The following is a 56,506-nucleotide window of genomic DNA, read 5'->3' as shown; positions in this document are numbered from 1 at the left end:
GGGGGTTCTATTTTGAAAATCACGATTTAAAGGCAATAAAGTCAATGGAATTAAGGAAATTTATTTAGTCCTAAAACGTTTAGGACAGGATTGTTCTTTAATAATTAAATCTAAGAATTTCAAGATCGTTGATTTAATTGAATGTAATAATTTTGATCCATATAGCAATTTAGAAGAATATATCCATTGTAATATTTTACCACAGAGTAAAAATCACATTTCTGAAGATGAAGTTCCTTTCTAAATAGATTTAAAAAATAATGCTACTGTTTAAGTTTCTTTATTTTAATCTAGAACTAAATTTTTGGATTTTTACTATTTCTAAAATTATTAGAAGAGAAAAGGGTTGTTCTGTATAGTAAAGGAAAAGAATTCAATAATTTTTATAATAGTTTATGAATAGTTTTATTTTTAAAATAATTGTCAAGTTGCTTTTAGCAATTGGTCGCATAACTGGATTAACATATAATGAAATTAATATAATTGTTTATTATTTTGTTATTCCTTTTTCATGGCTTTGGCTTTTAGATATTATTTTTGATTTCAATTACTTTAAGTTTTCATTTTTAATCTTTTGCTTAGGATTTAGTTTTGGTTGTAACGATTTTAAAAGTTATTCTAACATACTATTTAAAAAATCAGTTAGGTTTTTAAAGTATTTCAATCGCTATGGAAGCACTTATATTATATCCTCTGTTTGGATTTGTATTGTACTTCCCATCGCTATCTACGCAATTTTGATCACCTTAGTTCTACTTTAATAATTTTTATTAAAGATTAAAAGTTAGAAATTATGACTTTGAATAATTTCGCAATACAGTTTTCAGTTGGCAATGTCAATTTTAGAATTTAAGTGCCTGATTAATATACATTAATATACAAAAGCGTACTGCATTGTGCTAAGTTTAGCTTTATTTTTATTTAAAATAAAATATTTTTTCTTTGTGTTAAGCCTGCTACTATAAAGAAATGTTTATAATTATTTAAATTTCAGTCCATTGGTACAACTTTATTTTTAGTCAACATTACTTCCTTCTAAAATCTTAAGGCTTTTCTCTATTAATACTTTAGCTTTATCGACCTCACTTTGAGTTACAATATTTCTTTTTGTTGAGACAAACATTTCTCTTATATCTACATTGAGAGCTTCAGCTATTTGCAATAACAAATGTATTGTAGGTAGATTCTTTTCCGAATTAATGTTACTTATGGTGGTCACTGAGACTCTAACTTTATTAGCTAATTCTTCACGGCTGATTCCTTTCAGTGCCATTAATTCTTTAAGTCTTAAAATTTCCATGATTTGTTTTTTTACAAATATAATTTAAAAACAAATGATACTTTATTTATTTAAAAATAAATAAAGTATCATTTGTTTTTAAGTAAAACTATGCTTTACTTTGCAATGAATTAATCAAGTGATACTTTATTTTTATAGGAATCGCTAAAATAATAATTGTGCAAATCGAATTCGTTGACAATGATGGTGAAGTTGTAAAGGTGTTCGAAGATTTTTTTTTGATGTCATAATTGATAATCTCATTCACATCTAATGATATGAATTCAGTTCATTAACTTCACGTTTCATATTTAGACTATGGTTTATTAATGAAACACAAGTTAAATCATAAAATTCAGCAAAACCACTTCAAATGTTTTAAAATAATTAAGAGTCTAAAACTAAAACAAAATTATTCCTAAAAAGCTAAGATTATGAAATTCTTCTTTTATTCAAGAACGTCGACAATTTTTCAAAATTCTGCGAGACAAATCGAATCATTTAAAAACCAAGAAGGTTTTGATTCAACAAGGTTATTTGTTGAGAGGATTCAGGGTAATGTTCCTTTCTTCGAACGACCGCAGGCGGTTAAGATGTTTAATGATATTACAAATTTGCAGCATAAATGTACAGTTGTCGTTGATTCAACGGATAGACTTGGGCGAAACCTTTTAGATATTCTGAATACGATTGAAGTTTTTAAAAAAAATCATATCAATTTAAAGTCATTGAAAGAAGGATTCTCAACTTTTCTTGATAATGGTGAAGAAAATCCAATGGCTAATTTGGTTATTTCTGTAATGGGTAGTATCGGAGAAATGTCCAGGAATCAAATAAAAAGTAGAGCTATGGAAGGAATTAAGATTGGACAAGCTCATGGAAAATTTAAGGGAAGGAAAATTGGAGCGGTTCAGTCGGAGGAAAAGTTATTGCAACGTCATCAGATAGTTATGAAAAAACTGCAAAAAGGATTAACTATAAGAGAAATTAATGAAATAACAGGGGCATCGTCAGCTACTATAATAAAGGTTAAAAAAGTAATGGTAAACAGGAAAATGATATAGCCAATTTTGAGATTGTTGCGAGACGATAACTTAGAAAAATAATAGGCTAAAACAAGGTAATAGATTTTAAAAATTCTATTACCTTGTTTTATATTTGCTACTGTATCAAAAGACAGTGTACTAAAAAACTGTTTAAGTATTTCAAAATTAACTCAACATCAATATTTTATCGATTTTTAAATATTTATCAAGAAAATTTCTTGTAAATGAGATTTAAATTTGATCTGTTATTTTAAGAGCAATTTTTTGTAACGATCTAATTCTTTATAATGAACGGTTATGTTGTTCTGGTCACGTATCAATTTTATTTTTTTGTTTTTTTCTCTAGATTTTAGCCCGTATACTGATATTGATAGTATTTGAGAAGCCTCTTCTATACTGTAAAATTCTTTTTGGACAGGTAAAATGGCAGCTAATTCTTCAACAGCTTGTTTAAGTCTTTCCTCTATAATTAAAGCTATAATATCGTTAAGGTTATCGTTTATTACATTTATTTTATCTTTCATATCTATTGGTTTGATATGTATAGATTAATAAGTAGATTTTGTTTAGCTGCGATTGAAAATAAATTATAATTCCTTTAAATGAAATCTTCCTACTACTAGAAGTTATCATCGAATTTTATATAGTCAATGGCATGTAATGAATATCTACAAATAAAAAAAACTACAGTGTACTGAGTAGTGCATCTAATGGTGTACTAGGACCTATATATGATTTTGATGTTTTTTTTCCTATATTAGCTCTAATTAGTTGATTTCAGTAGCTATTTCAGTTTTGAGCATAAAAAAACCCCAATAAATATTGGGGTTTCGTGACCTTGACTGGATTCAAACCAGTAACCTCTTGAGCCGTAATCAAGTGCGCTATTCAGTTGCGCCACAAGGCCATTTGCAAGTCGTTTTAATAACTTCGTTGCGGGTGCAAATATAGGAATAAATATATCATAGGCAATAGTAATATAGGAAAAAACTAAAAAAATAAGTGGTCAATTGTATATGTATTTGAAGTGCAAGGTTTTCCAATTTAAAAAAGTTTGATTAATGTATCATAGACTTACTTGATAAATGATAAACTCAAATATAAAATTTAAGGTATAGTAAAGCTTACTAAATTTTTAGTTAATAAATAGCATATAAGTTATGAGAACAAAATATTGTCGTAGCTAGCTGTTGTAGTTTATTTACTTATATTTTTCTAATTTAACACTAATCAACCATCTATTAATCTTATACAATTCAAAACTTACAAAAGATTATGTTGAAAACTTACATGACTTATGTGATAAAAAATAGTGATATTATTTTCTTTTAATTACCTGTATAAAATTATCTAAATACCATTTTTAAAATTCAACGCATAAATACTGCCTATAAAAATTTCAAAATTTGTGCCTTTTAGGCTTTATGTAAAGACTTATTATAAAAGGTGGACTCGACAGAAATAGTTGTGAATAACTGTAAATTCACAACAAGAAAATAATAAATAGCAATTGGAAAATTAATTTATCTAGGTCAGTGATATTTAATTTTGTTGCAATGTTTAAACTTCACAAATGATTAAATTTTATCAAATTTCTCATAATGAAGCAACTTTGTAGAATATTAAATGATATAAATTTAGGATTCAATTTATTTTTCATTTATTTGTAATATAAATAATTAAAAATGAAAAATATTCGCTTCGGAGTCCTTTTACAAGTGACTTTTTTATTATGCGTTCCTCTGCTAAAAGCGCAGCAAAATCCAGCTACTAAATCTATCTCAAATTATGATTATAGTGATGCTTTTGCGCCGTTTTTTTATTCTAAAAATGGAACTACTACAAGATCCGCTAGTGGTCAACCAGGTGCCGAATACTGGCAAAATAGAGCTGATTATCAACTAACAGCAAAATTAGAGGAAAGTAAAAATGAAATTATAGGTTCTGGAATAATCACCTACACTAACAATAGTCCAGATAAAATGGATTTCGTTTGGATGCATTTAGATCAAAATCTGTTTAAAGAGGATTCTCGAGGAAATGCAATTATTCCTTTAAATGGGAGTAGGAATGGAGCTAGAGGTCAAATTTTTGACGGAGGTCATAAAATCAAATCAGTTAAAGTAATTAGCACTGTAAAAGGTAAAACTACTGAAACTGATGTAAAATATTTGATAACTGATACTAGAATGCAGGTATATCTGCCTCAGGTCTTAAATGCTAAAGGCGGAGTTGTAAAGATTAAAATTGATTTTTCTTATATTTCGCCTTTAGAAGGTTCAGATCGAACAGGAGTGTTAGAAACTAAAAACGGTAAAATATTTACAATAGCCCAATGGTATCCTCGTATGTGTGTTTATGATGACATAAGCGGTTGGAATACAAATCCCTATTTAGGAGCATCGGAATTTTATTTAGAATATGGTGATTTTGACGTTAGTATAACTGCACCTTCTAATCATATTGTAGTAAGCTCAGGTGAATTACTAAATCCAACAGCAGTTTATTCGGCGGTAGAACAGCAACGTTTAGCACAAGCAAAACAAAGTGATAAAACAGTTTTTATTAGAACTGCTGAAGATGTAGCCAATACTTCAAAAGTTATTACTTCAACAACTAAAACTTGGGTATATAGAATGAAGAATTCTCGTGATGTTTCATGGGCTTCCTCAGCAGCATTTATTTTAGATGGTGCCAAAATTAATTTGCCTAGCGGTAAAAAATCGTTAGCGCTTTCTGCATATCCCGTTGAAAGTGCTGGAAATGATGCATGGGGACGCTCTACTGAATATACTAAAGGATCAATAGAGCATTACTCAAAAAAATGGATGGAATACCCTTATCCAGCGGCTACAAATGTTGCCGGAAATGAAGGTGGAATGGAATATCCTGGAATTGTATTTTGCAATTGGGAGTCTAAGGGAGCCGATTTATGGGGCGTTACAGATCATGAATTTGGCCATATCTGGTTTCCAATGATCGTTGGTTCTAATGAGCGCGTATTTGGCTGGATGGATGAAGGGTTTAATACTTTTTTAAATTCAATTAGCACAGCGGAATTTAATAATGGCGAATACAAGGAACCGAAAGTAGATATGCATCAGAGAGCTGAATATTACACCAATCCTCAGCTTGAGACTATTATGTCCTCACCAGATAATATGAAGGAATCAAATATTGGACTTTTGAATTACTCTAAACCGAGCTCAGGCTTGATTATATTACGTGAACAAGTTCTTGGCGAGGAACGCTTTGATCGCGCATTAAGAACGTACATCGAACGTTGGGCTTACAAACACCCACAACCTGATGATTTTTTTAGAACTATAGAAAATGTAGCCGGCGAGGATTTAAGCTGGTTTTGGAGAGGTTGGTTTAAATACAATTGGCGTTTAGACCAAGGCATTACAGGCATAAAGTATGTCAAAAACGATCCAAAGCAAGGAGTTGTAATTTCTATTGAAAATCTTGAAAAAATGGCAATGCCCGTAAATTTAGACGTAAAAACTAAAAACGGCAAGGTAATTCGCGTCACTTTACCGGTAGAAGTGTGGCAACGAAATAAAGCTTGGTCTTTTAAACATGAATCTACTGAGGAAATTGAAAGTATTATTATAGATCCTGATAACGTGTTACCAGATAGTAATACTACTAATAACACTTGGAGTGCCGAGAAAGGATTAATTGAAAAAGATGTGATATTAGACGGTTATTTAGGAGTATTTTCAACTAAAATGGCGCCGATCAAAATTACTTTTTCTGAAAAAAATAATTCTCTTAATGTGGCTATTCCTAATTATCCAAATTTTTCAGTTGAAAGTATTGGAAAAAATAAATTTGAATCAAAGCAAGCAGGTCTTGTATTTGAATTTAATGATAGCTTAAATGGTTTTAGTATGTTAATTCCTGAAGGTCAAAAAATAGAATTTACTAGAGATAAATAATAAAATAGTACAAGAATAAAAAAGACTTGTAGCTTAAAATGCTACAAGTCTTTTTTTTATTAATTAACCTTCGGTTAAACTTATAAATATGAATTCTAAGTTTAAAGGACTGTCAAATTTGAATATATAGTATTGACTTTAAAACTTAAAAATTTAATTACAGTTGGATTGTAACTATTAAGATTACTCAGGTATTTGTTGGCTTAAACAATGTAATGTTCCAAAACCCCAGATAAAATCAGTGCAACTTATCCCAATAATTTCTCTATCAGGAAAACACGCTGCCAGTATATTTAAGGCTACTCTATCATTAGGATCGTTAAAAGTAGGAACTAAAACAGCATTATTTAAAATTAAGAAATTGGCATAACTTGCTGGTAATCTCAATCCCTCAAAATCTATACTTTTTGGCATTGGTAATGTTACAATTATAGGGGATTTACCATTTTCCAATTTCGCATTTTGTAACCTCTTCAAATTATCTTGTAGCGGTTTGTAGTTATGATCCGTAGGATCAGTTTCTATGATTGTGACAATTGTACCTTCATTTACAAAACGGCACAAATCATCGATATGCCCGTGAGTATCGTCGCCTTCAACTCCGTCTCCAAGCCAAATAACATTTGTAATCCCTAAATACTCTTTAAATACAGCTTCGTAATCTTCTTTAATAAAGTTGGGATTTCGAACTTGAATATCAGGATGCATCAAGCATTCTTCTGAAGTTAGTAAAGTCCCTCTTCCGTTAGTGTCAATGGCGCCACCTTCAACAATTACTGGCTTCCCTTTATACATCACTTGCGTTACAGGAATGTCTAAAAATTTTCCAACCGCAGCAGGAACGAGTTTGTCTAGCTTTATATTAGTATATTTTGCCCAACCATTAAAATTGAAATTTAATGCCTCTCTTTTATCTCCATTTTGTACAATAATAGGACCCGAATCGCGCATCCAACTTCTATTGGTTTTTTGTATAATGTAAGAAACATTTTCAATTTTAACGTGCGCTGTTTCCAGCATGTTATTGACTTTTTCTTTTTGACTTTCATCAGCGACCATCAAAAAAACGGGCTCGAAAGTGGCCACTTTTTTAATAAATTCCACAAAAGCCCATTTTACAGCTTCGAATTTTCCAGGCCAATCGTTTCCATTGTGGGGGAAACAAAGTAAAATTCCTTGTTGCTTTTCCCATTCAGCTGGGAATCTTCTATTGTTTTCAGTCATAATTAATCAATTGCTCTTTTTGTAATATCACCAAAAGCATCTATTCTGCGATCTCTAAAAAACGGCCAGTTCTGACGTACATTTTCTTGTAAATCTAAATCAACTTCGGCAATAAGAATCTCTTCTTTATCGTGTGAGGCTTGCGCCAAAATCTCGCCCTGCGGTCCTGCAATAAAAGAAGCACCCCAAAACTGGATTCCATCCGTATCAGGCAAATATTGCTCTAAACCGATCCTATTTGCGGCAGCCACATAAACACCATTTGCAACAGCATGTCCTTTCATGACATTCATCCATGCGCCATACTGGTTTTCGCCATATTGCTCTTTTTCTCCAGGATGCCAACCAATAGCTGTTGGGTAAAACAAAACTTCTGCACCTTTGAGTGCTGTAATTCGAGCAGCTTCTGGATACCACTGATCCCAGCAAATTAAAGTTCCAATTTTTCCTTTTTGTGTTGGGATTGTTTTAAATCCTAGATCACCAGGCGTAAAATAAAATTTTTCGTAAAAATGTGGGTCATCTGGAATATGCATCTTACGATATAATCCTGCTTCTGATCCATCAGTGTCAATAATATAAGCACTATTGTGGTAAATTCCAGCCATTCTTTTTTCAAAGAAAGGAACAATTATGACTACTCCTAATTCCTTAGCTAATGCGCTAAAGGCAATAAAAGAAGTGCTATACAAAGGTTCTGCTAATGCAAAATTATCGACATCCTCACTTTGACAAAAATAATGACTACTGTACAATTCAGGCAACGAAATAACTTCAGCACCCAATTTTGCGGCATCACGAACCCAACTTAAACATTTTTTAAGGTTGTTTTCAGCAATATCATTTAAGTTTAATTGTATGACTGCTATCTTGTATTTTTTATTTGGCATGACTTAAAATTTTAATTGCAAAAATAGTGAATTTTATAGAAATGCGAAAGCTGTATAAAGTGAAAGCTACAGCTACAGTTTTAAAATGCTTATCGGCATAAACATTTCTTATTACCGTAATGTGATTATTGATATACTAATTGAAAGCTATAAAAATTTTATCTCAAAGACTTAGTGGCAACTAATCATTATTCTGAAGGTATAATTTTTAAATTTGTTTCCATTTTTTTAATGTTGCAAATCGAACTAGCTACTTAAAAACTGCCATAAAAATCATTTATTTAAAAAAATTTAAAATATAAATTCAGAGGTTAAATTTTGAAATTTGAAGGACTTTTAAATCGATATATTTATATCATCGATAGTAATAACATTGTATTTGACACTCCCAATAATGTTGAATTTTAAATTTTATACTATTATATATCAAACTGTTCGACAATTTTAATTACATTTTGTATAATTTCTAAAAATAAAAAAAAGTCTGGCATAACCAGACTTTTAAAAATAATATTTCAAAAATTTATTTTTTAATGACTTTAATAGATTGAACTTCCGAAGCTGATTGTAGTTTAACAATATATACACCAGAGGTTAGATTACTCATGTCTAATAATCCTGAGGCTGCATTCCACGTGCTGTTTGGTATTTTTTGGCCTAAAACATTATAGATTTCTATAGACTCAATATCATTGGCATGATTTATATTGATGTAATCTATAACTGGATTGGGATAGAAATTAATAATACTATTGGTAAAGCTTTTAGCAGATAAGGTGTTAGTAAATTCATCTGCTCCCATATTAGGAGCGGTTGTGCTTCTAATTTCTTCATCAATATCAACAGTTACCTCTGCTAATGCTATTCCTAAATTTGCTAACGACGTATTGGCTGCTGTCAGGTGCAAATCAGCAGTTGAGGAAAATATTGGTGAAATATTTAGAGATTTTATATTGCCTCCAAAAGCAGTTTTTAGCGCGGCAAGATTTGGCTGTGCCGCTGTAAGATAATAAGATAAATTTTGTCCAGATGAGAAATAATTGTTATAATCCATATTACTAAATACTGTACTAGAAGCATCCGAATAGATCGCATATTTATCGCCTATCGTAGTTTGAGAATTAACTAAAATATTGTTTCTTAAATCAATAGCAGCCGTGACAACTGAGTTTAAAATATTTAAGGCAGCAGGTTTGCCTGTAAATTGTTGATTAGTCCTTAATGATACAGTATTGTGGTAAATTTTAATATTTGTTCCTGCATTACCAATTACAATTCCGTAACCATTATCATCAATGTTATTTCTTGGAAAACCATTTCCAGTTACGTTGCTCACAAAATTGTTAGCAATTAATACGTTTCCATTACCTACAAAAACATTAGAAAAAATACCGTTTGCACCAAATCCTGCTGGATTAGTATTGGATATATCGTTAATCTTATTTTGTATAATCTTAGCATTATTTATTACAGAACCAATCAAAATACCACTAGCAATACTTGAACTCGCTATGGTGACGCCTGAAATCGTATTTTTGCTGATGACAAAATCATTTGCATTTTGAATAGCAATACCTCTAAAACCCATTTTTTCTAATGGATCAGTTGATCCAATTGTATTTTCTGTAAATAGCCCTCCAATATCAGGAGCAGTATTTATTCCTATTGCAAAAATTGCATTTTGAGATCTATTAAACGTGTTACTTTCTACGATCACATAATTATTAGGAACAGATCCCACTTCTCCTAATATTGGACCCGATATTATAAGACCTACAATGGTTTCATTAGGTGAAGATCCTAAAAATTTTATATTTTTTATGGTTACATAATTTGCGCCGTCAGTTGCTGTACTAGCTATCCAAACAATAACAGGGTTTAAACTAAGATTTGAGTTAATGTTGTTGAAAATTAAATTATCTGAAGTCGTTCCATTATTACTTCCATCAATGGTTATATAATCTGCTCCATCAATTTTCAGTAAAGAGGTAGCATTTCCTGTAATGGTTGTAGTAACGCCATTTGCAGGTTTTATTGTTAATTTATTAGTTGCACTTGAACCTGCATTCGCATTAATAATTAATGGAAAAGTTTCATTAGGATATGTGGCATCCAATAACGAGAATAGCACGGGACCCGTTATCGCCGCAGAATTAAAATCAGCTATTGCAGCGGTGATTGTAGGATATGTTCCAGCCAATCCTATCGTATATTGACCATCTAACGCAACTTGATTTTTAGCGGTCGATTTCACTATATTTAATGCGGTAGTTGTCCTTAAGATCGCTTCATTAATCTGAGCAAATGAATTCATTTTAGCTAAACCTTTGTAATTTGTTTCTATTGATTTACTCTGAGCAAAAGAAAAGTTTGAAATAATCATTAATAGGAAAACGTAAAGCAAAGTTTGTACTGATCTCCTGACAGAAATATGTTCTATTACTTTTTCAGGAATAATGTAATTTATAGCCATAATAGTTATTTATTAAGTTAAATTAATTATAAATTTACCATAAATAATACCAATTAAAAAATAAATCACTATAAATAATCACAATTAATGACTAGTTGGTTATTAAAAATAAATAATGAAGATTTAATATAAAATTCTTGAAGAAAGGAACGCTGCTTTCATTTAGTTTAACTTAAAATTAATTGACAAATAAATTTTAAAGAAATAAAATTTTAATTTTAAAATAAGATTGGCTATATTCAATAGTTGAAAATAAATCAGCTATTAAACGGTTGAATAATACATTTTTGCATTGATTCTAATTCTTGTGAAAAAGATTGAATTTAGTTTTGAATAGAGCTATTAATTAGCTTTATAAATTATGTAATACTACAATTAAATGATTTATGGATCTACTTCATATCAATATTCAATTTCTGTTGCTTAGAGTGCATCAAAAGTAACGTTAAAGAGGACGCTGCTACTACATTATTTAGATATTATTACTTATTGAAAATGTCTAAAGCATTAAATTAAAGGTAAAATATCAAATAAGTATAAAAAATTAATTTAGTAAAGACTAAATACTAAAATAGCCGGAAAAAAATTTCCCGACTATTTCGAATACTACTACAATAAGTAAATTTGTTGTTAAATTTTCTTTCTCATTTTCATATTAATAAATTCAACGGCTAGTGAAAAGGCAATTGCGAAATATAAATAACCTTTTGGAACCACGCCAACGTGTTCACCAACCAATGAAGCATTTGATAAGTGCATACTTTCTGTAATCAGCATAAAACCAATCAATATTAGAAAGGCTAATCCTAAAATTTGAATAGACGGATTTGCATTGACAAAGTTTCCAACAGGAACTGCGAAAAGCATCATTACGCCCACAGAAATTAACACAGCAGTTACCATAATATATAATGCTCCTTCAACTCCATTAGTCATTCCCACAGCAGTCAAAATACTATCTACTGAGAATATTAAATCGATCAATAGAATTTGGACAATCACACTAGAAAATGATTTTGTCGCAACGGTTTTCAAATCTAATTCTTCTTCCCCTTTATGATCTACCTTTTCGTGAATTTCCTTAGTACTTTTATAAATTAAAAATAATCCTCCAAGAAATAGAATGATAGCTTGTCCAGTAAATTCAGCACTAAACCAACCCCAATTGACAGTGAAAAAAGGTGCTTTCATTGCAATTAATAAAGTGATTCCAAAAAGCAACGCGATACGCATAAACATGGCTAAAAACAAACCTATTTGCGTTGCCTTTTTTCGTTTCTCGATAGGTAATTTTCCAGTTACTATCGAGATAAAAATGATATTGTCAATTCCCAAAATAATTTCAAGAAAAGTCAATGTCAATAAGGCAATCCAAGCATCTGGATTTAAGAATACTTCCATATTTTATAGTTAATTGATTGTGATTATTTAATCTGATATTTTAGTTACCGTCCCTTTTTGCTTATTGTCAGATCCTACTATTCCAAATTCAAAGGTATAGGAATCTTTTGTAGTTGTTAAAATTTTCATGCCAATCGCTTTTTCTTCAGCCATATTTCTTGGATGTAATTTTCGCAACACATATTCACAATCGCTAATCCATCTTATGGAAGCAGTATCTGTCTTCCCTTCAAAAGTTTCAATTTCGATGCTATCGTTACGCTGAAAAACGGTTGTTTTCATAACACCTTCAACTTCATGTTCGAACTTAAATTTTCCAGTTTTAAAATCTTTACAGCTGCGTTCTACGTCATAGCAAGAAAGTAATAGCAGGAATGCAGGAAGTAATAGTAATTTTTTCATAGTTGTCTTATTATAATATTTTAATATCGTATTTGTCTAAAAGTCCCGCAATTCCTTGCGTTGCAAATTTAGCATTCTTCATAGGATTAAATTCTGGATCAATTTTATAATTATAAGCCGTTGTAAAATCGACTCCTGCTAATTGTGTATCATTAAAAAGAGCATTTTCTAAATTGCAATTTTCGAAAATAGCATTAGTGAGATTCGTGGAAGCAAAAGAAACATCCTTTAAGGAACAAGAATTAAATTTAGTTTTAATCATTTTTTTGTTAGAAAATGATCCATAATCTAATACGCACTCCTGAAAACTAACACTAAAAAGAAAATCGACACACTTATTAAAATGGATTCCCAATAACTTACAATCAATAAAATTTACAGTTTTTAAACTTGTGCCTGTTAAATCAATCATTGATAAATTGCAATTGATAAACTCGCAATCCATAAATGTGTTATTTGAAAAATCACTACTAGAAAAATCACAATTTTTAAAAACACACTCTTCAAATTCACGATTATTTATGCGCTGATTGCTATAATTGACTTTTTCAAATGTTTTTTGAATATATATTAAATCTTCCATTAATCGTCGAATAAACTTTTTACAATTACTGTCAAACCTTTATAGGCAAAATAAACCCCAAAAATACAAATTATGATTCCTACAGCTAGAACTAAATAGTGCCATATATTTTGCTTATTCATAAAAGCATTATGAATAACAACTGGACCTAAAAATAGGAGTGGTAAAGAACCTGCTAAATAGGTAACTCCCTTCGATAACATTTGTTTATTTGTTCCCATACATAATTATTTTGATTACACATTAGTTATAATATTGAATTCATAGTGCTACTTAAGTAAGTCAAAAGTTTAAAAGTCGTAAAGTCAAAAGCATCAATATTAGGAAAAACAACAAAAAATCAGCTTGTTATATTCTTTTTGTTATATTTAAAAATACGACATTATACAATTATTATTACTTATTATAAAAATCAATTACCCTTCTCACACTTCCTTTTTTCTCTAATAATTCACTTGCCTGCTGATAGTTTAGTGGTATTTCATCCATAATCATTTTTACAGCGCGATCTACAAGTTTGCTATTGCTTAATTGCATATCGACCATTTTATTTCCTTTTACTTTACCAAGTTGAATCATTGTGGCAGTAGTAATCATATTCAAAACCAGTTTTTGCGCTGTTCCCGCTTTCATACGTGAGCTAGCAGTGAGAAATTCAGCTCCTACAACAATTTCAATAGGAAATTGCGCTACCATAGAAAGTGGACTCGACTCGTTACAAGCAATACTTCCTGTTGTGATATTATTTTCATTACACTTTTCTAAACCGCCTATGACATAAGGGGTGGTTCCTGAGGCCGCAATCCCAATAACGACATCATTTTTATTAATAGCATATTTTTCTAAATCTAACCAAGCTTGAGTACTATCATCTTCAGCATTTTCAACCGCTTTACGAATTGCCGAATCTCCTCCTGCTATAATTCCGATAACTAAATCAGAGGGAACACCAAAAGTGGGCGGACATTCTGATGCATCTAATATTCCTAAACGTCCAGATGTTCCCGCTCCAATATAAAATAAACGGCCGCCTAATTTCATCTTGCTGACAATTACATGCACTAATTTCTCAATCGCTGGTAAGGCTCTTTCAACTGCTAGTGGTACCGTTTTATCTTCCTTGTTTATATTAAACAGCAAAGTAGATACGGACATTGTTTCTAAGTGTTCGTATTGTGATTGCTGCTCCGTGGTTTTAATAAATGTCATTTTTAATGCTGTTGAATTTATGTTGAACAATTTGTTCTTGTCGTTATTTTCAATGCGTGAGGGATAGAAGTGGAAATCCTTTTTTATGTAGCGATAGCGAAATAAAAAAGATTGCAGCGAATAGCCCGTTTCGCTTTTGCGAACACGCCCAAACAAAAAATTATAAAAAATAGGCCAATACAATTCCAATTACGATCATAGAAACTTTAGCGATATTAAATTTATGCCCTTCACTACTTTCAAAAATTATAGTAGAAGAAATATGGAATAAAATTCCTATCACTACTGCTGTTATTTGACTATGATATTTTTCTAATCCTGTAAAATAATCGGCTGCAAGTGTTCCTAATGGAGTCATTAATGCAAAAGTGACCATAAAAACGAAAATCGCCTTTTTATTTAAACTTGAATTTAAAAAAAATGTAGTCAAAATAATAGCTATTGGCAAATGATGAATAGCGATTCCTAATGCTAAATTACTGTGATCATGACCTATAGGAAATCCCTCAAGAAATGCATGGATGCAAAGACTTATAAATAACAACCACGGAATATGCGACATGTTTGGGTGTCCATGAACGTGACCATGTTCAGCACCTTTAGAGAAAAATTCTAATATGATTTGGAATAAAATTCCTAGCATTATAAAAATACCTGCGCTATGGTTATGGCTCTCGCTAGCAGTATGATCGTGCACCTGATATACTTCTGGTAATAGATGCATCACTGTTAAAGAGAGTAAGAACGAACCACTAAAAGCTAGAAGCAGCTTTAAATTCGTCTTGTTTTTTGGTTTTAGAACCAATGCAATTATATATCCTAAAAGTACGGAAAGTAAGGGTAAAAGATAGTTCATCTATTTAAAAATCATAATTAGACGCTCACTCTCTGTTTTGTGGAACTTTTTCAACTTGTAATCGCCAAAAATATCTAGCAAATAGATTCCAGCTTCTTCCATTAGTTCTTCAAAGTCATTTAATGTCAGTGCTTTTACTTTTTCTGTAAAATGAAAAGCATGTCCTTCATCAACAAAATCAATTTCCTTGTATATATGTCCGTTTTTTTCGTAGCGTTTAATATGAAAATCAATTCCATCAACTGTTTTCATTTCTTCAGGAATCAAAGTGTTTACCACTTGATGTACATTCATAAAATCAATTGCTGCAAATCCATATTCTGATAAACTTTCTTTGATAGCTTTTAGCGTCGTTAAGTTGTCTTCGTCGTTTTCGAAATAACCAAAACTGGTAAATAAATTAAAAATCGCATCATACTTTTCTTCAAAAGGCTCTCGCATGTCGTGGACCTTAAAATGTAGCGTTTCATTAGCGTTTTTATTGGCGTCAGCTATACTATTTTCAGACAAATCAGCACCAAGAACATCAAAACCTAGCTGATTTAAATAGATAGAATGACGGCCTTTGCCACAAGCTAAATCCAATACTTTCGCTTTTTCAGGAAGGTTTAAATAGTGGGTTAAGTTATCCATGAAAATTTGTGCTTCGCGGTAATTACGCTCTTTATATAGGATATGATAGTAAGGAGTATCAAACCATGAGGAATACCATTTTGCAGTTGGTTTAACCTGTTTTTCAGTAGATAGTTTTTCAGCTTCAGACATTTATTCTTTTTCAATTAATTTGATTGATGCAAATTTAGTGTATTTTTGCCAAATATAACGATAACAATGCCCACTTTAGGGGCAACGGAGGCAAATGGAAGATAATTTTAAAATGGTTGCCAAAACCTTTTTTGGTTTTGAAGAAATATTAGCTAAAGAGTTACAAATGCTCGGTGCACAGCATGTTGAGCAAGGAGTTAGAATGGTAAGTTTTAAGGGCGATAAAGGCTTTATGTATAAGGCAAATCTAGCTTTACGTACTGCCTTAAAAATACTTAAACCTATTTATTTTTTTAAGGCCAGTAATGAACAAGCTTTATACAAAGGAATATCAAGTATGAATTGGTCTAAATTGCTAAACGCAAATCAGACTTTTGTCATTGATACAACAGTACATTCTACTTTTTTCAATCACTCTGAATTTGTTTCTCAAAAATGTAAAGATGCCATAGTTGATCAGTTCAGAGAAAGAACAGGTCAACGTCCCAGTATTGATAAAGTACATCCTGATTTACGTATCAATATTCATATTGATAAAGACCAAGTTTCAGTTGCATTAGATACGTCCGGAAACGCGTTGAATCAGCGTGGTTATAGAACCGCAACGAATATTGCTCCAATAAATGAAGTTCTTGCTGCGGGAATTTTGTTGCTTTCAGGCTGGGATGGTCAAACTGATTTTTTAGATCCTATGTGCGGTTCTGGAACATTCCTTGCTGAAGCGGCGATGATTGCATGCAATATTCCAGCAAATATTAATCGTAAAGAATTTGCTTTTGAAAAATGGAATGATTGGGATAATGATCTATTTGATGCTATTTCAGATAGTTTATTAAAACGTGTTAGAGAATTTCATCATACCATAAAAGGATATGATAAAGCGCCAAGTGCGGTTCAAAAAGCAAAAGATAATATAAAGAATGCTAATTTAGAAGACTATATTTCAATTGAAGAAGATAACTTTTTTGATACTTCAAAAAGATCAGAGGAAAAATTGCATATTGTCTTTAACCCACCGTATGATGAACGTTTAGATATTCACATGGAGGAATTTTATAAAAACATTGGAGATACGTTAAAGAAAAATTATCCAGCTACTAATGCATGGATGATCACGGCAAATCTAGAAGCTTTAAAATATGTTGGATTAAAACCTTCAAGAAAAATTAAACTTTTCAATGCTGGATTAGAAGCGCGATTAGTTAAATACGAGATGTACGAAGGAAGCAAAAGAACTAAATTTTCTGCCGAAGCACGTGCTGAAAACGCAAATAAAGTAACAGAGGTAAATACGATCAATAATCTAGATAATACGCTATAGATTCATTTAGAATAATGTGACTGGCACAATTATAAACAACTAATAAAATGAGCAAATTACAAATAAGAGCATTTATATATCAACTAGGTTGTTTTGCAATATTATTTATTTCTGCTAGATATTTAGTGGCCTATTATACACCGTTAACGGGCTATTGGATTCCAGTATCGGCATTTTTCATTGGAACAATCCTATCTCCTAAATTTCAAGCTATTAAAACGAAAGATGGCGAGAAGTTCTTTATGAAATGGATTTTTATGAAAGGCGTTAGGGAAATAGAGTAGTTTTGATATTTAGAAAATTAAGCTATTGGATAAGATAAAAATTAGTATCACTGCATTTTTATAGGCATTTTGGTTTAAAACTTAAAAAGAGATAATTTTTTAAAAATCATCTCTTTTTTTATGCTGTTTTGTTTTTATTTTCTAAATGACAAACTATCTCAACTCCATGTCGTTGTTTGAAAAATATTATCTTTTAAATTTACATATTTTCTTTATTTCTTATTTTTCTCATCGACTACTTTAGCAACCGTCTTGGCTTTCTTTTTATAAATTGGTACAAAATAAGTTACTGTGTAATTTAAACCAACACCAAAACTACCATCATAAGTTCTATTAAAACCTGGAATGTATAAATTTGAAAAATTTTCAGGTTCTTTATTACTTACTAAACGATTTAATCGAAGGCTGAAACCAACAAACACATTATTAAATACTTTAGCTTTTATACCAGCAACTACTTCAATCCAACTGGCTGATAAACCGTCAAACTTTTGACCTGATTGAATTATTGGAGTTTCTTGGAAATAAGGATTTGCATTGTAAATTCGGTAATTATTGAGTTCTTGATTAAAAGTACTAAAACCATAACGCAAACCAATAGAAATAATATTTTCCATATTCAACCAGTTTTGATAGCCATTGTAATCAAATCCAGCTTTTAAATAAGATCCTTTTGTGGTAAAATTTACTCGGTCATCATCAGTAGTTTTATTTTCATTACCTATTTCAGCAGCTAAAAAGTATTTTTTAGTCAACCTATAATCTCCTACTATTTCTAAACCTTTATAATTGTTGTCATACAGACCACGTGTTAGTTTATATAAATCTACACCCACACGTAAACCGTAACGATCTGTTTTTTGAAAGATGGAATCCTTTTTTATAATAACAGCATCAGTGTTTACCATGGTTAAGGGAGTAGCTGAAACCTGCTGTTCTTTCTCGACAACTTTGGGAACACTTGTTTCTTTCTCACCTTGTATGGTTGGTTTTACTTTTGGGCTAGTTTCTTGCGAATGTCCCAAAGTCATCGACAATAGCAGAAAAAGACTAAAAAAAGATCTTAATGTGTGTTTCATTTTCGCTGTCTATATTATTTTTTTCAACTGATATAAATTTAATCCATTTTTGGTTAACAGCTATAGGATCAGTATGTGTGTATGGATTTATAGGATCTAATGTAAAAACTGTTTTATAACCACAAGCTCTAGAAACAAAAAGCTCCTGAGTGCTGTAATCAAATTTTATTATATCCTGATCCACTAATGCTGGATTTGAATTACCGGAATTTAACGTTAAACGAAAAGTTGTCGTTGTACCAACAGTTTTTAGCGGAAGTGATATAGAATTTAAATTAGTTGTTTCTGAGCCATTAAACAAAACGCCACTTGTCATTCCTTCTCCAATAACTTTTAGATTTGTTACATTTTTCAAAACCGAAGGATTCAAAAAATCATAAAAACCAATCACTAATCTAGGTGTCGTTGGCGTATTGGCATCACAAATATCATCTTTCTCACAGCTGGAAAAAGATAGCGCTATTGCAAATATTACTATAATTATTTTTTTCATAAATATTTAGTTCAATTCCAAAATCAAAGATCAATATTAGAAATCAATTCCAATTAAATTTTTAAATCGGTAATCAATCCCGAAACTTCGAGACGTTAATCTGCACTCAAAAATCTTTTATCTTCTTTCCAATAAAACTACATTCTCCACATGATGCGTTTGCGGAAACATATCTACGGGACGTACACGTGTTACTTTGTATTTCTCATCCATCAAAGCTAAATCCCGAGCCTGCGTAGCAGAGTTACAACTCACATAAACTACTTTTTCAGGAGCAATTTTCAAAATTTGCTCAATAACGTCTTTATGCATTCCGTCTCTTGGTGGGTCTGTTATGATAACATCCGGATGACCGTGTTGAGCAATGAAATCGTCATTAAACACCATTTTCATATCACCTACATAGAATTCACAATTTGTAATTTCATTACGCTCAGCGTTAAGTTTTGCATCTTTTATTGCTTCAGGAACACTTTCTACGCCTATAACTTTTTTTGCTTTTTTAGAAACAAACTGTGCAATTGTTCCCGTTCCCGTATATAAATCATAAACTAATTCCTCGCCAGTTAGTCCAGCAAAATCTCTTGTTATTTTGTATAATTCGTATGCTTGATCTGAATTGGTTTGATAAAAAGATTTTGCATTAATACTAAATTTCAACCCTTCCATTTCTTCCAGAATGTAATCTCGTCCTTTATATAATTTTATATCAGTGTCGTATAAAGTGTCGTTTGCTTTATTGTTGATGACATATTGTAGTGAAGTAATTTGAGGGAACTTTTCGTAAAGGTGGTTTAAAAGTAATTCTCTATTGGCCTTATCATTTTCAAAAAACTGAATCAAAACCATAATTTCTCCTGTAGAAGCCGTTCTAAGCATCAAAGTCCTCAGCAAACCTTCATGTGCTCTAGGATTAAAAAAAGTTAATCCATGCTCATTTGCAAAGTCGCGAACTTCGTTTCTAATCGCATTTGATGGATCTTCTTGTAAATGACATTTAGTAATGTCAAGAATTTTATCCCACATTTTGGGAATATGAAAACCTAGGGCATTTCTGTTTCCTAAATCCTCAGTACTTCCAATTTCAGCTTCGGTTAACCAACGGCTGTTGGAAAACGAAAATTCCATTTTATTTCTGTAGAAAAACTGCTTCTCTGATCCTAAAATAGGTTCAAATTCTGGCAATTCCACTTTTCCTATACGTTGCAAGTGATTCAAAACTTCGTTTTGTTTATAATACAGTTGTTGGCTGTATTTCATATTTTGCCATTTGCAACCACCGCAAACCCCAAAATGTTGGCATATTGGTTCTATTCTATGTTCAGAAAATTCATGAAAATGAACTGCTTTTCCTTCGTAATAGGCCTTGCGCTTTTTAAAAGTTTGCACATCTACCACATCGCCAGGAACGACATTCGGAATAAAAATTACTTTTCCATCGGGAGCTTTAGCTACCGAAACGCCTTTTGCACCAGCATCAAGGACTTTTATTTGATGAAAGACAACTTTGTCTGTATTTTTCTTAGCCATGGCGCAAAATTAAACTTTTGGTTGGTTTAATAAATTCAATTATCAAAATATTTTTAAAAAGTATTTTTTATAATACATTTTCAATTTACAGTTAAATTTAGCATCATTATCTGTTTTTAGAAACTAAATTATTTATTATCAATTAATTGTATTGTAAGTGGGCGACTTCTAACTACCTTGCCACAATAACCAAATAATGATATTTGCGACACCTAATTATTTATTTTTAAAAAGCATAAATAATTCACTTCTTCCTTACTTTCCTAATTCGAAATTTACGAACTCAATAATGTTCTAAACTTTACCACAATTCCCTAATAGATTTAAAATTTAAAAAAAAAATGAAGTATAAACTTCTTTTATTACTGTATTTAATGCCTTTATATGTACTAGCGGATGAATATGATCTTCCACCAACGGATGATACTCCACTCGCATCAATTGACACCTGGGTTCCTTTTTTTATAATAATTGCTCTCCTATTTGGTTTTATGATAGTTAACAAAAATAGAAATCACTTGCATAGAATTGAGTAAAGATTGGACTTTACTTAAACGAAATAAACATTTTAAATCGAAAAACACGTTAATGAAATTTATATTTATTGCTTTATTAAGTTATTGTACAGCTGCAATTGCACAAGTACAAAACAGTGGTGGTTTATTTATTAATGATAGCGGACAATTACACATATCAGGTGGCAATTATATATTTGGGGATTTAGGCCAAACAAAAACATCTAAAATAGATACAAATCATGGAGTGCTATCATTTGGTAATTCTGCAACTTGGCTCAATGCCTCTATTTCCCATTTTATCGACGGGTATGTAAGAACTTACGGTACAGAAGCATTTATTGCTCCAATTGGAGATTCAGGGTTTTTTGCCCCAATAAAAATTATTCCAAGTAGCACAGAGGGAGTTTCAGCGTCTTATTTTCGAAAAAATTCATCGGAAATTGGTACAGAGTTGCAAACTACTATACGAGCAATATCTACAACTGAGTACTGGAAAGTAGAAGGAGTTCCTAGTAAGCTTACATTATCATGGCGCGATTCGAGTGCTATTAGCAACTTATTGTTTACTCCTTCTATTGATTTTTTGACAATAGTAGGTTATAATGGAAGTCAATGGGTAGAAATTCCCTCCTATTATGATAGCACTTCCTTTTTAGGTGAATCTTCATCCTTACAAGCAGGATCTATTTCATCATTAAGTAATGTCGATTTGTCAAATTATCAAGCATACACAATTGGATCTAAGCAAGTTGCCTCTTGTTACCCTTTAATTTCATCGTCAGGAATTATTAAAACATGGAATGGGTCTTGGTCCCCTGATGCACCTACTATTAACGATCCAGTGATTATTAATGCTAATTACACAGGAAATTTATCATGTTTTTCAATTGTTTTAAATGCTAATATTACATTAGATAATGATCATAAGCTAGATGTTGTGGACGGATTTACAGGAACTGCAAAAGTAATTATGTCCTCAGAAGCTAGTTTATTACAACGAAATAGTACTGCCACAGCTCCTACAATTGTGCTGATCAAAATTACCAATCCTATGCGTCGTTATGATTATGTGTTTTTAAGTAGTCCTATTAATAATACAACAACTTTTTTCTCGAATCTTCTGAATCCTCAAAATGTGGCTGTAGATGGCAATTTTGGCAGTAGACCACAATCTGCTTTTGAACAGTTGAGAACTTACAATGAAGCGGGATTATTGCCTATTGATGCAACGCCGCAAAACACTCCTGTAGGTAGGGGATTTTCAGCAACTGTTCGCAAACAAGAACCGTATTCTTTATCTAATGAAGATGAGGCTTGGTATGATGAAAAAAAATCTATCCACATAAAAACCGAAGGAGTTGCTAATAATGGACCAATTGCGGTAACCGTTCCGGCTAATGGATGGGTCAGAATAGGAAATCCTTATCCCTCACCTATAAATGCTAAAAAATTATTAGATGCAATGGGTCCTAATGTTAGGAAAACTCTTTATTACTGGAGCTTTAATAGTCCTAGAGGTTCGCTATCTGCAAACTCCTATAATAATAGTGATTTTGCAACATTTAATTATTCTGGGGGAGTTGCTGCATGTAAAGATTGCGAAGTGCCTACAGGAATTATCGCAACCATGCAATCTGTTTTAACTAAAGCATTGACTGACAAAGGAGAAACTACTTTCGATCTTACTAATTGTTTACGAGATTTAAACGGCAATACTAATTTTTATAGAAAAGCGAAATCGTCTGACCGCGGAAGTTATCGTTTAAACTTAACAGGTTCTTTGAAATCCTTTAGTCAAATTTTAGTAGCATACGATCCTATTAATGGAACTAAAGATTTTGATAATGGTTATGATGCACCACGCTTAACTGGAAGTAATTCTGAGATAAATTCATTAATTGAAAAAAGCAAGTATGTCATCCAAACTCGAGCAGCTTTTGAATATGGTGATCGAGTGCCATTACAAATAGATAAGCGAGTTGATGAAAGTTTTAAAATCAGTCTTGCAACAGTAGAAGGTGTTTTTGCTGATACACCTATTTATTTACATGATAAAACATTGGGTGTTTATCATAATTTAAGTAACGGTTCGTATGCATTTGTCCAGTCAACTGATGATTTATACCGATTTGAAATAGTTTATGAAGTTCAACTTAGCACAGAGAATTTTGATAAGAAGGAGACATTAGCTTTTATTAATGCAAAAGTATTTTCTGCGCAAGCAGTGGAAAATATTTCTGAAATTCTATTATACGATTTGACAGGAAGATTGATAAAAACTTATTCAGCTATTAATACCAAATTTTTTAGACAAGCTTTTAATGAGGTAAAAGGATTTTATATCGCAAAAATTAAACTTGAATCCGGTAAAATTATAACTCAGAAATTGTTAAATAATTAGACCACAAATATTTTATTAATTAGAAAATGTATTTTTAAGAGCATAACTTAACGAGGTCAAAATTTATAGTAGAGTTAAAAAGTAAGCTAAGCCGTAATACTTTAAATTTTAAAATGATCGCAAAAATAATTGCTTGACCGAAAACAACATTATTACAATCGAGTTTATTTATAATTCATCACAACATATAACATAATACAAAACAAACTTATGAAAATTATTTTATCCTACCTTTTTCTACAACTTATTCTATGGAATTCGACTACAATTCATGCGCAAATAGGTATTGGTACTATAACACCAAATGCTTCATCAGCACTCGATATTGTCTCAGAAACAAAAGGGCTTTTGATACCGAGATTAACCACGATACAAAAAGAGGCAATAAAACTTCCAGCGACAGGTTTAATGATATTTAACACTACTGTAAATGACTGTCAGATTAATGTGGGAACTCCAGAAATCCCAAAATGGACTGGGATGAAAAGTCAAGAAGGGACAACTGCTCTTTCTGTTACTCAAGGCAATTTAGTCAGCACTTCTTCTACAGTAGATGTACTAATTGAAGGTATGACTATCTCGCCACCTGCCGGCACTTATATGATTTTATTTGATGGTCAAATGTCAAGTAATAAATCATTTAGCACTGATCAGGGTGCTACGGGTGTGGATACATTATATACTCAATTGTTATCTTATCCTGGAGGTATGTCTCACGCTTTAGTTTTTGGTAATGATGAAGTATTGTCACCTGGTGTTTACGATGTATCAGGGGCTCCATCTATTGCAGGAAAACTTACATTGGATGGTAACGATGATCCAAATTCACTATTTATTATTCGAGGTACAGGTGCATTCACAACTGGAGCTAGCACGGTAGTAGAATTAATAAAAGGCGCAGATGCTAAAAATGTATTTTGGTTATCTGCTGGCGCAATGTCAACTGGTGCTGATACTACGATGAAAGGTACTATGATAGCTAATAGCAACGCAATCGCATTAGGGCCAAACACTAAGCTTGAGGGCAGGATGTTTTCAACCATTGGAGCATTAACCATGGGAGCTGGTTCCGTTGTTAGTAAACCTACTGGAATTTCTTCATCTATTGATTTAGGAGTCCTACAATCTTTTGCAATGTTTACTAAAAGTGGCGCCATCTCAGGCTGTGCTGGGTGCGCCGTTACAGGTGATGTAGGAACAGGAGCAGGAGCAGCAACTGATTTTAATGGAATCACTGGTACAGTGTTCCCTCCGGGCACAACAAGCGAACCTACAATAAAAACATACACCGTCTATAAAAAAGGCATTGAAGTACCGTATTCTAGTAGATCCTTTAATATGTCAAGTGCAGTTGTAAATCTTCAAGCTATGATTGTTGTGGCAGATGGAGATTCTATTGAAATTCGTTGGAAAGTTGATTCTGGTGATGCGACTATTGGCAATAGAACTTTATCATTACTTAGAACTTTTTAGCGAGATATTTATAAAAATTTTACACTAAACGCTGTGGTTGTTTCAAGCTGAATTAGTGAGAATAGCATTGATAGCTTTATTTATTCAATTAGTATGTTAAGGAAAGTAATCGTTTTAGATGCCCAAAAACGGCTGCAGAGGAGCCTCTTCTGAAGTTTTGGGACAAACTCTTTTCTCGCAGGGTTTTTTGGTATTGTGCTTTTACGTGTTTAAGCTACTATCAGGGGCAGGATAGTAAGAGATAAAATTGTTATTTTCTTTTCAGATTTAGTACATTTAAGTAATAGTAATTGTATAATGTCGTATTTTTAAATATAACAAAAAGAATTTAACAAGCTGATTTTTAGTTGTTTTTCCTAATATTAATGCTTTTGACTTTACGACTTTTAAACTTTCGACTTACTTATCTAGAACTATCTTTTGCTACTAAAGCCCAATACCACTTCATCTTAGAATTTAGTGTAATAGGCTATTGATTGTTTTTTTGAAGAGCTGAGAGCAGTCGAAACCCTTTTTACAAGGCTTATATAATCTCGACTAAAAGCCTGACCTGAGCGCAGATGAAGGGCTCGATTTGACGAGAAACAAAATAGTATATTTAAAATAAAATTGGTTTGACATCGTTATCGTTATCTTATCGTTCAAAGAAAATTGTTTTGAATAGCAGAGAATAAACATGTTTTGCAATCAATGATGTTGTTACATTGCATAACAACAACAATTCTTAGTGCAAATCAAATAAAGATTAAAAAGTAGAGAATATTTAAATGTAAATCAGCTGATGAGTTTGGTTAAATGAGTAATTTTAACCTGATGAAAAAAAATAATGAAAATTATATTGGACTTTTTATATCGGATGAAGATTCACTTTTAAGATCGCTCGTTCAACTTACTACTTCGATCGAAAGTGGGTCCTGGATATTTATTTCAGATGAAAGACCACGTAAAAAAGTGGAAGCGCTTTTTAAACGGGGTTTAATTGCTGTGAATGAAGAACAAATTCTACTTTCATCAGAATTTAAACTTCGTGAACAAGTGGTTCGGGCCAAGCCAGTAATTGAAGCATTAGCAGAAATAGTTAAAACAACAAAAAGTCATAATTTATTAATTTTTGTAGAGATGACATGGGCGGTTCGCACACCTTCTGGCGATATTTATCTTAGAGAGCTACAAGGTGCATTTCAAGATTTTCTCAATCAAAATCCGCAGCTAACTATTGTTTGTGTCTATAATGAGTCCATAATGCTTGATGATCAGTTATTGATTGGATTAGCATCACATCCGTTGATTTATGCAACGAATAAACTAAAAGTAAATCCCTATTATTTGCCACCGCAAATTCAAATACACAATCGCATACGGGAACGCTTTGATTATTTATTAGGTCATATTGATGAAAATCATAAAGCATTGTCATCTAAAAAGAATCATTCAACATTCGAGAAATCCTATTCTCAAGAAAGAACTTTATTGACAAGTATCTCTAAGAGTGACGAAGGTCGTTGGAAAATAAGATGTTTTGGAGAATTACGCATCTATCGAGAAAACGGTGAATTAATAAACTGGAATACAAAATCAGGTGCTACTAAAAAACTTAAAGCTGTTTTTGCCTACCTTTTAGTAAAAGGTAAAAAAGGAGCATCAGGAGAACAAATAGCTGATTTATTGTGGCCAGATGCTGAAACGACAGAAATAGCTATGAATCGTTTTTATCATTCCATTCGTTTTTTACGTCAAGTCCTTGGTGGCGATAGTACCCTTGGGAAAGATGATTCGTTTATTGTGAATCAAAATTCTATTTATTATCTGCAATTACCTTATGATAGTTGGATTGATTTGCCAATGTTTCGAGAATTATGTGTCAAAGGTAAAATGCATGCACAAAACGACGAATTAGAACAAGCAAAAATATGTTACACATCTGCCGAACGACTATATTCTGGACAATTATTTGACGATATACCTCTTAAATATACTGAAAATGGCGATGATGATTGGTGCTGGAGCAAACGTTTTTGGTACAAAGAAATGTATCAAAAGCTTCTTTATAGCTTAGCCTCCTTAAATAGAAAATTAGAGGAATATGCTACTGCTATCTCCTACGCAGATCGAGCTCTAGCCGAAGATCCTAATTTAGAAGAAGCGCATAAGGAAAAAATGCTAGCCTTAGCTTCTCTAAAACGTTATGATGCTTTAAATAGACAATTTAAAGTGTACACTGAATCTTTGAAAAAATTTAATTTAGGAGCACCATCCACAGCTCTCAAAGATTTGTATAATGATTTACTTCGTAATACCAAATACTAAAATCATATCAATATTTACTTTGCGTCTTGTTTTCGCCTAATTTTTGTTTATGTATTCAATACAATATTGATAATTTTATAATGTTATCCGTTTTTTTTCAAACGAATAATAATGAACTATATAATTTTATTTTAGTAATTAGTAAAATTTGTTTAAAAACCAAAGACAAACCAAAGAAACTGCTTTTATGTTTGTTGTATAATTTTAAAATCTTTAATTATGCAAGCACCTTCAGGTTGTCCATTTATGAATAAGGAAGAGTTCAATCCCTTTGATTTATCAAATCCATTTCCACAATACAAAGAATTTAGAGAAGAGAAGCCTGTTTTTTTTAGTAAAGAATTAGGGTATTATGTTGTTTCTAGATATGAAGATGTAAAAGCAGTATTTAGTAATTGGAAAACATATACCTCGCAGAATGCGCAATCTCCTTTTAAGCCTATTTCACCTGTTGCTAAGGCACTTATGGAAGAGCAAGGACTTGTAGGCCTTTCTGGATTATCGGGACGAATTCCGCCAGATCATACTAGAATTCGCCGTATTGTTAGCATGGCATTTAGCTTAAAGCGAATTAAAAAATTAGAACCTAAAATAAGAGATCTTGCGATTGAAATGATCACTAAATTTAAAGACGATGGCGAAGCAGAAATTGTAAAGCAATTAGCTTATGATTTACCAGCATTAGTTATTTTTATGTTACTCGGCGTCCCTGAAAATGACGTGCAAAAAGTAAAGAGTTGGGCAGAAAGCCGCTTACTAATGACGTGGGGAAATTTATCTGATGAAGATCAATTAATTCATGCACAAAACATGGTGAACTATTGGAACTACTGTCAAGAGATGGTCGCCTTGCGAAAAGTAAACCCTACTGATGATTTACCGGGAGATTTAATTCGATTACAAGAGGAAGGACACGAAATAACCGATCATGAAATTGCCACTATATGTTACAGTCAGTTGTTTGCAGGTCACGAAACTACAACAACATTAATCACAAATGGCACTAGAGAATTGTTAGCACACCCAGAAAGTTGGAAAGCAATTTGCGAGCATCCAGAACTTATACCAAACGCAATTGAAGAGGTTTTGAGATATTCGCCATCTATAGTTTCTTGGCGACGACGCGCTTTAGAAGACAGTGTAATAGGCGGTGTAGAAATTCCTGCTAATTCAAATCTTTTATTGTTGATGGGCTCTGCTAATAGAGATGAAAGTAATTTTGAAGACGGTGAGCAATTTGATATTCAGCGAGAAAATTCTAAAGATCATCTCTCTTTTGGTTACGGAATCCACTTTTGTTTGGGTTCGCCATTAGCCAAATTAGAATTTAAAACGGTACTAGAAGAACTGACAAGATTAGTTCCAACAATGAAATTGAAAGAAAATCAAGAATTCAAGTTTGCAGAAAATACCTCTTTTAGAGCTCCAACTGCATTAGAAGTAAAGTGGTAATTATAAAAAAACAATAAAAAGACAGTTATGAAATATACGTTATTTTTTAAGGAAGCAACACCAGAAGAGTACATTTTACTGGGAGGAAAAGGAGCTAGTTTAGCGAGTATGAGTGCAGCAGATTTTCCTGTACCAATGGGTTTTTCTGTTACTACACATGCTTACTCTAAATTTTTAGAAGAAGGTAAATTATTAGATATTATTTTAGAAAAAGTAAGTTGCATCGATTGTGCAAACACGGATGAATTGGAGTCTAATTCTGCTGAAATCCGTCAGTTAATTTTGGATAAACCGCTTCCGAATGATGTGGAAATTGCCATAAAAGATGCTTATAAACAACTTTGTGAAAAGGCTGGAATGCCAAATGCTTTACCAGTTGCGGTTCGTTCAAGTGCTACTGCAGAGGATTTACCAGATGCAAGTTTTGCGGGTCAACAAGATACGTACTTGTGGATTGTAGGTGAGGACGAAGTGCTGAAAAATGTGCGCAAATGCTGGGCAAGTTTATTTACAGCAAGAGCCATTAACTACCGTAAAAATCAAAATATTGATGAAACGGAATTGCTGATGAGTGTGGTGATTCAAAAAATGGTGAATGCCCGTACTGCAGGAGTTGCAATGACGATGAATCCAATTAACGGCGACCGATCTAAAATTGTGATTGACTCTTCGTGGGGTTTAGGTGAGGCTGTTGTTTCTGGCGAAGTTACACCGGATAATTTCCTTGTAGACAAAATAATGTTACAAATAATTGTTTCAAACATCCAAGAAAAAAATATTGAGCACGTACCAGATATGGTTAATAAATGTGTGATTATAAGAGAAATTGAGGCAGAAAGAGCTAAAGAGCCAAGTTTAACCGAAGATGAAGTAATTGAAATTTGTAAAATTTCAAAAATTATTGAAAAGCATTATAAATGTCCGCAAGATATTGAGTGGGCAATAGATGCTGATCTTCCAGAGGGCGAGAATGTAACCTTGCTGCAAAGCAGACCAGAAACAGTGTGGTCTCAAAAAACAATCGAACGAAAAGCGCTTACGGGAATGGAGGGTATCATTGATACGCTTATGAATCCGATAGGTACAAAAAAATAAAATTGCTATTAACAAACCAAAAATATAAAAATTATGTCAACAAAAGCATTTATTAGTCCTTATGACCATAAAGCACCTGAAGGCGCTGAAGGCTGGAAAGAATTGTATCCATATTACATGACTTTTCATGATAATTTGAAAGAAAACGAAGAGGGGAAATTTTTCTTTTGTGATTCACAACACTGGCCAAATGTTTTCAAACCATTTGATGCGCTAACAGTAGAGTTTTCTGTAAAATGTTTAGGACAATATAATACCAGACAATGGTTAATCCCGCCAGCAAACGGTATCGATTTTAAAATTCACAATGGCTATTGCTATATGAGTCCCGTTGAGGTTGATCCTTCACTAATAGCTGATCGAGTGCCGCAATTTATGGAACGCGCAGGATTTTATTTTCAAAATTGGGATAGTTTATTGGAAAATTGGCACAAAAAAGTCAAAGGAGTTATTGATGAAATGGAGGCTATAAATTTTGAACAGTTGCCAGAGGTGATTGATATCGAATGGGTTAAAAACGGAGTTGGATTAGATCCTACCTATCACATGATTCAGAATTATGATAAAATGATAGACCTTTGTTATAAGATTTGGATGTATCACTTCGAATTTTTAAATCTTGGTTACGCTGCTTACTTAGATTTCTTTGGTTTTTGTAAAGAAACTTTCCCTGGAATTCCTGATTTATCTGTTGCCAAAATGGTTCAAGGTGTAGAGGTAGATTTATTTCGCCCTGACGAAGAGTTGCAAAAATTGGCTAAACTAGCGGTAAAATTTGGTCTTAACGATATTCTGAAAAACAACGGATTAGACAAAGCACTTCAAATCATGGAAACTTCTACGGAAGGAAAAGAGTGGATTGCTGCTTGGGAAGGTGCAAAATACCCATGGTTTAATTTTACTATCGGAAATGGATTTTATTCAAGCGATAAATACTGGATTGACCATTTAGATATTCCATTCGAATACATAAAAAGCTACACAGAAAGACTTGAAAAAGGAGAAACAATAGATCGTCCTACGGCAAAAATTGCAGCCGAAAGAGATCGTATTACTGAAGAGTACCGCGATTCATTGCCGGGCGAAGATGCACAAAATGCCTTCGACCAAAAATTAGGATTGGCACGTGTGGTTTTCCCTTACGTTGAAAATCATAACTTTTATATAGAGCATTGGTCAATGTGTGTTTTTTGGAGAAAAATGCGCGAGTTGAGTGCTGTTTTTGTTAAAGAAGGCTTTTACGAAAATATTGAGGATATGTTCTACTTCCGTAGAGAAGAAATCCACCAATTATTATTTGATTATGGTCGTGGTTGGGCAATGGGTGTACCGGCAATTGGACCTGACTACTTACCAGCTGAAATTGCTAGAAGAAAGAAAATAATAGATGCTTTAGCGACTGCTCCACCAGAACCTGCTTTCAACAAACCACCAGAAATAGTTACGGAACCTTTTACAATCATGCTTTGGGGAATCACTTCAGAAAGTGTTCAAGGATGGTTATCCAGTGAAGATACGGGTAATAAACTAAAAGGAATGGCTGCTTCTCCTGGAAAAGTAGAAGGTATTGCAAGAATTATAAACAGTGCAGAAGAACTTCGTGATTTACAAGATGGGGAAATAATGGTGACAAGAGTTACAGCACCAAGTTGGGCTCCTGTTTTTGGAAAAATTAAAGCCACAGTAACTGATATTGGGGGAATGATGTCTCACGCGGCGATTGTTTGTAGAGAATATGGTTTACCTGCCGTAACTGGAACTGGAAATGCAAGTACTAAAATTAAAACTGGAGATAGGATTCGCGTAGATGGCGGTGCTGGAACTGTTGAAATTTTATCCTAAATACGTTTTCAAAAATGCTACAAATTGCAGCAAAAATAATGAAGTCATTCACTAAAAGTTAAAAATTTAAGCTAAATGCAAACAGTGATAAACAACGCGGCTAAAACGCATAAACTAGTTTTTCAAGCCGCTGAAAAATACATGAGGGTAAGAAAAAACGATGTTCATATCCCTATTTCCTATTATTATGCCATGCTTTTAGCTGATGCTTATCCAGCAGCTGATAGAGAACTCGTAGCGGTTGCCATCATTTTACATGATATAGGCTGGTATTCTATTGATGAAGATGATATTTTTAAGAAAGGATTTCAATCGGAGAATTTTATGCAAAGCGATGTTCGTTACCTGCACGAATCAGAAGGAGTTCGGTTATCTCAACCTTTGTTGAAAGATTTAGGCTATGATGATACATTTATTGAAAAAGTGATTACAATAATTGACGGACACGATACACGCGGTTTTGCTAAATCACTAGAGGACGAAATTGTACGTGATGCGGATAAGTTATGGAGATTTACCGTTGCCGGTGTAAGCGTTGCCTGCGATTGGTTTAAGCAAACACCAGGAAAGTATTGTGCGCGATTAGGTACAGATATTATCCCGCAATTGCATCTTAAAGAATCAAAGGAAATGGCAGAAGCAGACCTAAAAGCAACTGAAATAATGTTACAAGCTGATACACTTTAGATATGGAAAATTTTATAAATGGAAAATGGACAAAACCGCAATCAGGAAATTATGGAAATGTTTCTAACCCTGTAACGGGCGAAGTTTTTGATAAAGTACCTCATAGCAATTTAGATGATGTCAATGCTGTAATGGAAGCTGCTCACGAAGCTTTTAAAAAATGGAAAAAAGTGCCTGTAGCGGAACGTGCTTTATTGCAACATAAAGGAGCACAATTAATGCGAGATCATGCTGATGAATTAGGAAATTTATTAGCGAATGAATTAGGTCGTCCCCTTGACGCTTGTATTCGCGAAATTACCAGAAGTGCTGATTTAACGGATTATTATGCAGAAGAAGGTTTGCGCCTTAAGGGCGAAATTCCATTGCATAATATTGAAGGCGAAAGAGTGATGGTAATTAGAGAACCTATTGGAGTAGTGATTTCTATTACTTCTTTTAATTACCCTATTGCGTTGCTAACCATGAAGTTAGGGGCCGCCTTAATAGCCGGTTGTACTATAGTTTCTAAACCTTCTGATGAAACACCATTATCAACAATGCGTCTTGCTGAATTGTTTTCGAAAGCGGGATATCCTCCGGGCGTATTTAATGTGATAACGGGTCGTGGCCGTGATATTGGTGATGCGATGGTGACTCATAAATACACCTCTAAAATTGCTTTTACAGGTGGAACAAGTACAGGACAACGCATTGGTGCTCTTGCTGCTCAACTGGGGAAAAGGTTCACCTTAGAATTAGGTGGTCAATCGCCGGTAATTGTTTGTGCAGATGCAAACTTAGATATTGCAGTTCCTGCTATTGTAAAACATACTTTTGCTAACAGCGGACAGTTTTGTTATCGGGTAAGTAGAATATATGTGCATCAGGATATTTACGACGAATATGTTGCTAGAATGACCGAAGAAACAAAAAAATTGACGGTTGGAAATCAGTTTTCAGGTTGTGATATGGGTCCTATTATAAGCCAAAAAATCTATAAAACCAGTGAAGAGCAAACTGCTGATGCAAAAGCAAAAGGAGCTACTATAACTACCGGCGGAGAACGTCTGAAAGGAGCTGAATTCGAAAAAGGATGGTTTTTTCCACCTACTATAATTGCTGATGCCAATCACAGTATGGAAATCATGAGGGAAGAAACTTTTGGACCTGTAGCTGCAATTATGAAGTTTAAGACTAATGAGGAAGCTATAGCACTGGCTAATGATTCGGATTATGGTTTAGCCGCTTATGTTTTTACTGGCGAATTAGGAACTGGATTGCGCATTGCTGAAGAACTCGAAGCAGGATCCGTATGGGTAAATAATATTCAACGTTCGTACCACGATGTACCTTTTGGAGGTGTCAAACAAAGTGGTGTTGGTAGAGAAAAAGGCCGCTACGGAATTGAATCGTACACAGAGCTAAAAACTATTTATTACAGCTATTAATGTTACGGGACAAAGACATAGCAGTTTGGCAAGCAGCCTGTCCATTTCTTGATGTTCGCAGCAACGATGAGCATACGTTGTTTTCTTATTATTGGGCTAAACAGCTATTGGACTTTTATCCTGATGCCAATCCTGATGTGGTTTTACCAGCTATTTTGTTGCACGACACGGGCTGGAAGAAAATCCCTCTCGAAAAAGTATTGGAATCCTTTGGTCCCTTGATGAAGTATCCTGAATTAAGAAGGCAACATGAGTTAGAAGGCGTTGCAATTGCAAAAAACATTCTTTCAGAATTAGGATATACTGATGATTTAATTGTTCAAATATGCGATATAATTGACGGACATGATACCACAATCCAAGCAAAATCTTTAAATGATTCGCTTGTTAAAGACAGTGATAAGTTGTGGCGTTTTACGCGTCACGGAAACGAAACAATTCAGTCTTGGTTTTCAAAATCATTAAGTGAAGTGCATGAAATTTTACGCAAGCAATTTGATACCTTGTTAACCGATAAAGGAAAATTATTCGCTACACAAATGTTAGAAATTGCAGAATTGAAAGAAAATCTAAATAAATATATACCTTATGGATCCTCTAAAAGATAAAGTTGTTATTGTCACCGGCGCTGGTGGCGGATTAGGTAAGGCTTTCGCTCAAGCTTTCGCAAAAGCGGGAGCAAAAGTAGCTGTTGCAGATATCAACGCCGATGGAGCAGTACAAACTGCTAAAGAAATTGATGGTAGCATCGCTGTTACCGTTGATGTAACTTCAGAAGAATCTGTAAATGCGATGGCTCAAAAAGTGATGGATAGCTTCGGACGAATTGATATTTTAATAAATAATGCAGCTATTTATGCTGGAATACAACGCAAACCATTCTATGAACTTTCTGAAAAAGAATGGGATTTAGTTATGGACGTGAATTTAAAAGGAACTTGGATGGCAAGTAAAGCGGTCTTTCCTTTTATGAAAGCACAAGGCGGTGGTAAAATTATAAATATCTCGTCAGCAACCGTCATGAGTGGTTCGCCTCAATGGTCACATTATGTGGCTTCCAAAGGCGGTGTTATTGGTCTTACTCGGAGCATGGCAAGAGAAGTGGGTGACTTTAATATTAATGTAAATAATATTGCACCTGGCTTTACATTGACCGAAGCTAGTTTATCCTTGATGGATAATGCTAAAGAATACGGAGTGCAACGTGGCGCTATAAAAAGAGGTTCTACCGCAGATGATATTGTGGGAACGGCTCTTTATCTAGCTTCAAGTGCCTCTGATTTTGTAACCGGGCAAACTATTGTGGTTGACGGTGGAAAACAATTTATATAACTAATAAAAATTAAAATTATGCCAAAAGTAATTTATATCGAAGCAGAAGGAAAAACACATGAAATTGAGCTTCCTTTAGGAGCAACTTTTATGGAAGGAGCTGTTCAAAATGATGTTAAGGGAATTATTGCTGAATGTGGTGGCTCTTGCATGTGTGCAACTTGCCATGTTTATGTTGATGATGCGTTTTTAGATTTACTTCCAGAAATGGAAGAGGAAGAAGACGAAATGCTTGAGGGCACAACTGCTGAACGAACTGCAAACAGTCGGTTAGGATGTCAAGTAAGAGCCTCAAAAACTTTAGACGGAATAATTTTAAGAATACCAAAAGAGAAATGAAAAAGCGAGTTGTCATAATAGGTGCGGGACACGGTGGTGTTCAGGCAGCTTCTACTTTTAGGGAAGAAGGTTTTGAAGGCGAAATTATCATGATTTCTGACGAATTAGATGCGCCTTATCAAAAACCACCTCTATCAAAGGGTTATTTGCAAGGAAAGCAAAATGCACAGGCGATTTTATTCCGATCTGAAAATTATTATAATGACAACGCAATAGATTTAAAATTGGGTGTTCGTGTGGCAAAAATTCATTCAGAAAAGAATGAGATACAACTTTCCGATGGTGCAGCTATAAAATACGATTATCTTATTATTGCCACAGGAGCGTGTAATAGACGTCTTCGTTTTAACGGACAAATGGCTGAAAATGTGTACTATTTACGCAATTTTTCAGATGCCAAAATGATAGAAGAAAAAATTAATCCTGCTCAGCATATTGTGATTATTGGAGGAGGTTTTATCGGTCTTGAACTGGCGGCTTTAGCGGTAGAAAAAAATAAAAAAGTTACGGTAATTGAAACCGAAGACCGACTCATGAAAAGGGTTTTACCCGAAGCATTATCGAAAGTTTTTTATGAAACGCATGTAGCACATGGTGTCGAAATGATTCTTGGTGTTTCTGTAGTGAATATTATTGATGGTAAAAAGATAAAATTAAGCAATGGAAATGAAATTGATGCCGATTTAATTTTAGCGGGAATTGGCGTTATTGTGGAGTCGGAACTGACTGAAAATTCTGGGGTGTTGTTTGATAACGGAATTGTAGTTAACCCGTTTCAGCAAACCAATATTGAAAATATTTACGCCATTGGCGACTGTGCAAATCACTATAATCCTTTTGCAAAGAAAAGTTTGCGATTAGAGTCCGTGCAAAATGCAGTCGATCAAGCTAAAGTTGCTGCGGCACATATTATTGATAAACCCTTTGAGTACAATACGGTTCCGTGGTTTTGGACCAATCAATACCATCTAAAATTACAAATGGCAGGTATCAGTTTTGGTTTTGATGAAGGAATAATTCGTCAATCGCCTAAACCAGAATGTTTTTCTGTGTACTATTTTAAAGAAGAAAAATTAATTGGCGTAGATTCCTTAAATCGTCCCGCAGACCACTTGAACGCTAGAAAGTTATTGACTGCTGGTATTTCTCCATCAAAAATGGAAGTTGCTGATTTTGAATTTAATTTGAATGGGTTGTTGGTTTAATTACCCTTTGAAAGCAATGTTGTTAAAAAAGGAGAAACAAATACTTTCTAATAATAACCTGTTTTTTGTAACTTTGTGAATTAGCTAAATATAAATTATGAATATTCCAAAATATCAGTTAAATGCAGAACAAGATTTAACTGTTTTTAATTTTGTTAGCGAAGGGCCAAAGGGTAGAGTTGTAAAATTAATTGAAATAAAAGAAACAAATTTAAAAGATTTTTACAATTTAGCATTTGGAGATAAAGATGAAAAAACTGGAAAAATAAATGACGCTATTGTTACAAATAATAATGATACTGAAAAAGTTTTAGCAACAGTTGTTTCAGCTGTTTATGCTTTTACAAATATAAATCCGGAAGCATGGGTTTACGCAACTGGAAGTACAGAATCAAGAACAAGATTATACAGAATGGGAATAAATAAATTTTTGAGTGAAGTAGAAAATGATTTTGAAATTTATGGGGAATTAGGAAATAATTGGTGTGTCTATGAGAAAGGTACAGATTTTGAAGGTTTTGTAGTTAAAAGGAAAAATATTTAAAAAAAAAATAGTATGACATTAGAGGAATTGAATAAAAGAAAAACTCCGATTGTAATAATTGACAAATCTTTGGAAAAATACAAAAATATAGTTTTGTTTCCTGAAAAATTAGCTAGAGCAAATGATGTATTGAAAAGAATTGGATTACCAAAACTTCCTAAATAGAGCTACTATCTGCCAAAAGCATTTAGAATTAATGGCGACAACTTTGCTAATTCCAAATTATTCTGCGCTAAAATTTTTTTTATGGTCCGAAAGTTAATAATTACAAAGTCCGTCACTTGTTACAACTTTAGGACGTGAATTCTACCTATACTTTTATCCACGAATGAAACGAATCTGCACCAATTCAGTATTTTTAAAAACCTAATTTCAGTAATTTTTGAAAAACTCTCACAATTTCTAATAATCTAAATTCGTATTTTTAGTGAAATTCGTGGCAAAAATTTTTAAAAGTATTTCTTTACCATAAACTTCCATCATTCTTTCTGAATAATAGTATTCCTATATTGATTAGGCGAAAATCCAGTTTGCTTTTTGAACAATCTCGAAAAGTAGGCTGGGTCTTTAAAATTTAATAAGTAGGCTATTTCAGAAATAGAGTGCGAGGTGTACACTAAATACTTTTTAGCTTCAGTAATACTATAATCGTGTATAACTTGCAATGCTGATTTTTGCACTAATGCGTTGCAAACTCGATTGAGGTGTACAGGTGTTATTCGTAAGTCATCCGCGTATTCTTTGACAAGTTTAGTTTTAGGTAATGTTTTTTTTATACCTTTTTGAAAAGCATGAAAATACGTTAATGTTCTGTTGTTTGGGCCTTTATTTTCATTTTCAAATGTGTTTAAGTTATGCAGTTCAATAAAAAATAATTGAAATAAAGATTGTAAGCACAATTGCTTATATTGTTTGTTTTCGGCTATTTCATTTACTATTTTGTTTTTTAAAAACAGTAAATCATTTAATATATCATTGTTTTCTTTGGTAAAACTATATTGTTTTACTTTATTTAATTCTAATAATATCAAAGGCGAATTAGCAAATATTGTTTCAATAAAATGGTCGGATATCGTAAGCACTTCCCCAATCACATCTGACTGAAATTCAAATCCATGGAACGTATTTGTTGGGATAATTAAAATACAAGGAGCTTCTAATTTTATTTTATTATTATCTTGAATTAGCAATCCTTCACCAGCAGATATTATAAATATTTGGAATAAATCAGTATGAAGATGCTCATTTATCTCCCAATTATAAAGTTTGCTTCTTGTCGCTAATAATTCATGATGAACAAAGTTTCCTAGCTCATGTGAGTTATTGTCGCCATACAATCCTTTGTAATTAAGAAGGTTTTTTTTCATTTCGTTTTTTCTTAAAGCAATACTACTTATTTTTTTTGACTAAAAATAGTAAATTGTTCGTTTTGTGCAAGTATGTTTGTTTTTAATCCAAATGTAAACGGCAGAATTCCACTAAATTTGTAACAGTAGATTTTCATAAATTATAAAAAGCAATAGTATGATAGAAAGTAACGATTCATTATTAGATATTGAAGTGCAGCCGTCAAAGTTAGACATTGGTTATACTTCTACGATTTTACGTTCTCCAACAAAGCCAATGATACTTTTGAAAAAGTCTATTGCCGAACGTACAAGTCCGTTATTTCATGACTTTAATTTGGGTATTTTAGACCATGATTTAACCAAGAATTCGATTAGAAACGGAGAGCCGATTGGAGAAAGAATAGTGGTACACGGAACCGTTAGAAATGAAAAAGGAGAGCCTATTCCTAATACAATTCTAGAAATTTGGCAAGCCAACGCAGCGGGTCGTTATGTACACAAAATAGACCAACACAATGCTCCGTTAGACCCTAATTTTTTAGGAACAGGACGGTGTAGAACCGATGAACACGGCAATTATAAATTTTATACGATAAAACCAGGGGCTTATCCTTGGGGAAATCACCACAATGCTTGGAGACCTAACCACATTCATTTTTCGCTCTTTGGAAACCAAATTATAAGCCGTTTGGTAACACAAATGTATTTTCCGGGCGATCCTTTATTAGAATATGACCCTATTTATAAAGCTGTAAAAGCGAAAGGTCGCGAATTGTTAATTTCAAAGTTTGATTTAGAGATTACCGAACCAAATTACGCTTTGGGATATCGTTTTGATATTGTATTAAGAGGAAGTCAAGCAACACCATTCGAAAATAGATAAGAAATTATGAGCGCAAAAATGTTACAAACACCGTCACAAACTGTAGGACCTTATTTTGCTTATGGACTTACTCCAAAACAATATGGTTATGATTTTAAAAATTTGAGTACAAATATTTTAGAATCTGTTCCTGAAGGAAAAGAAATTATCACAATTAAAGGGAAAATATTTGATGGAGAAAATAAAGTAATTCCAGATGCTATGATAGAATTATGGCAAAACGACGGAGAGCATAATTTTTTTGGTAGATTTGGTACTGGTTCAGAGAGCGATAGTCACTTTGCTTTTCAAACCATAAAACCAAATTCAGTTGATGGACAAGCCCCTTTTGTTACTTTGATAGTCTTCATGCGAGGACAATTGATTCACTCGTACACTCGTGTTTATTTTTCAGATGAAACAGAATTAAACAGGCAAGATTTTGTTTTAAATTCAGTTCCAGCAGAAAGACAACAGACAATTATTGCTCAAAAGAAAGGCTCTTGCTATGTATTTAATATTTACATGCAAGGCAAAAACGAAACTGTATTTTTTGAAATCTAAAATATTCGTTCTATTTTAATTATTTACTATGAGTTTATATTCCCAATTGTTTTATTCTAATGAAATTCAGGAATTGTTTACCGATTCACAATCGATTCGTAAAATGTTACAAGTTGAATCGGCATTGGCGCAAGCACAAGCTCATAACAATTTGTTTGCAAAATCGATTTCAGATGCTATATCGGCTGTTTGTTCCAATGGAGAAATTGATATTGACCAATTGAAAAATGACATTCCATTAGGCGGAAGTGCAGCTATTCCTTTAGTAAAACAATTGACGCGAAAAGTGGCTTTCGTTAATGAAGAAGCGGCGAAATATGTTCATTTTGGTGCCACAAGTCAAGATATTGTTGATACGGCTTTAGTATTGCAAATTCAAGAATTTTTAACTTGGATTAATGCAAAAACTATTGTTTTAGAAAAACAATTAGTTGCGCTAACAAGAGAACACCAAAAAACAATTATGATAGGTCGAACGTTGTTGCAACATGCTAAACCAACGACTTTTGGTTATAAAACCGCAGCATGGTTAACCGCAATTTCAAGAAGTAAGGAGCGAATACTTGAAGTTCAAAAAAGAGTTGAAGTAGTGCAGTTATCTGGCGCGGTAGGAAATGGAAATCAAGCGATATCCACTCGAATCCAGGACGAATTTGCTCAAATTTTGAATTTAAAGACAGGTTTTTCTTGGCATTCAAATCGTGATAATTTTGCTGAATTAGGAAGCGTTTTAAGTATTTTGGGAGGAGGTTTAGGCAAGATTGCTAAAGATATTTCTTTGCTTATGCAAACTGAAGTAGCTGAAGTTTTTGAAGGTGCTGCTGAAGGAAAAGGCGGTTCTAGTACGATGCCTCATAAAAGAAATCCAGTGGTTTGTGCTGCCATTTTAGCAAATACCAATAGACTACCTCATTTAGCCGCAACATTACTTTCGGCTTTACCGCAAGAACATGAACGTTCCGTAGGTTTGTGGCATTCTGAATGGGAAGTTTTAGTTGAAATCATGCAACTTACAGCGGGTTCAGTCGAAAAAAGCATCGCTTTATTAGCTGGATTAGAAGTGAATAAAGACAGAATGCTTGCCAATTTAGAATTGACTAACGGACTTATTTATGCTGAAAATGTAAGTTTGGCTTTAACCAAAAAAATAGGAAAAGCTGCTTCGCATGAATTGATAGAAAAAGCTTGTAAAAAGGCTATCATTGAAAATCGGCATTTAAAATCAATTATTCTTGAGCTAAATACAGACCTTTCAGATATAGACGATTTATTTAATCCTAAAAATTCGATTGGATTAAGTATAGAATTAATAAATCAACTTTTAGAAAAATACTAAATTTTTGGGCTTAAATAATCAGCCGAACGACAAAATATAAAATGAAAACAAACTATAAATTATCAGGAACGCCGAACAGTCCGGTTTTAGTTTTTTCTAATTCATTAGGAACTGACATGAGCATGTGGGATGAAGTAATTCACCATTTGTTGCCTTATTTCCAAATATTGCAATATGATACGCGTGGTCTTGGCAAAAGCCAAATTACAACAGAGCCTTACACCATCCAATTATTAGGTCAAGATGTGATTGATTTATTAGATACTTTGAATATAGAAAAAGCTCATTTTTGTGGACTCTCGATGGGCGGCTTAATAGGGCAATGGTTGGCAATCCATCATTCTGAACGTTTTCCAAAAATAATTTTGTCCAATACCGCTGCTAAAATTGGGAATGCCGAAGGTTGGAATTCTCGAATAGAAACCATCCAAAAATCAGGATTAGAATTTATTGCAGCCGCTACAATGGAGTGCTGGTTTACTGCTGATTTTATAGCTAAAAACGCAAAGCGTGTCGCCGAAACGCATCAAATGTTTATTGCTACCGATGTTTTAGGTTACTCAAACTGTTGCGAAGCCATTAGAGATGCTGATTTTACAGAAGATTTACATAAAATAAAATCAAAAATTTTAGTTATTGCAGGAAATGAAGATACAGTAACTACAATTGAAGACGCAGAATTTTTAGTAAATAAAATTCCGGAATCGGCGATCAGTATTCTTCCCGCGAGACATTTATCATCCACAGAATTACCAGAAAAATTCGCTAAAGTTTTAATTGAATTTATTGTGGGTGAATCAACTTTCGATAAAGGAATGCATGTTAGACGCACTGTTTTAGGGAATGTACATGTGGATAAGGCGAGCCAAAATATAAATGAATTTAATGGCGAGTTCCAAGAATTTATTTCCAATTATGCTTGGGGTGAAATTTGGACACGTCCCGGATTATCAAAACACAATAGGAGCTTAATTACTATCGCAATGCTGATTGCTTTGAATCGAAAAGCAGAGTTGCAAATGCACATAAAAGCCGCTTTTAATAATGGTGTTTCCAAAGCTGAAATTAAAGAGGTACTCATGCAATCTGCATTATATTGTGGTTTACCAGCTGCTAATGATGCGATTCATACTGCAGAAGATGTTTTTAAAGAAATGAAAATTTAAAGTATAAAGAAATGATAAAAATTAAAACACAAGTTGGAATTATTGGCGCAGGACCTGCAGGATTGACATTAGCAAACTGGTTAAGAAAGCAAGGGATTTCAGCTGTAATTTTAGAAAACCGCAGTAGAGCTTATATTGAATCCAGAGTTCGTGCGGGTTTATTAGAGCAAAACACAGTAGATATCTTAGAAAATTTAGGAATTGCTGATAGACTTAAAAAAGAAGGATTGCGACACGAAGGTGTAAATTTAAGCTTTAATGGAGATCGTATTCGAGTGCCTTTTGGAGAACTTACCGAAGGTCGGAATATAACTATTTACGGACAGCAAGAGGTGGTCAAAGACCTTACGAATGCTTGGCTTGATGGTAGAGGCGAATTATATTTTGAAGCCAACGCAACTAAAATTGAAGACATTGAATCAGATAATCCCAAAATTTATTTTGAACATGGAGGCGAAGAATCCGTTTTAGAATGTGATTTCGTTGCTGCGTGTGATGGTTTTCACGGTTTGGGTCGCAAAACAATGCCAAAGGATTCGTATAATGAGTTTACGGTAACGTATCCTTTTAGTTGGTTGGGAATATTAGCGAATGTTGCTCCTTCATCGGAGGAATTAATTTATGCGTATCACGAAAATGGATTTGCATTAAGCAGTTCTCGTTCGGAATCTGTCAGTCGACTTTACATTCAATGTAAAAATGATGACAAAGTAGAAAACTGGACCGACGATCAAATTTGGGACGAACTCGAAATACGTTTGGGAACGCCAGGTTGGGAACTAAAAAGAGGTCCTATTTTTGAAAAAGGAATCACACCCATGCGAAGCTATTTTATTGATAATATGCAAAAAGGCAGATTATTTCTAGCAGGCGATGCAGCACATATTGTTCCGCCAACAGGGGGAAAAGGACTGAATTTGGCTATCGCTGATGTCAAACATTTAGTAGATGGATTTACGGCTTTTTATAAAGATGGAAACACAACTGAATTAGATTCATATTCAGAAACAGCTTTAAAAAGAATTTGGCGTGCCCAAGATTTCTCTAATTTTATGACCACTTTATTTCATAAACATGAAGAACATGGTTCATTTGGCTACCAATTGCAAAAAGCAAAATTTGATTATATCAAAAGATCGAAAGCATACAGAACAACTATATCTGAAAATTATGTAGGAATGCCATTTGAGGCTTTCGAATAATATTTTACACATTTGAAGAACATAATTTTATTTTAATTAGTACAACATAAAATGAAACAAGTACCTATAGTAGATTTACATACTGCCGCAGAAATGGTTAAAGAAGGAGATACATTACTTCAAGGAGGTTTTGGTATGACTGGAAATCCAGTTCATTTGATGCATGCACTCGCTGAAATTGGAACTAAAAACCTCACTTTTATAGGAAACAATACGGGCGAAGCAGGAATTGGTGGCGGTCGATTATTACGAAATGGCCAGATAAAAAAAATGATAGGTTCTTTTTTTACTTCTAATCCTGACGCAGTCAAAGCTGCTCAAACGGGAGCCGTAGATTATGAGCTATTACCGCAAGGAACACTAGCCGAAGCAATAAGAGCTGGCGGAGCAGGAATTGGAGGTTTTTACACACCTACTTCTGCGGGAACTTTAATTGCAACGGGAAGAGAAACGAAAATCATTGATGGCGAAGAACAGGTTTTTATTAAAGGAATTCGTGGTAATGTAGCTTTTATTCGTGCTTGGAGAGCAGATACCGCCGGGAATTTGCAATACAGAATGACCGAAAATAATTTCAACAAAGCGATGGCAACAGCGGCAGATTTAGTAATTGCCGAAGTAGAAGAAATTATTCCAGTTGGCGAAATATTACCTGAATTTGTTCATACTCCAGGTTGTTTTGTTGATTATTTAGTAGAAGCTAAAATTACACTAGAGGATTTGGGAAGTTCTGCATCAGTTTCTATTTCTAAAAAAGTGGATGAAAGCCGAATGAATATGGCAAGACGTGCTTTAAAAGAATTAAAAAAAGGAGATGTTGTCAATTTAGGAATTGGAATACCAACTCTAGTTGCAGATTTAATTACAGATGAACACGGAATAATTTTACATACTGAAAACGGTATGCTTGGCGTAGGACCCGTTCCTACTGATGGTGGTGGCGCTATGGATTATCCCGTAAATGCTGGAAAAATTCCAGTTACTGCACTCAAAGGAAGTAGTTATTTTGATAGTGCTGATTCCTTCGCTATGATTCGCGGCGGTCATGTCGATATTGCTATCATGGGAGGTTTAGAAGTTGATGAAGTTGCAGATTTAGCGAATTGGGCCGTTCCTGGAAAGCCTTTGTTGGGTGTTGGTGGTGCTATGGATTTAGCAAAAGGAGCAAAACGATTAATTATCACTATGACACATTCTAACCCCGATGGTTCTGCTAAAGTGGTTCCAAAATGTGTTTTACCGCTAACTGCTTCTGGAGTTGTCGATTTAATAATTACTGATCTGGCTGTTTTTTCGTTTATCGAAGGAAAGTTAACCCTAATCGAAATTATGCCGGGAAGTTCTCTCGAAGAAATACGGTCTAAAACAACTGCTCATTTTATTGAAAAACTAAATTAGTAAAAATATGAACCAATCCTATATAATAGATGCAATCCGAACTCCAATTGGGAGTTTTGGAGGAAGTTTATCCACTCTTAGAGCCGATGATTTAGCAGCTTTAACCATTCGAGAATTAGTAAAACGCAATCCAAATATACCTGTCGAAATGATTGACGAAGTGATTCTTGGAAATCACAATCAGGCAGGAGAAGACAATAGAAATGTGGCACGAATGGCTTCATTACTAGCAGGTTTACCATTTACTGTTCCTGCTCAAACGGTAAATCGTCTATGTGCTTCGGGAATGTCAGCTATTATTGATGCTTCAAGAAGTATCCAAGTTGGAGATGCTGATATCATGATTGCAGGCGGGATGGAACACATGACAAGAAGTCCTTGGGTGATTTCTAAAACTTCAAAACCTTTTGGAAATGATGCTCAAATGTATGATTCAAGTTTTGGATGGCGTTTTGTGAATCCAAAAATGCAATCCATGTACGGAACAGATCCTATGGGAGTTACTGCCGAAAACTTAGTAGAACTTTATAAAATAAGTAGAGAAGATCAGGATTTATTTGCTTTTCATTCACAACAGAAAGCATTTACAGCGCAGCAAAACGGTCGTTTGGCAGAAGAAATTATTCCAATTGAACTTATTGATAAAAAAGGAAATATTACAGTATTTGGTAAAGATGAATTTGTAAAGGGTAATACTACTCTTGAAAAACTAGCGACTTTAAGAGCCGCTTTCAAAAGAGAAAATGGAACAGTTACTGCAGGAAATTCTTCTGGATTGAATGATGGTTCGGCAGCTTTATACTTAGCTTCAGAAGAGGCGATAAAAAAATATAATTTAATTCCTAAAGCTAGAATTGTAGCTTCGGCAGTTGTGGGAGTTGAGCCTCGTTTAATGGGAATTGGCCCAGTAGGAGCGACTCAAAAAGCGCTTAAAAAAGCAGGACTTACATTAGATGATATTGATATTATAGAGTTAAATGAAGCCTTTGCAGCGCAATCGCTAGCGTGTTCTAGAGCTTTAGGTTTGGCAGATAATGACGTAAGAATTAATCCTAATGGTGGCGCTATTGCCTTTGGTCATCCACTTGGAATGTCTGGAACTCGCATTATTCAAACTGCTACTATCGAACTTCAAAAGCAAAATAAAAGATATGCACTTTGTACCATGTGCATTGGAGTAGGAATGGGTTATGCTGTTATTATTGAAAATGTGCATATTAGATAGAAATTGGCCGAAAGTCTTTCCAATACCGCAAATAAGACGTTGTATTGACGAATATAATAATCCTATGAAATTTATTAAGTTTAATAGGATTTTTTTAGCATTATTTAATAAAGCCATTCACATCCTAGTACTCTAATATTTGTAGGTTTTTGAATTAAACATAACCTTTTATTGCTACAATATTTAAGGAATACAAAGTAATATTATTTCACTATTTTTTTTTAAAGCCATTTCAATTGCTTTTTCAACAAGAGACTCCATTACTTTATAGCCTGTTTTATTAGGATGAACCCCATCAGCAGAGTAATTTATATTTAATCCTTGTTTTTCATCCACCATAGACGAATAATAATCGACATAGATTAAATCATTTTTGAAAGCGTAATTTTTAAGAAGTTCGTTTAAAGTTTTTATTTTTCTGACAGGTTCTTGATTGGGTTTCCATGGAAAATCAAAAGCTGGTAATACGGAACATAGGATGACTTTAATATGGTTTGCCTTTGCTAGTTCTATCATAGAGAAAATATTATCTCGAATCATTTCAATGCTGGAAGGACCAGTATTTCCCGCAATGTCATTAATTCCAGCTAATAGTACTACCGCTGTTGGCTGCAATGCAATAACATCAACTCTAAATCTAACAAGCATTTGAGGCGTTGTTTGTCCGCTGATTCCACGATTGATATAGGATTTTCCCAAAAAATAATCAGGGTCAATCACACTCCAAAATTCGGTGATAGAATCTCCCATAAATACAATTCTTTTTTCGCCAACAATAGGACGCTGCAGTTGCGCATTTTGAATTTCATATTTATTTAAATTAGCCCAATCTTGCGCTTGAATGTTGCCTGCCATAATGAAAAGTAGTAATTTATAATAATATTTAGATAAAAGTGAGATCATATGCATTTTGATAATTGTATAAAATGGTTCTCATGATTTTGCAAATCAAACATATCTAATGAATCAGTTGTAAAAACACTAATATATATTTTAATTTTCATTTGACTAATTATTTTACGTATAACGGCACTTTATTTTTACAATGTAGTAATTTGTATCACATATTCATTTCTGCGTAGAATTTTTCATTAAGTGAATTTTCTTTTATAGTGAGCGAAGTTCGATGATTAAAAGTAGAACGTTTTTATAGCATTATACGAGATACAATAGTAAATTATAATAATTTCAATACGTATTCGCAACATTGCAAACTTTACTTTTGGCAATCTAATTATAATTTAGCCAGTTGCATGAGAAAAGTTTTAATCCTTTAATGCCAGCAATTAAACAACAAAAAAATGATTAAAATTGTTTTTAAATTTTCGTTAAAAAATTACTATTTAGAAATCTTTACTTATTAATTAAACTAAATTTGAAGATAATACATAACAAAATCTCTTGTAAATTTTAGACAAAAAACAAATGTTTACCTCTTACTTTAATTTAAACTTAAAATAAATTATTATCACTACATTAAAAACTACAACATTATGAAAAGAAATGCAACAGCAGTATGGCAAGGTTCTCTAAAAGAAGGAAACGGAAAACTTACAACACAAAGCACAACGCTTAACGATACCCAGTATTCCTTTAAATCTCGATTTGAAGAAGGTGTTGGTACAAATCCAGAAGAATTAATAGCAGCGGCACATGCAGGATGTTTTACTATGCAATTATCAGCGTATTTAAGCGAGGAAGGTTTTGAAATTGAGAGTATTGAATCAAAATGTGATATAGATTTAGTAGATGGCGCTATCGTTACCTCTCACTTAACTATTTCGGCTAAAATAAAAGATATAACAGACGAAGTTTTTCAACAACACGTATCTAAAGCAGAAAAAAATTGTCCAATTTCAAAGGTTCTTAATGCAGCAATTTCAACAGCTGCCACTTTAGTTTCTTAATCAAATATAATTTATAAAAGGGGCTAGTTTTATTTAAAAAACTAGCCCTTTTTTTCTTTTCATTTTACTTTTTTTTAATCAAATAAATCAGAAGACAAGTATCGGTCGCCTCTATCACAAATAATGGCGACAATCACTCCGCAGTCTAACGTGCTTGCTATTTTAATTGCTGCAGCTACTGATCCACCGCTACTCATTCCAGCAAAAATTCCTTCTTCAAGTGCTAAACGTTTTGTCATGGCACGTGCTTCTTGTTCAGAAACTTCAATAAGCGTGTCTACTTTTGAGGCATCATAAATTTTTGGAAGGTACGCTGTTGGCCATTTTCTAATTCCGGGTATTTGTGAACCATCGCTGGGTTGTGCTCCTACAATTTGAATCGATGAGTTCATTTCTTTTAAGTAAGTGGAAGTTCCCACAATAGTTCCAGTTGTTCCCATAGCTGCTACAAAATGAGTAATAGTTCCATCAGTATCATTCCAAACTTCTGGACCTGTAGTTTTATAATGCGCCTTCCAGTTATCATCATTAGCAAACTGATTTAACATAATATAACCGCCTTCCGCCACTTTTTTATCTGCATAATCTCTTGAACCTATTATTCCTGTGCTTGCAGGTGTCAAAATAACAGTTGCGCCATAGGCTCGCATTGTTTGTGTACGCTCTTTTGTAGAATTCTCAGGAAGTATTAATTCAATTTCTATATCGAATAATTGTGCAATCATAGCCAGTGCAATACCTGTATTACCACTTGTGGCTTCAATTAATTTATCACCTTTCTTAATTTCTCCTCGATCTAAGGCAGATTTTATCATGTTGTAAGCCGCGCGGTCTTTTATACTTCCGCCAGGATTATTGCCTTCTAGTTTTAAAAAAAGTTTTACATTTTTATTTGGAACTAAATTTACTGATTCTACCATTGGAGTGTTACCAATTAGATCAACTATTTTTTGAGATATCATGTTAGTTTTTTTGATGTGTTTTAATCGCTACAACTTTATTATATGTAGTAGTTGAGCAGTTATATTTTTTTTATTGTCGCTAGAAAGAAATTTTTTTAGCAACAACAATACGAAGTATTAATGATGATTAAAAGATTACTGTAGATTACGGACGATAGTTTAAAACTGCAAACAAAGGTATTGAACTATTTTTAATTATTTATTTCGAAAGTAGAAAGGGGATGTGTTTATTTCATTAGTTTTCATTAAAATTGTTATTAATTTACTTCAAAAATATTTTCGCTTACTCAAACCGGATCATCAATTAAAAAATACATCAGTAGATCTAATTTATATTGCCATAAAAAAAATATTTATGAAGAAAAATACTTTTATCAGTGATCTCTCAAAAAAGGAATTTCCTATTGCAGATAAAATTTCTGCAAAAACAGTACGGGATCCTATTTTTACTTTAATCAAAATGGACTATCCAGATTTTGATGAAAATCAATTTCTCTCTATCACAGAACTTAATATGTATCGCGAGAAATATATTTCTAATTATCTGTCTGTTGAAATAAATGAGCTATCCAATCTAGAAAACAAGGTTATTGGATCGTTAAAAGAAGATGTTTCGTTGGTGAATTCTGTTGAAGATGAAATAGGATTTAGAACCTTTGGATAAAAAATAGCTGATAAAGTAGCAGCTTTTGGCGGAAGTTGGAAATTTATTATACTTTTTGGGATATTTATTTTGCTTTGGATTTTGGCTAATATTTATATTCTTGTCAACAAAGGGTTTGATCCCTATCCATTTATTTTATTGAATTTAATTCTGTCTTGTTTAGCAGCTCTTAAAGCTCCAGTGATCATGATGAGCCAAAATCGTCAAGAAGAGAAAGACCGGGAACGAGCAAAGAAGGATTATATGATTAATCTAAAATCAGAACTTGAAATTAGAATGCTTCATGAAAAATTAGATCATTTAATTATGCATCAACAAGAGGAGTTAATCGAAATTCAAAAAGTTCAAATCGACATGATGAATGATATTTTGACTAGAATGAAATAATAAAAATAAGTTTCAGCTTTCAGTAATGTTTGTAAATATAACCAGCTATCATAATTATTCCGTTTAAAATAGCGGAAGCAAAAATCAAATTTCTGAAGTTTTTATTATTTTGGATAAAACTTAAAGCTAAAATTCCTAAGAACAAAAAAGTGGTTAATAGTGCGGGGTACATTTTAAATGAACCAGAAAAATCGCCTTGACATAACAATACAAAACTGCGCTGAAAACCACAGCCTAAACATTCAATTCCAAAGAGTGTTTTGCTGAAACAAGGAAACATATATTTTTCTATATCCATTGTTTTTATTTTATACAATTTTACGCAATTTTAAGAACAATAGAAATAATAAATAAATAATTTTATTTGATTACTTTTGAATCTTAATATTCCAAAATGAAAAAAATTTTAATTTTTGTTGTTATAGTTGCTATTATAGCTGGATTATATCAGCAAGTAAATATTGAAATACATCTGTATATTAAAGTTTTTGCATTTATACTTTTTATGATTGGAATGATGCAGCTGAGTGCTAAAACGCCGAGTAAAAATCAAAATAAAGACGACGAAAATGTTTAATAAAGGAGATAAAGTTCTAGTACTTGACGAGGATATGAATGGTGTGGTATTATCTATAAAAGATAATCAAGTTACTATTGAAACTGCTGATGGCTTTGTAATGACTTTTGATGGTAAAGAATTACTTAAAGTTGACAACTCTAGCAATTTAATGGATTCTATAAGACGTATTAATATTGCTGAAATTGCCAAAGAAAAGGAAATTCCTAAAGCCCGTAGTTTTGTAAAAGAAAAGAAATCTAAACACGAAATTCCACCTCCTGAATTTGATTTACATATAGAAAAACTAGTACCTAATAAGCGCGGAATGTCTAATTATGATATTCTTACCTTACAAACCGATACCGCTAAACGCCATATTGAATTTGCGATTAGAAATAGGATTCCCAAAATTGTATTTATTCACGGTGTAGGTGAAGGCGTCTTAAAGTCGGAGTTAGACTTCTTACTTGGTCGCTATGATAACATTGATTTTAAAGAAGGAAACTATCAAAAATATGGTCAAGGGGCTACAGAAGTTTTTATTAAGCAAAGTGCTATGTAATTGTTTAGTCTCTGAAAAAAAGAAAGTCCTATTTCCAATGAATTTATAAACATTCATTTGAAATAAGACTTTTGTAGCAATTAGAAATTTTTATTCAATTTACAAGAATGAAGTCTGATTAATTTGTGGTTAATAATTCGCCATAGAGGTAATTATCACCTAAGAGAAAATCGCTATTTCCTTTCTTTAATTTTGCTTTTTTGATAACTATCGTATGCTTAAATGCATTGCCGTTAGCCGTTGTTGTCACCTCAATAATTCCTGATGCATTAATAACGCCTGCTGCGGCAATCCATTCTTCATTAACTAAAGGAGTCGCTGGAAATGTAGTATTACAAAAATAATCATCTGTCAACAAACCTGAGAATAATCTATAAGTTAGTTTGTTTTTAGTATCACTTATAAGTCCTGTACGTGGCGTATTTAATGGTGTAGCCGTATTTACAATTAAACTAGGATCGATGTCTAAGATAAGCGCTTCACTACTGTTTTTATCATATAATCGTTTAGACGTAGGACATTGTTTCAATACTTTAGTAAAATTAAAAGGCAACGCTGTTGTGCTGATCACATAGTCGCCAAAGATAAAAGTTTCATAAACTTGTGTCCCATTCGTTTTGCTAAAAGTGATGTTTCTAAAGGTTATATTGTGGTTGTAACCTGTAATTTTAGAGCTATTATCTGCTTCATTATTTGTTTTTACTGCGGTGGTATTAATAATGATTTTTCCACCTGTTGCGGTCCATTGATCTGTAACTACAGGATTTGCTGGTGGAATCAATTCACAAATAGTAGCTGAAGCCACTAGATTATTAAAAAAGCGATAGACAACTCGATTTGATCCAGTGATGTCAAGAGTTTGAGAAAGTGTTTCTGTTGGAAATGTAATGTTACTTGTTTCAAAAATAAGCGCTTCATTCTCTTTAATTTTGTACAAAAGTGAATTTGAATTACATTTTTGAATTTTTACAGTATCAAAACTTATATTTTCTTGCGTAAGATCTCCATCATCGCAAGCATTTATAAACAATGCGAAAATTACTAAACTTATTATTTTTTTCATTTTTATCAAATTTCAAACAAAAATAGAATTTTTAATTTGTTCTCAATAGTTTCCAGTTTAAAAAACCTCCATTTAAAATTAATTACAATTTTAAATTTTTTCATCTTCAGAAATTCAAAATATTTTTATGATGTAGTACGCATTCTCAAAGCCAACTGAAAAGAGTATCTTTGCATCAATTTAAAACGATTTATGCCAGTTAATAAATATTATTCGGCTGCTTTTTTAGCATTTGTCATTTGGGGTTTTTTTAGTTTTGCTTTAAAACCATTACACCATTATCCCTCATTAGATATTTTATTTTACCGCGTTTTTTTAAGCGTAATCACAATGATTTTGATCAATTTGATTTTTAGAAGAAGTGTGATAAGAAGAGATTTTACTTATTTTAAAAATAGTTCCTTGAAACAGAAAAGAAATATAGCGATATTGACAGTAGGAGGTGGGCTATTTCTTATCTCTAATTGGTTTGTTTTTATATATGTTGTGAACCATGTTAGTGTAAAGGCCGCTTCTTTAGCGTATTTGATCTGTCCTATTCTCACAACAGTTTTTGCTTATTTTCTTTTAAAAGAAAAGCTTAGTATTTGGCAGTGGAGTGCTGTAATAATTAGTTTGTTTAGCTGTATTTTACTATCATTTGGTCATTTTCAAGATATTTTCTTTAGTCTTGTGGTTGCTGCAACATACGCTATGTATTTAGTGAGTCAAAGAAAAAACAGCCAAATGGATAAATTTTTGGTCCTCACTATTCAATTGCTTTTTGCAGCCTTGGTTTTACTTCCATTTTATCCTAATTACAGTGGTGCAATCCCCGCTGAACCTCTATTTTATAGTTGCATGTTTTTTATAGTTATATTTTTTACAATTATTCCACTGTTTTTAAATCTTTACGCGCTCAAGGGTATTAATTCTTCAGCAGTTGGAATTATGATTTACATCAATCCCATAATTACTTTTATAATTGCAATTTTATACTATAATGAGCAAGTAACATCTCTTCAAATATTTTCATATCTATTAATATTGCTTTCAGTAATTATTTTTAATGAAAGAATCTTATTTCCAAAAAAGTTAAAAGCCGTTTAAGTATTAAATAATTTTTCTGCAGACCTAAAAAAAGAAAATAAATGAAAAATATATATCTTGATAATGCATCTACAACGGCAATTCGTCCCGAAGTTGTGCAAGTAATGACAAAAATACTTATTGAAGATTATGGAAATCCATCATCAACGCATAGTTTAGGACGTAAATCCAAAAGTATTTTAGAGCTATCAAGAAAATCAATTGCACAGAGTGTAAATGCTATCGCTTCTGAAATTATATTTACTTCTTGTGGCACCGAAGCCAATAATTGGATTCTTCGATCAGCGGTAAAGGATTTAAATGTGCAACGTATTATCACTTGCAAAATGGAACATCATGCTGTTTTATATGCGGCCTTAATTTTAGAGAAAGAATATGCAATCCAAATTGACTACGTAAAGGTAAAAACATCAGGAGAAATTGATTTGACACATCTAGTTGAATTACTTTCTCAGGAAAAGAAAACATTAGTTAGTTTAATGCACGTCAATAATGAAACAGGAACTATTTTAGATTTAGAGCGAGTAGGGCGTATTTGTAAAGAGCATGGAGCCTTATTTCATTCAGATACGGTGCAATCAGTTGGAAAAACAGCGATAAATTTAAAGGATTTAAATATAGATTTTATTGTGGCCAGTGCTCATAAATTTCATGGTCCTAAAGGCGTTGGGTTTGCATTCATACGTAAAAATTCTGGATTACAACCGTTATTTTTTGGTGGCGAACAAGAGAAAGGTTTACGCGCGGGAACAGAAGCCTTACACCAAGTTGCAGGAATGGCTAAAGCATTAGAGTTATCATATAGCAGTTTAGAGCAAGAGCAAAATCACATTTCTGATTTAAAAAAATATTTAATTTCGCAATTAGCATTAGAATTTCCAAACTATAAAATAAACGGTAGCAAGGATGGGTTTTACACCATTTTAAATGTTTTGTTGCCATTCACTCATGAAAAAACCGCTATGATTTTATTTCATTTGGATATGAAGGGAATTGCTGTTTCAAGGGGAAGCGCATGTCAATCAGGGAGTGTAAAGCCTTCACACGTTTTAGCAGAGATTTTATCTGACGAGGATTTGTTAAAACCAAGTTTGCGCATTTCTTTTAGTTATTGTAATACTAAAGAAGATATCGACGTACTCATTGAAGCATTAAAAACTATTTAAAAAACTAGAATCTTATCCTTCATATAATCGCAACCTATTGTTTAAAATTAAAACTTGATTTTGCAAGGTTTCCATTTTATGCAATAGGTTAAAGACTACATCAATGCCTTCAATGTTTACATCTAAATCTTTGTGAATACGAATCATTTTATCAATTTTATAGATAGCTTTCGTTTCTACATACGAAATTGTTTCAATTGTTTTGATCTCAACTAAACCCATCTCATCAAGAGTAGTGAAAAAAGCTATTTCTATTTGGTAATGAGAGCATAAATCAGGGATCGAGATTAAATTATCTAAATTCATGAGTTTTTTAATTTAGCGAGTTGTGTAAATAATTCTTTTTCTTTTTCCGAAAGTGTCGTGGGGATTTCTATTTGATAGGTAATAAATAAATCTCCAAACTGACCTTCTTTTTTATAAACTGGAAATCCCTTTCCTTTTAGCTTTACTTTTATTCCGTTTTGAGTTCCTGGTTTTACGGTTAGTTTTACTTTTCCATCAAAGGTGTCAGCGGTAATTTCTCCACCTAAAATAGCAGTATATAAATCTAAATCTACGGTGGTGTAAAGATTGTGTTTGTCTAATTTAAAATCGCTATTATTTTCGATCAAAAAGGTAATATATAAATCACCTTTAGGACCATTATTTACTCCGTCGCCACCTAACCCACTGATCTTTATTTGCTGTCCGTTTTCTACTCCTGCAGGAATTGTGATCCGAATATTTTTTCCGTTAATGGTGAGTGTTTTTTTTTGCGTGGTAAATACATCCTTTAAATCTAATTGTAATTCAGCATTAAAATCTTGTCCTTTATATTGCGTATTTCTGCGACCACCTCCTGAGGATTGACCACCAAACATAGATTCAAAAAAATCAGAAAAATCACCACCACCTGCAAAATCTTGTTGTTGACTAGCGTTTTGATATTGTTGTTGCTGTTTTGATTGTTCATACTGTTCAGCATGCTGCCAATTTTCACCGTATTTGTCGTACTTTTTTCGGTTTTCTATATTACTTAATACTTCGTTAGCTTCATTTATTTCTTTAAATTTACTTTCAGCGATTTTATCATTTGGATTTAAATCAGGATGGTATTTTCGAGCGAGCTTTCTGTATGCTTTTTTAATTTCGCTTTCAGTTACTTTCTTATCAATTTCCAGAATTTTATAATAGTCTATAAATGCCATCTATATCGTGTTAAGTTGATGTTGTTTTTGAATTATTAAAAGTAAATAATAATACTTTTAGCAAATACTGTAATTTTTTTATTATATAGTGGTTGCAAATATATTAGTTGGTTTTTTAATTATCATATACAAAAAAAGTATAGTTGCTAAATCGGATGTAACCAAATTTAATCATTTAATATAGCATAACTGCATCATATTAATCTTTTTACAAATAAATATTTAGAAGAAAATATTATTGCTATTTTTTACCACGTAAGCCTTGTAAGTTTCAAATATAATCTTTTATAATTTTGGCTAGTTATAAGTTTATTGATCAGTTATCAACATAAAAGCAAACAAACAACGACAGCGTATATGCTGCTCCCCAAAAAACGTACAACTTTTTGTGTGAATTTAAGATAGGATTAAAAACCTTAAATTAGCAGAATTATGTCAAGAACAAGAAGAG

At 32.8% G+C, this 56,506-nt stretch carries 53 protein-coding genes, 1 tRNA gene and 1 pseudogene; 32 read left to right on the top strand and 23 right to left on the bottom strand.

Going from position 1 to position 56,506, the window contains the following annotated elements; genetic code table 11:
- Window positions 1–1,015: 1,015 nt before the first annotated feature.
- On the bottom strand, window positions 1,016–1,300 hold the full coding sequence (locus tag RCH18_RS11805; protein WP_326936961.1) for a helix-turn-helix transcriptional regulator: 285 nt from the start codon (window positions 1,298–1,300) through the stop codon (window positions 1,016–1,018).
- A 413-nt stretch (window positions 1,301–1,713) separates the two neighbouring features.
- Here RCH18_RS11805 and RCH18_RS11800 point away from each other — a divergent pair, with 413 nt between their 5' ends.
- Window positions 1,714–2,343, top strand: a complete 630-nt coding sequence (locus RCH18_RS11800) for a recombinase family protein (protein ID WP_326936960.1) — start codon at window positions 1,714–1,716, stop codon at window positions 2,341–2,343.
- Window positions 2,344–2,570: 227 nt separating this feature from the next.
- On the opposite strand, the gene RCH18_RS11795 is transcribed toward RCH18_RS11800, so the two are convergent.
- Window positions 2,571–2,849, bottom strand: coding sequence for a hypothetical protein (locus RCH18_RS11795; RefSeq protein WP_326936959.1), 279 nt, complete (start codon window positions 2,847–2,849; stop codon window positions 2,571–2,573).
- 309 nt (window positions 2,850–3,158) lie between these two features.
- Window positions 3,159–3,232: transfer RNA gene (locus RCH18_RS11790), tRNA-Arg, on the bottom strand.
- Window positions 3,233–4,010: 778 nt separating this feature from the next.
- Between RCH18_RS11790 and RCH18_RS11785 the strand changes: the two genes are divergently transcribed.
- Window positions 4,011–6,269 (top strand): M1 family metallopeptidase, encoded by a 2,259-nt coding sequence (locus RCH18_RS11785; RefSeq protein ID WP_326936958.1) that lies wholly within the window; start codon window positions 4,011–4,013, stop codon window positions 6,267–6,269.
- Between the two features lie 183 nt (window positions 6,270–6,452).
- On the opposite strand, the gene RCH18_RS11780 is transcribed toward RCH18_RS11785, so the two are convergent.
- The 10 genes from RCH18_RS11780 to RCH18_RS11735 form a co-directional block, all read right to left on the bottom strand.
- Window positions 6,453–7,493, bottom strand: coding sequence for an agmatine deiminase family protein (locus tag RCH18_RS11780; protein ID WP_326936957.1), 1,041 nt, complete (start codon window positions 7,491–7,493; stop codon window positions 6,453–6,455).
- Window positions 7,494–7,495: 2 nt separating this feature from the next.
- Window positions 7,496–8,383 (bottom strand): carbon-nitrogen hydrolase, encoded by an 888-nt coding sequence (locus tag RCH18_RS11775; RefSeq protein ID WP_326936956.1) that lies wholly within the window; start codon window positions 8,381–8,383, stop codon window positions 7,496–7,498.
- Window positions 8,384–8,906: 523 nt separating this feature from the next.
- On the bottom strand, window positions 8,907–10,856 hold the full coding sequence (locus RCH18_RS11770; RefSeq protein WP_326936955.1) for a T9SS type A sorting domain-containing protein: 1,950 nt from the start codon (window positions 10,854–10,856) through the stop codon (window positions 8,907–8,909).
- A gap of 630 nt (window positions 10,857–11,486) precedes the next feature.
- Window positions 11,487–12,257 carry a TerC family protein gene (locus RCH18_RS11765; RefSeq protein WP_326936954.1) on the bottom strand — a complete coding sequence of 257 codons (771 nt, stop codon included), beginning with the start codon at window positions 12,255–12,257 and terminating at the stop codon, window positions 11,487–11,489.
- Between the two features lie 27 nt (window positions 12,258–12,284).
- Complete coding sequence (locus RCH18_RS11760) at window positions 12,285–12,659, bottom strand: DNA topoisomerase IV (RefSeq protein ID WP_326936953.1); 375 nt, start codon at window positions 12,657–12,659, stop codon at window positions 12,285–12,287.
- 10 nt (window positions 12,660–12,669) lie between these two features.
- Entirely contained in the window at window positions 12,670–13,242 is a 573-nt protein-coding gene (locus tag RCH18_RS11755; protein WP_326936952.1) for a pentapeptide repeat-containing protein, read from the bottom strand.
- Window positions 13,242–13,463, bottom strand: coding sequence for a DUF6095 family protein (locus RCH18_RS11750; protein WP_326936951.1), 222 nt, complete (start codon window positions 13,461–13,463; stop codon window positions 13,242–13,244). Before RCH18_RS11750 ends, RCH18_RS11755 begins: the two co-directional genes overlap by 1 nt.
- A gap of 175 nt (window positions 13,464–13,638) precedes the next feature.
- Window positions 13,639–14,451, bottom strand: a complete 813-nt coding sequence (murQ, locus tag RCH18_RS11745) for an N-acetylmuramic acid 6-phosphate etherase (protein ID WP_326936950.1) — start codon at window positions 14,449–14,451, stop codon at window positions 13,639–13,641.
- Window positions 14,452–14,611: 160 nt separating this feature from the next.
- Entirely contained in the window at window positions 14,612–15,307 is a 696-nt protein-coding gene (locus tag RCH18_RS11740) for a ZIP family metal transporter (protein WP_326936949.1), read from the bottom strand.
- A complete protein-coding gene (locus RCH18_RS11735) occupies window positions 15,308–16,072 on the bottom strand; it encodes a class I SAM-dependent methyltransferase (protein WP_326936948.1) in 765 nt (254 codons plus the stop codon).
- A 94-nt stretch (window positions 16,073–16,166) separates the two neighbouring features.
- On the opposite strand from RCH18_RS11735, the gene RCH18_RS11730 reads away from it, so the two are divergent.
- Together RCH18_RS11730 and RCH18_RS11725 are read left to right on the top strand one after the other, a co-directional pair.
- On the top strand, window positions 16,167–17,393 hold the full coding sequence (locus RCH18_RS11730; protein ID WP_326936947.1) for a THUMP domain-containing class I SAM-dependent RNA methyltransferase: 1,227 nt from the start codon (window positions 16,167–16,169) through the stop codon (window positions 17,391–17,393).
- Window positions 17,394–17,440: 47 nt separating this feature from the next.
- Entirely contained in the window at window positions 17,441–17,677 is a 237-nt protein-coding gene (locus RCH18_RS11725) for a hypothetical protein (protein ID WP_326936946.1), read from the top strand.
- 212 nt (window positions 17,678–17,889) lie between these two features.
- Here RCH18_RS11725 and RCH18_RS11720 read toward each other — a convergent pair whose 3' ends face one another.
- From RCH18_RS11720 to rlmD, 3 genes are all read right to left on the bottom strand, one after another.
- Complete coding sequence (locus RCH18_RS11720) at window positions 17,890–18,756, bottom strand: DUF6048 family protein (protein WP_326936945.1); 867 nt, start codon at window positions 18,754–18,756, stop codon at window positions 17,890–17,892.
- Window positions 18,728–19,249 carry a DUF6452 family protein gene (locus tag RCH18_RS11715; protein WP_326936944.1) on the bottom strand — a complete coding sequence of 174 codons (522 nt, stop codon included), beginning with the start codon at window positions 19,247–19,249 and terminating at the stop codon, window positions 18,728–18,730. The genes RCH18_RS11720 and RCH18_RS11715 overlap by 29 nt, the downstream gene beginning before the upstream one ends.
- Before the next feature lie 117 nt (window positions 19,250–19,366).
- Window positions 19,367–20,779, bottom strand: a complete 1,413-nt coding sequence (rlmD, locus tag RCH18_RS11710) for a 23S rRNA (uracil(1939)-C(5))-methyltransferase RlmD (protein ID WP_326936943.1) — start codon at window positions 20,777–20,779, stop codon at window positions 19,367–19,369.
- Window positions 20,780–21,120: 341 nt separating this feature from the next.
- On the opposite strand from rlmD, the gene RCH18_RS11705 reads away from it, so the two are divergent.
- From RCH18_RS11705 to RCH18_RS11635, 15 genes are all read left to right on the top strand, one after another.
- Window positions 21,121–21,315, top strand: coding sequence for a hypothetical protein (locus RCH18_RS11705; protein WP_326936942.1), 195 nt, complete (start codon window positions 21,121–21,123; stop codon window positions 21,313–21,315).
- A gap of 52 nt (window positions 21,316–21,367) precedes the next feature.
- Complete coding sequence (locus RCH18_RS11700; protein ID WP_326936941.1) at window positions 21,368–23,698, top strand: hypothetical protein; 2,331 nt, start codon at window positions 21,368–21,370, stop codon at window positions 23,696–23,698.
- A 210-nt stretch (window positions 23,699–23,908) separates the two neighbouring features.
- Window positions 23,909–25,171, top strand: coding sequence for an ice-binding family protein (locus tag RCH18_RS11695; RefSeq protein WP_326936940.1), 1,263 nt, complete (start codon window positions 23,909–23,911; stop codon window positions 25,169–25,171).
- A gap of 813 nt (window positions 25,172–25,984) precedes the next feature.
- Entirely contained in the window at window positions 25,985–27,478 is a 1,494-nt protein-coding gene (locus tag RCH18_RS11690) for a BTAD domain-containing putative transcriptional regulator (RefSeq protein ID WP_326936939.1), read from the top strand.
- Between the two features lie 219 nt (window positions 27,479–27,697).
- Window positions 27,698–28,930, top strand: a complete 1,233-nt coding sequence (locus RCH18_RS11685; RefSeq protein ID WP_326936938.1) for a cytochrome P450 — start codon at window positions 27,698–27,700, stop codon at window positions 28,928–28,930.
- A gap of 27 nt (window positions 28,931–28,957) precedes the next feature.
- On the top strand, window positions 28,958–30,025 hold the full coding sequence (locus tag RCH18_RS11680; RefSeq protein ID WP_326936937.1) for a PEP/pyruvate-binding domain-containing protein: 1,068 nt from the start codon (window positions 28,958–28,960) through the stop codon (window positions 30,023–30,025).
- A gap of 33 nt (window positions 30,026–30,058) precedes the next feature.
- Window positions 30,059–31,867, top strand: coding sequence for a PEP-utilizing enzyme (locus tag RCH18_RS11675; RefSeq protein WP_326936936.1), 1,809 nt, complete (start codon window positions 30,059–30,061; stop codon window positions 31,865–31,867).
- Window positions 31,868–31,942: 75 nt separating this feature from the next.
- Window positions 31,943–32,554, top strand: coding sequence for an HD domain-containing protein (locus tag RCH18_RS11670; RefSeq protein WP_326936935.1), 612 nt, complete (start codon window positions 31,943–31,945; stop codon window positions 32,552–32,554).
- A 2-nt stretch (window positions 32,555–32,556) separates the two neighbouring features.
- Window positions 32,557–33,984 carry an aldehyde dehydrogenase family protein gene (locus RCH18_RS11665; protein ID WP_326936934.1) on the top strand — a complete coding sequence of 476 codons (1,428 nt, stop codon included), beginning with the start codon at window positions 32,557–32,559 and terminating at the stop codon, window positions 33,982–33,984.
- On the top strand, window positions 33,984–34,592 hold the full coding sequence (locus RCH18_RS11660; protein ID WP_326936933.1) for an HD domain-containing protein: 609 nt from the start codon (window positions 33,984–33,986) through the stop codon (window positions 34,590–34,592). Before RCH18_RS11665 ends, RCH18_RS11660 begins: the two co-directional genes overlap by 1 nt.
- Entirely contained in the window at window positions 34,573–35,316 is a 744-nt protein-coding gene (locus tag RCH18_RS11655; protein ID WP_326936932.1) for an SDR family NAD(P)-dependent oxidoreductase, read from the top strand. The genes RCH18_RS11660 and RCH18_RS11655 overlap by 20 nt, the downstream gene beginning before the upstream one ends.
- 18 nt (window positions 35,317–35,334) lie before the next feature.
- Complete coding sequence (locus RCH18_RS11650) at window positions 35,335–35,655, top strand: 2Fe-2S iron-sulfur cluster-binding protein (protein ID WP_326936931.1); 321 nt, start codon at window positions 35,335–35,337, stop codon at window positions 35,653–35,655.
- The gene (locus RCH18_RS11645; RefSeq protein ID WP_326936930.1) at window positions 35,652–36,860 is read left to right on the top strand and encodes an NAD(P)/FAD-dependent oxidoreductase; all 1,209 of its coding nucleotides are present in this window, start codon (window positions 35,652–35,654) and stop codon (window positions 36,858–36,860) included. Before RCH18_RS11650 ends, RCH18_RS11645 begins: the two co-directional genes overlap by 4 nt.
- A 97-nt stretch (window positions 36,861–36,957) precedes the next feature.
- Entirely contained in the window at window positions 36,958–37,404 is a 447-nt protein-coding gene (locus tag RCH18_RS11640; RefSeq protein ID WP_326936929.1) for a DUF6934 family protein, read from the top strand.
- 12 nt (window positions 37,405–37,416) lie between these two features.
- Window positions 37,417–37,569: a hypothetical protein gene (locus RCH18_RS11635; RefSeq protein ID WP_326936928.1), complete on the top strand. Its 153-nt coding sequence runs from the start codon at window positions 37,417–37,419 to the stop codon at window positions 37,567–37,569.
- Between the two features lie 314 nt (window positions 37,570–37,883).
- Here RCH18_RS11635 and RCH18_RS11630 read toward each other — a convergent pair whose 3' ends face one another.
- Window positions 37,884–38,771: a helix-turn-helix domain-containing protein gene (locus RCH18_RS11630; RefSeq protein WP_326936927.1), complete on the bottom strand. Its 888-nt coding sequence runs from the start codon at window positions 38,769–38,771 to the stop codon at window positions 37,884–37,886.
- A 157-nt stretch (window positions 38,772–38,928) separates the two neighbouring features.
- Between RCH18_RS11630 and pcaH the strand changes: the two genes are divergently transcribed.
- The 7 genes from pcaH to pcaF are packed head-to-tail and all read left to right on the top strand — an operon-like array spanning window position 38,929 to window position 46,506.
- Window positions 38,929–39,636: a protocatechuate 3,4-dioxygenase subunit beta gene (pcaH, locus tag RCH18_RS11625; protein ID WP_326936926.1), complete on the top strand. Its 708-nt coding sequence runs from the start codon at window positions 38,929–38,931 to the stop codon at window positions 39,634–39,636.
- Window positions 39,637–39,642: 6 nt separating this feature from the next.
- Window positions 39,643–40,179 (top strand): protocatechuate 3,4-dioxygenase subunit alpha, encoded by a 537-nt coding sequence (pcaG, locus tag RCH18_RS11620; protein WP_326936925.1) that lies wholly within the window; start codon window positions 39,643–39,645, stop codon window positions 40,177–40,179.
- A 28-nt stretch (window positions 40,180–40,207) separates the two neighbouring features.
- Window positions 40,208–41,515, top strand: coding sequence for a 3-carboxy-cis,cis-muconate cycloisomerase (gene pcaB, locus RCH18_RS11615; protein ID WP_326936924.1), 1,308 nt, complete (start codon window positions 40,208–40,210; stop codon window positions 41,513–41,515).
- A 41-nt stretch (window positions 41,516–41,556) separates the two neighbouring features.
- Entirely contained in the window at window positions 41,557–42,681 is a 1,125-nt protein-coding gene (gene pcaDC, locus RCH18_RS11610; RefSeq protein ID WP_326936923.1) for a bifunctional 3-oxoadipate enol-lactonase/4-carboxymuconolactone decarboxylase PcaDC, read from the top strand.
- 11 nt (window positions 42,682–42,692) lie between these two features.
- Complete coding sequence (locus tag RCH18_RS11605) at window positions 42,693–43,883, top strand: 4-hydroxybenzoate 3-monooxygenase (protein WP_326936922.1); 1,191 nt, start codon at window positions 42,693–42,695, stop codon at window positions 43,881–43,883.
- A gap of 51 nt (window positions 43,884–43,934) precedes the next feature.
- On the top strand, window positions 43,935–45,281 hold the full coding sequence (locus RCH18_RS11600; protein WP_326936921.1) for a 3-oxoacid CoA-transferase: 1,347 nt from the start codon (window positions 43,935–43,937) through the stop codon (window positions 45,279–45,281).
- A 7-nt stretch (window positions 45,282–45,288) separates the two neighbouring features.
- Complete coding sequence (gene pcaF, locus RCH18_RS11595) at window positions 45,289–46,506, top strand: 3-oxoadipyl-CoA thiolase (protein ID WP_326936920.1); 1,218 nt, start codon at window positions 45,289–45,291, stop codon at window positions 46,504–46,506.
- 183 nt (window positions 46,507–46,689) lie between these two features.
- On the opposite strand, the gene RCH18_RS11590 is transcribed toward pcaF, so the two are convergent.
- Window positions 46,690–47,361, bottom strand: a complete 672-nt coding sequence (locus RCH18_RS11590; RefSeq protein WP_326936919.1) for an SGNH/GDSL hydrolase family protein — start codon at window positions 47,359–47,361, stop codon at window positions 46,690–46,692.
- 638 nt (window positions 47,362–47,999) lie between these two features.
- On the opposite strand from RCH18_RS11590, the gene RCH18_RS11585 reads away from it, so the two are divergent.
- Window positions 48,000–48,413, top strand: a complete 414-nt coding sequence (locus tag RCH18_RS11585; protein WP_326936918.1) for an OsmC family protein — start codon at window positions 48,000–48,002, stop codon at window positions 48,411–48,413.
- A gap of 74 nt (window positions 48,414–48,487) precedes the next feature.
- Here RCH18_RS11585 and cysM read toward each other — a convergent pair whose 3' ends face one another.
- Window positions 48,488–49,375, bottom strand: coding sequence for a cysteine synthase CysM (gene cysM / locus RCH18_RS11580; protein WP_326936917.1), 888 nt, complete (start codon window positions 49,373–49,375; stop codon window positions 48,488–48,490).
- A gap of 355 nt (window positions 49,376–49,730) precedes the next feature.
- Between cysM and RCH18_RS11575 the strand changes: the two are divergent.
- Window positions 49,731–50,426 (top strand): annotated as a pseudogene (locus RCH18_RS11575) (DUF1003 domain-containing protein).
- 19 nt (window positions 50,427–50,445) lie between these two features.
- Here the strand turns inward: RCH18_RS11575 and RCH18_RS11570 are convergent.
- Window positions 50,446–50,724, bottom strand: a complete 279-nt coding sequence (locus RCH18_RS11570) for a DUF2752 domain-containing protein (RefSeq protein ID WP_326936916.1) — start codon at window positions 50,722–50,724, stop codon at window positions 50,446–50,448.
- Window positions 50,725–50,820: 96 nt separating this feature from the next.
- Here RCH18_RS11570 and RCH18_RS11565 point away from each other — a divergent pair, with 96 nt between their 5' ends.
- Window positions 50,821–51,003, top strand: a complete 183-nt coding sequence (locus RCH18_RS11565) for a hypothetical protein (protein WP_326936915.1) — start codon at window positions 50,821–50,823, stop codon at window positions 51,001–51,003.
- Complete coding sequence (locus tag RCH18_RS11560) at window positions 50,996–51,547, top strand: Smr/MutS family protein (RefSeq protein ID WP_326936914.1); 552 nt, start codon at window positions 50,996–50,998, stop codon at window positions 51,545–51,547. The genes RCH18_RS11565 and RCH18_RS11560 overlap by 8 nt, the downstream gene beginning before the upstream one ends.
- A gap of 118 nt (window positions 51,548–51,665) precedes the next feature.
- On the opposite strand, the gene RCH18_RS11555 is transcribed toward RCH18_RS11560, so the two are convergent.
- The gene (locus RCH18_RS11555) at window positions 51,666–52,610 is read right to left on the bottom strand and encodes a hypothetical protein (RefSeq protein WP_326936913.1); all 945 of its coding nucleotides are present in this window, start codon (window positions 52,608–52,610) and stop codon (window positions 51,666–51,668) included.
- Between the two features lie 192 nt (window positions 52,611–52,802).
- Between RCH18_RS11555 and RCH18_RS11550 the strand changes: the two genes are divergently transcribed.
- Window positions 52,803–53,699: an EamA family transporter gene (locus RCH18_RS11550; RefSeq protein WP_326936912.1), complete on the top strand. Its 897-nt coding sequence runs from the start codon at window positions 52,803–52,805 to the stop codon at window positions 53,697–53,699.
- A 41-nt stretch (window positions 53,700–53,740) separates the two neighbouring features.
- Window positions 53,741–54,865, top strand: coding sequence for a cysteine desulfurase family protein (locus tag RCH18_RS11545; protein WP_326936911.1), 1,125 nt, complete (start codon window positions 53,741–53,743; stop codon window positions 54,863–54,865).
- A 12-nt stretch (window positions 54,866–54,877) separates the two neighbouring features.
- On the opposite strand, the gene RCH18_RS11540 is transcribed toward RCH18_RS11545, so the two are convergent.
- Entirely contained in the window at window positions 54,878–55,171 is a 294-nt protein-coding gene (locus RCH18_RS11540) for a chaperone modulator CbpM (RefSeq protein ID WP_326936910.1), read from the bottom strand.
- On the bottom strand, window positions 55,168–56,055 hold the full coding sequence (locus RCH18_RS11535) for a J domain-containing protein (RefSeq protein WP_326936909.1): 888 nt from the start codon (window positions 56,053–56,055) through the stop codon (window positions 55,168–55,170). The genes RCH18_RS11540 and RCH18_RS11535 overlap by 4 nt, the downstream gene beginning before the upstream one ends.
- Between the last annotated feature and the right edge of the window lie 451 nt (window positions 56,056–56,506).

Source organism: Flavobacterium sp. PL11 (assembly GCF_035985025.1).
Taxonomy (GTDB): Bacteria; Bacteroidota; Bacteroidia; order Flavobacteriales; family Flavobacteriaceae; genus Flavobacterium.
Note: the sequence above shows the minus strand (reverse complement) of the source record. Positions and strands in the feature narration are given on the sequence as shown.

Excerpts from the sequence above, each read along its gene's own strand:
- RCH18_RS11805 (WP_326936961.1), bottom strand. The coding sequence starts at position 1,300 with ATGGAAATTTTAAGACTTAAAGAATTAATGGCACTGAAAGGAATCAGC.
- RCH18_RS11800 (WP_326936960.1), top strand. The coding sequence starts at position 1,714 with ATGAAATTCTTCTTTTATTCAAGAACGTCGACAATTTTTCAAAATTCT.
- RCH18_RS11795 (WP_326936959.1), bottom strand. The coding sequence starts at position 2,849 with ATGAAAGATAAAATAAATGTAATAAACGATAACCTTAACGATATTATA.
- RCH18_RS11785 (WP_326936958.1), top strand. The coding sequence starts at position 4,011 with ATGAAAAATATTCGCTTCGGAGTCCTTTTACAAGTGACTTTTTTATTA.
- RCH18_RS11780 (WP_326936957.1), bottom strand. The coding sequence starts at position 7,493 with ATGACTGAAAACAATAGAAGATTCCCAGCTGAATGGGAAAAGCAACAA.
- RCH18_RS11775 (WP_326936956.1), bottom strand. The coding sequence starts at position 8,383 with ATGCCAAATAAAAAATACAAGATAGCAGTCATACAATTAAACTTAAAT.
- RCH18_RS11770 (WP_326936955.1), bottom strand. The coding sequence starts at position 10,856 with ATGGCTATAAATTACATTATTCCTGAAAAAGTAATAGAACATATTTCT.
- RCH18_RS11765 (WP_326936954.1), bottom strand. The coding sequence starts at position 12,257 with ATGGAAGTATTCTTAAATCCAGATGCTTGGATTGCCTTATTGACATTG.
- RCH18_RS11760 (WP_326936953.1), bottom strand. The coding sequence starts at position 12,659 with ATGAAAAAATTACTATTACTTCCTGCATTCCTGCTATTACTTTCTTGC.
- RCH18_RS11755 (WP_326936952.1), bottom strand. The coding sequence starts at position 13,242 with ATGGAAGATTTAATATATATTCAAAAAACATTTGAAAAAGTCAATTAT.
- RCH18_RS11750 (WP_326936951.1), bottom strand. The coding sequence starts at position 13,463 with ATGGGAACAAATAAACAAATGTTATCGAAGGGAGTTACCTATTTAGCA.
- murQ (WP_326936950.1), bottom strand. The coding sequence starts at position 14,451 with ATGACATTTATTAAAACCACGGAGCAGCAATCACAATACGAACACTTA.
- RCH18_RS11740 (WP_326936949.1), bottom strand. The coding sequence starts at position 15,307 with ATGAACTATCTTTTACCCTTACTTTCCGTACTTTTAGGATATATAATT.
- RCH18_RS11735 (WP_326936948.1), bottom strand. The coding sequence starts at position 16,072 with ATGTCTGAAGCTGAAAAACTATCTACTGAAAAACAGGTTAAACCAACT.
- RCH18_RS11730 (WP_326936947.1), top strand. The coding sequence starts at position 16,167 with ATGGAAGATAATTTTAAAATGGTTGCCAAAACCTTTTTTGGTTTTGAA.
- RCH18_RS11725 (WP_326936946.1), top strand. The coding sequence starts at position 17,441 with ATGAGCAAATTACAAATAAGAGCATTTATATATCAACTAGGTTGTTTT.
- RCH18_RS11720 (WP_326936945.1), bottom strand. The coding sequence starts at position 18,756 with ATGAAACACACATTAAGATCTTTTTTTAGTCTTTTTCTGCTATTGTCG.
- RCH18_RS11715 (WP_326936944.1), bottom strand. The coding sequence starts at position 19,249 with ATGAAAAAAATAATTATAGTAATATTTGCAATAGCGCTATCTTTTTCC.
- rlmD (WP_326936943.1), bottom strand. The coding sequence starts at position 20,779 with ATGGCTAAGAAAAATACAGACAAAGTTGTCTTTCATCAAATAAAAGTC.
- RCH18_RS11705 (WP_326936942.1), top strand. The coding sequence starts at position 21,121 with ATGAAGTATAAACTTCTTTTATTACTGTATTTAATGCCTTTATATGTA.
- RCH18_RS11700 (WP_326936941.1), top strand. The coding sequence starts at position 21,368 with ATGAAATTTATATTTATTGCTTTATTAAGTTATTGTACAGCTGCAATT.
- RCH18_RS11695 (WP_326936940.1), top strand. The coding sequence starts at position 23,909 with ATGAAAATTATTTTATCCTACCTTTTTCTACAACTTATTCTATGGAAT.
- RCH18_RS11690 (WP_326936939.1), top strand. The coding sequence starts at position 25,985 with ATGAAAAAAAATAATGAAAATTATATTGGACTTTTTATATCGGATGAA.
- RCH18_RS11685 (WP_326936938.1), top strand. The coding sequence starts at position 27,698 with ATGCAAGCACCTTCAGGTTGTCCATTTATGAATAAGGAAGAGTTCAAT.
- RCH18_RS11680 (WP_326936937.1), top strand. The coding sequence starts at position 28,958 with ATGAAATATACGTTATTTTTTAAGGAAGCAACACCAGAAGAGTACATT.
- RCH18_RS11675 (WP_326936936.1), top strand. The coding sequence starts at position 30,059 with ATGTCAACAAAAGCATTTATTAGTCCTTATGACCATAAAGCACCTGAA.
- RCH18_RS11670 (WP_326936935.1), top strand. The coding sequence starts at position 31,943 with ATGCAAACAGTGATAAACAACGCGGCTAAAACGCATAAACTAGTTTTT.
- RCH18_RS11665 (WP_326936934.1), top strand. The coding sequence starts at position 32,557 with ATGGAAAATTTTATAAATGGAAAATGGACAAAACCGCAATCAGGAAAT.
- RCH18_RS11660 (WP_326936933.1), top strand. The coding sequence starts at position 33,984 with ATGTTACGGGACAAAGACATAGCAGTTTGGCAAGCAGCCTGTCCATTT.
- RCH18_RS11655 (WP_326936932.1), top strand. The coding sequence starts at position 34,573 with ATGGATCCTCTAAAAGATAAAGTTGTTATTGTCACCGGCGCTGGTGGC.
- RCH18_RS11650 (WP_326936931.1), top strand. The coding sequence starts at position 35,335 with ATGCCAAAAGTAATTTATATCGAAGCAGAAGGAAAAACACATGAAATT.
- RCH18_RS11645 (WP_326936930.1), top strand. The coding sequence starts at position 35,652 with ATGAAAAAGCGAGTTGTCATAATAGGTGCGGGACACGGTGGTGTTCAG.
- RCH18_RS11640 (WP_326936929.1), top strand. The coding sequence starts at position 36,958 with ATGAATATTCCAAAATATCAGTTAAATGCAGAACAAGATTTAACTGTT.
- RCH18_RS11635 (WP_326936928.1), top strand. The coding sequence starts at position 37,417 with ATGACATTAGAGGAATTGAATAAAAGAAAAACTCCGATTGTAATAATT.
- RCH18_RS11630 (WP_326936927.1), bottom strand. The coding sequence starts at position 38,771 with ATGAAAAAAAACCTTCTTAATTACAAAGGATTGTATGGCGACAATAAC.
- pcaH (WP_326936926.1), top strand. The coding sequence starts at position 38,929 with ATGATAGAAAGTAACGATTCATTATTAGATATTGAAGTGCAGCCGTCA.
- pcaG (WP_326936925.1), top strand. The coding sequence starts at position 39,643 with ATGAGCGCAAAAATGTTACAAACACCGTCACAAACTGTAGGACCTTAT.
- pcaB (WP_326936924.1), top strand. The coding sequence starts at position 40,208 with ATGAGTTTATATTCCCAATTGTTTTATTCTAATGAAATTCAGGAATTG.
- pcaDC (WP_326936923.1), top strand. The coding sequence starts at position 41,557 with ATGAAAACAAACTATAAATTATCAGGAACGCCGAACAGTCCGGTTTTA.
- RCH18_RS11605 (WP_326936922.1), top strand. The coding sequence starts at position 42,693 with ATGATAAAAATTAAAACACAAGTTGGAATTATTGGCGCAGGACCTGCA.
- RCH18_RS11600 (WP_326936921.1), top strand. The coding sequence starts at position 43,935 with ATGAAACAAGTACCTATAGTAGATTTACATACTGCCGCAGAAATGGTT.
- pcaF (WP_326936920.1), top strand. The coding sequence starts at position 45,289 with ATGAACCAATCCTATATAATAGATGCAATCCGAACTCCAATTGGGAGT.
- RCH18_RS11590 (WP_326936919.1), bottom strand. The coding sequence starts at position 47,361 with ATGGCAGGCAACATTCAAGCGCAAGATTGGGCTAATTTAAATAAATAT.
- RCH18_RS11585 (WP_326936918.1), top strand. The coding sequence starts at position 48,000 with ATGAAAAGAAATGCAACAGCAGTATGGCAAGGTTCTCTAAAAGAAGGA.
- cysM (WP_326936917.1), bottom strand. The coding sequence starts at position 49,375 with ATGATATCTCAAAAAATAGTTGATCTAATTGGTAACACTCCAATGGTA.
- RCH18_RS11570 (WP_326936916.1), bottom strand. The coding sequence starts at position 50,724 with ATGGATATAGAAAAATATATGTTTCCTTGTTTCAGCAAAACACTCTTT.
- RCH18_RS11565 (WP_326936915.1), top strand. The coding sequence starts at position 50,821 with ATGAAAAAAATTTTAATTTTTGTTGTTATAGTTGCTATTATAGCTGGA.
- RCH18_RS11560 (WP_326936914.1), top strand. The coding sequence starts at position 50,996 with ATGTTTAATAAAGGAGATAAAGTTCTAGTACTTGACGAGGATATGAAT.
- RCH18_RS11555 (WP_326936913.1), bottom strand. The coding sequence starts at position 52,610 with ATGAAAAAAATAATAAGTTTAGTAATTTTCGCATTGTTTATAAATGCT.
- RCH18_RS11550 (WP_326936912.1), top strand. The coding sequence starts at position 52,803 with ATGCCAGTTAATAAATATTATTCGGCTGCTTTTTTAGCATTTGTCATT.
- RCH18_RS11545 (WP_326936911.1), top strand. The coding sequence starts at position 53,741 with ATGAAAAATATATATCTTGATAATGCATCTACAACGGCAATTCGTCCC.
- RCH18_RS11540 (WP_326936910.1), bottom strand. The coding sequence starts at position 55,171 with ATGAATTTAGATAATTTAATCTCGATCCCTGATTTATGCTCTCATTAC.
- RCH18_RS11535 (WP_326936909.1), bottom strand. The coding sequence starts at position 56,055 with ATGGCATTTATAGACTATTATAAAATTCTGGAAATTGATAAGAAAGTA.